The sequence below is a fragment of the Pseudomonas sp. 8 R 14 genome, assembly GCF_900005955.1.
Classification (GTDB): domain Bacteria; phylum Pseudomonadota; class Gammaproteobacteria; order Pseudomonadales; family Pseudomonadaceae; genus Aquipseudomonas; species Aquipseudomonas marginalis.
The window spans coordinates 1-52,019 of record NZ_CVTH01000051.1 but is presented as its reverse complement, the minus strand read 5'-3'; the positions used below and the strand labels follow the sequence as shown (position 1 = coordinate 52,019).

The following is a 52,019-nucleotide window of genomic DNA, read 5'->3' as shown; positions in this document are numbered from 1 at the left end:
TCTAAAGATCGATCTGATTCCCCACGCCACCCGATTCCCTTCCTGCGGCGGCTGCCAAAAACCTTGTTCAACCACTCATGAGTATTGCGAGCGAACCGTTCGTGATCTGCCCATTCTCGGTCGCGCGGTGCGCCTCAGCATTTTGCTCAGGCGTGTTGGCTGCCGCGACTGTGGAAAACGCATGGAGGCCGTCAGTTGGCTGGATCGCTATGCCCGCATGACGCGCCGCTTGGCCGAGGCGGTCATTCAGGCCTGCGAGCGCCTTCCCACCCTGCACGTGGCCCAGATGTTTGGACTGCATTGGGACACTGTTCGGTTGCTGGAGCGTCGAGCCTTGCAGGCGGTGTTGAGTGAGTTGCCGAAGGCGCAACCACGACGCCTGATCATGGACGAGTTCGCGTTATTCAAAGGTCATCGTTACGCCAGCGTTGTGCTGGATGCCGATACACGACGAGTGCTGTGGATCGGTGAAGGCCGTAGCCGAGCGGCAGTCAGGCCGTTCTTCGAGGAGCTGGGGCCGGAGGGCTGCGCTCGAATCGAAGCGGTGGCGATGGACATGAATACTGCTTTTGATCTGGAGGTTCGCCAGCATTGCCCGAAAGCGCGAGTGGTCTACGACCTTTTCCATGTGGTGGCCAAATATGGCCGAGAGGTGATTGATCGGGTCCGCGTCGACGAAGCTAATCGGCTGCGTCATAACAAGCCGGCTCGCAAGGTCATCAAGCAGGCACGATGGCTGTTGCTGCGTAACCCACAGAACCTGAAAACGCCGGAACAACAGGTCCATTTGCAGGATTTATTGGAGGCCAACCAATCGCTGATGACAGTTTATTTGATGAAGGCTGAACTCAAAACGCTCTGGACACCGAGCACTGCCTGGACCTGGAGATCGGCCTGGAAGCAATGGCTGCGCCATGCATATGAAAGTGAAATACCGGCTCTGATCCAGTTTGCCAAACGGCTAAAGGGTTATTGGCGGGGCATCGTCAGTCGGGTTCGCTGGCCGATGCACACCGGTCAGTTGGAAGGAATAAACAATCGAATAAAGGTCATCAAACGGATGGCGTACGGTTACCGGGATAGCGAATTCTTCTTCATGAAGATCAAGAGCGTCTTTCCCGGTAATCCGTGATGAACCTTTTTTTTTGCCGGTAAAAACCTGAGGCCCACCTTTAATCTCTGCTTAGCTCGGTAATGGCATTGACCAGGACATTGATGTCCTCCGCCGACGTCACCAACCCCGGTGTCACGCGGATACAGGTACCAAACGCCGCACCGGTGCGCGTAGTAGTGAACAGCCCATAGTCCTTGAGCATGCGATCCACCATCACCTGCTGATCCCGCCCGCTGAACTTGAACGCCGTAATCCCGCAATACAGCCGTGGATCATCCGGCGTCAGCACCTCGATCCCCGGCAACGGTCGCACCTGTCTCACCCATAAATCCCGCAGGTAATTGATCCGCGCGCCCTTGGCCGCCGCGCCACCCAGCGCGCGATGTTCTTGCAGTACCAGCGGCAAGGTCATCAGTGCCGGAAAGTTCGGCGTGCTGTACGACGTACGTGCCCGCACGTCGGTGGCGGGGTAGTGGAACTCGCCCATGTCCGGATCAATATCTGCCAGGCGTTCGGGGGCGATATAGAGAAACCCCAGGGTCAGCGGCGCGCCGATCCATTTGTGCAGGTTGAAGCCGGCGAACGCAATGCCCAGTTCGGCGAGGTTGAACTCGATCTGGCCCAGTGCATGGGCGCCGTCGAGGATCACGTCGATGGCATGCTCACGCGCAGCCTTGGCGATGGCCTCTACGGGCATCACCAGGCCGGTGCGGTGGGTCACATGGGTCAGTGCCATGAGCTTCAGGCGCGGGTATTGGGCGAACGCATCGCGATAGGTCTGCATCAGGCTGTCGAAACTGGCCGGGTGGGTGTGGGACAGTTCTATCACCTCCACACCGCGAACCCCCGCCAACCAGCGCATCGCGCCTTTGACCGTGTCGTACTCCAGGTCGCTGATCAGCACCTGATCGCCGGGTTGCAGGCGGTTGTAGTTGCGGATCAGCGACTGCAAGGCTTCGGTGGCGTTGCGGGTAAAGGCGACTGCCTCGGGGTCGACGTCGATCAGGCCTGCGAGTTGGCGACGGATCTCGACGTTTTCACCTTGCTCGAAGTGCTGGCGCACATACAGCGAGTTGCTGCGGTTGATAAACGCCACATGCTCCAGGTACTGCGCCTGCACCTCGCGGCTCATACGCCCGAAGTAGCCGTTCTCCAGGTTGATCGGGCCGGGCTCCAGCGCATAGCGCTGGGCGATGGCCTGCCAGTGAGGTTCGTTGTCAGCATTCCTTGGCATGGCGAGTCTCTTAATGGCGGGGGGCGGGTTTGCCGTGTTTAACGCGCAGCGGTTCCAACAATTCAGACAAGCCGTTGTGGTCGATTTCCTGCATCAATGCCAGCAACCCACCCAGTTCGCCGTGGGGAAAGCCTTCGCGGGCGAACCAGTTGAGGTAGGGACCCGGCAGGTCGGCGATGATCCGGCCCTTGTACTTGCCGAAGGGCATTTCGCGGGTGATCAGCAGTTCGAGTTTTTCGGGATTCATGGGCTTCGTGTGAATAAGACGAGGTCTTCGAAAATACAGGCATTCTGCATGAAGGCCAAATGACAGATCATGCAAATAACGCACATACAGATGGTTCAAATATTTTTAAGTCATTGAAAATAAATATAAAAGTAATTTTTCAAAACCTGGCACGAGCGCTGCAATCATTAAGGCAACCCTTCTTCACCTGCCTAAGGAATTGAAAAATGACTGACATCAACAAAGAATCGATCTCCGTACTGAACGACCTGATCGAGACCAGCATCGACGGCCAGAAAGGCTTCAAGGAATGCGCAGAAGACATCAAGCATCCGGAACTCAAGGCGCTGTTTGCCAAGCGCTCCGCTGACTGCGCTACCGCCGCCGCCGAATTGAAGACCGCCGTGCGTGCCCTGGGCGGTGATCCGGAAGACTCCGGCAGCGTAGCCGGCGCCCTGCACCGTGGCTGGGTCGACGTGAAGTCGATGGTGACCGGTAAGGACGAAGAGGCTGTGCTGAACGAAGCCGAGCGCGGCGAAGATCACGCACTGAAGGCTTATAAAGAAGCCATCGAGAAGATCAACAAGCACAACCTGCTGGGCATTCGTGACCTGGTTGAGCGTCAGTACCACGGCGTGCAACGCAATCACGACCAGGTAAAAGCCCTGCGTAACCAGGCTCGCGCTCAGTCGTAAGCGCTCCTAAGCGCTGCTGTGTAAGACATGTGGGAGGGGGCTTGCTCCCGATAGCGGTGGATCAGTCGATATTTCAATGACTGACACACCGCCATCGGGGGCAGCCCCCTCCCACATTTGCAGGGTGTTGGCCTTGAAAACCGTACTCAGCCGATGCTGATCGGCGGCAACTCGGTCAAGGTCACGACCTGCTGCTTGCGTGGTGCAAGAATTTCCGCCTCGCCATCCACGACCAGCTCATCGCGCTGGTTGAACACACGGGTGGCAATGCGTACGCGAAACTTCGGCAGCTTCTCGAGGATTTCCAGGCGCACGGTCAGGGTATCGCCGATTTTCACCGGCTTCTGGAAGCTCATCTGCTGGCCGATATAGATAGTGCCCGGCCCGGGCAGCTCACACGCAACGGCCGCGCTGATCAGGGCGCCGCTGAACATACCGTGGGCGATACGCTCCTTGAACATGGTCGCCTTGGCGTATTCGGCATCCAGGTGTACCGGGTTGTGGTCGCCGGACATGGCGGCAAACAGCTGGATATCACGCTCTTCGACGGTCTTGCTGTAGCTGGCGGTCTGGCCGACTTCAAGGGCTTCGTACGGGGTGTTGGTTACCTGGGTCATCTAAAGGTGCATCCTGTGGCTAATCGGTAATTTAACTATCTGATTTTAAACGTAAATTTATTCGCAGTGGGCCGGCCTGCGCAAGGTCAGGGCCTGGTCGAGCCACGTCAGCACATCGGCGGTGACTTCGTCGCGATTGGTTTCGTTGAACACTTCGTGACGCGCCTGCGGGTAGATATTCAGTTGCAGGTGCTGGCTGCCGGCCTCACGCAGGGCATGGGCCAGGCTTTTGAGACGCTTGCCCTCACTGACCGGATCACATTCGCCGCCCATCACCAAGATCGGCAGGCCCGGATCGATCTGGGCGAGATTGGACGCTTTGCTGATTTGCTGCAAGCCGCCGAGCAGATCGATCCATAGTTGGTTGGTACAGCGGAAGCCACAGAGTGGATCGTTGATGTATTTGTCGACTTCGTTCGGGTCACGGCTGAGCCAGTCGAACGCGGTGCGAGTGGGCTTGAATGCCTTGTTGAACGAGCCGAACGACAGGAACTCGATCAACGCACTGCGCCCGCGCACACCCTGGCGCAGGCGTTCGGCGCGAGCGATCAGCCGTGCGGCGCGGTACAGCGCCACGGGCTGGAAATTCGAACCGCTGAGAATCGCTCCATGCAGGCTGGCGCTGTGGTGCAGCAGGTAGGCCTGGGCGATATAGCTGCCCATGCTGTGGCCCAGCAAAATGATCGGCAGCCCCGGCTGCTGCTGGCCGATGTGCTGGTTGAGGCTGGCCAGGTCGCCGACCACTTTGTTCCAGCCATCCTTTTCGGCATACAGGCCCAGCGTACCTTCGTCGGCGGTGCGGCCGTGGCCACGCTGGTCCGGCGCATACACGCCATAGCCTGCACTGCACAAGGCTTCGGCCAGCCGCGCATAGCGCCCGCTGTGCTCCGCCATGCCGTGGGACAGCATGACCACCGCCTTGGCCGGGCCGTCGGGCATCCAATGATTGACGTACAGGCGGCTGCGGTCATTCGCGGTCAGCCAGAAGGTGCTGTGGTTCATGGGGTTCCCTTTCTCAAGGTCTGCTCAAGGTCTGCTCGACGTTGTTGCAGTGTATAGCTCATCTGTCAGGCGACGGGGTATCTGCCTGCGCATCAGGGACAAGATTCATACAATCAATGACGCAATTTGCTGTATTTGCCTGCTTGGCCATAGCTGCTAACGTCCCCCAAGCTCCGCTTTCTATAAAAGCGGCCAGACACCTTCAGGTAAGGGGACAAGAATAATGCAACCTGATTTCTGGAATGACAAACGCGCGGCGGGCGTTCCCAATGACATCGACCTGTCGGCCTACAAGTCGGTAATCGAAGTCTTCGAGCGCTCGTGCAAGGCCTTTGCCGACCGTCCGGCATTCAGCAACATGGGCGTCACCCTGACCTACGCCGAGCTTGAACGCCAGAGTGCGGCGTTCGCCGGCTACCTGCAGCAGCACACCGACCTCAAGCCCGGCGAGCGCATCGCCGTGCAGATGCCCAACGTGCTGCACTACCCGATTGCCGTGTTCGGCGCACTGCGCGCCGGGCTGATCGTGGTCAACACCAACCCGCTCTACACCCCGCGCGAGATGCGCCACCAGTTCAAGGACGCCGGCGTGCGTGCCCTGGTCTACCTCAACCTGTTCGGTTCGCGGGTGCAGGACGTGTGCACCGACACCGAGATCGACTACCTGATCGAAGCCAGGATGGGCGACTTCATGCCCGCTGCCAGAGGCTGGCTGGTCAACACCGTGGTCGACAAGGTCAAGAAGATGGTCCCGGCCTACCACCTGCCGCGTGCGGTGTCGTTCAAGCGCGCCCTGCGCATGGGCGCGGGCCTCGGCGTGACGCGCCATCCGGTGAACCTGGACGATATTGCCGTGCTGCAATACACCGGCGGCACCACCGGCCTGGCCAAGGGCGCGATGCTCACCCATGGCAACCTGGTGGCGAACATGCAACAGGCGCGCGCGTGCATGTCCCAGGTGGGCGACGACGGCCACCCGCTGATCAAGGAAGGGCAGGAGGTGATGATCGCGCCGCTGCCGCTGTACCATATCTATGCCTTCACCGCGAACTGCATGTGCATGATGGTCTCGGGTAACCACAACGTACTGATCACCAACCCCAGGGACATCGGTGGGTTTATCAAGGAGCTGAAAAAGTGGCGCTTTACCGGGCTGCTGGGGCTCAACACGCTGTTTGTGGCGTTGATGGACCACCCGGAGTTCAAGAACCTGGATTTCTCCCACCTCAAGCTCACCAACTCCGGCGGTACGGCCCTGATCAAGGCTACGGCCGAACGCTGGGAGCAGATCACCGGCTGCTCGATCGGCGAGGGCTATGGCCTGACGGAAACTTCGCCGGTGGCCAGCACCAACCCCTACGGCAAGAAATCACGCCTGGGGACCGTGGGCATCCCGGTGCCCGCCACGGCGATGAAGGTAATTGATGACGAAGGCACCGAGCTGCCCCTGGGCGAGCGCGGTGAGTTGTGCATCAAGGGCCCGCAGGTGATGAAGGGCTACTGGCAGCAACCGGCGGCCACTGCTGAGGCCCTGGACGCCGAAGGCTGGCTGAAGACCGGTGACATCGCGGTGATCGACGAAGATGGGTTTGTGCGCATTGTCGACCGCAAGAAGGATTTGATCATCGTCTCGGGTTTCAATGTATACCCCAACGAAATCGAGGACGTGGTGATGGCCCATCCGGCCGTGGCCAACTGCGCGGTGATCGGCGTGCCGGACGAGCGCACGGGGGAGGCGGTGAAGCTGTTCGTGGTGGCGCGTGCAGAAGGGGTGAGCCTTGAGGAGTTGAAGGCGTACTGCAAGACCAACTTCACGGGTTACAAGGTGCCCAAGCACATTGTGTTGCGCGACTCGTTACCGATGACGCCGGTAGGGAAGATCCTGCGCAGGGAACTACGCGACATCGCCTGATGTGAGATGCGGTAAAAATGTGGGAGGGGCGGTGCGACGATTCGACTTGCCCCCTCCCACATTTGTCGTGCGTCGTCCTGAAGGCCTTATTCCAGAGCCTTTCATCAAGGTATTTCACTTCTGTTTAAAGTGTGACCAAATATTGTAGGACAGTCGTGATTATGACTGCGGGACCCTCTTTAGGCTCTAGTCGGCCCTTGGCAAAGCTGCTACTCTCGGCGCGCTTTGTGACGTCTAGGCCTGCTTGAAAGCGCCAGATTCACCAAAAAAAACATACACCAATAATAATCGCATCAAATGCGATGATGAATTCGCGTCGCTGAGGAGTGGGCTTCCATGCACGAAGACTTTTGGAAGGATAAGTACCCCGCCGGGATTGCTGCAGAAATCAATCCAGACGAGTATCCGAATATTCAGGCGGTATTGAAGCAGTCCTGCCAGCGCTTCGCCAACAAACCGGCCTTCAGCAACCTGGGCAAGACGATCACCTACGGTGAATTGTACGAACTGTCCGGCGCCTTCGCCGCGTACCTGCAACAGCATACCGACTTGAAGCCCGGCGATCGCATTGCCGTGCAGTTGCCCAACGTCCTGCAATACCCGGTCGCCGTGTTCGGTGCCATCCGTGCCGGCCTGATCGTGGTCAACACCAACCCGCTGTACACCGCGCGGGAAATGGAACACCAATTCAATGATTCCGGCGCCAAGGCGCTGGTCTGCCTGGCCAACATGGCCCACCTGGCGGAAAAGGTCGTGCCCAAGACCGCCGTCAAGCATGTGATCGTCACCGAAGTCGCCGACCTGTTGCCGCCGCTCAAGCGCCTGCTGATCAACAGCGTCATCAAGTACGTGAAGAAAATGGTCCCGGCCTATCACTTGCCCAAGGCGATCAAGTTCAACGACGTACTCGCCAAGGGCCAGGGGCAAGCGGTCAACGAAGTCTGCCCGGCCAGCGGCGATGTGGCCGTATTGCAATACACCGGTGGCACCACCGGCGTGGCCAAGGGCGCGATGCTCACCCACCGCAACCTGGTCGCCAACATGTTGCAATGCAAGGCGCTGATGGGCTCCAACCTCAATGAAGGTTGCGAGATCCTGATCACGCCGCTGCCGCTGTACCACATCTATGCATTCACCTTTCATTGCATGGCGATGATGCTGATCGGCAACCACAACATCCTGATCAGCAACCCGCGCGACCTGCCGGCGATGGTCAAGGAACTGTCGAAGTGGAAGTTCAGCGGCTTTGTCGGCCTGAACACTCTGTTCGTGGCGCTGTGCAACAACGAAGCCTTCCGCAAGCTGGACTTCTCCGCGCTGAAAGTCACCCTGTCGGGCGGCATGGCCCTGCAACTGGCGGCGGCCGAGCGTTGGAAAGCCGTGACCGGTTGCGGCATCTGCGAAGGCTACGGCATGACCGAAACCAGCCCCGTGGCCACGGTGAACCCGATCCAGCATATCCAGATCGGTACCATCGGCATTCCGGTGCCGTCGACCCTGTGCAAGGTCATCACCGACGACGGCGTCGAGCTGGCCCTGGGTGAAGTCGGCGAACTGTGCGTCAAGGGCCCGCAGGTGATGAAGGGCTACTGGCAGCGCGAAGACGCCACCGCCGAGATGCTCGACAGCGAAGGCTGGCTGAAGACCGGCGACATCGCGATCATCCAGCCGGATGGCTACATGCGCATCGTCGATCGCAAGAAAGACATGATCCTGGTCTCCGGTTTCAACGTGTATCCCAACGAGCTGGAAGACGTGCTGGCGGGCCTGCCGGGCGTGCTGCAGTGCGCGGCCATCGGTGTGCCGGATGAAAAGTCCGGCGAACACATCAAGCTCTTCATCGTGGTCAAGCCGGGCGCCACCCTGACCAAGGAGCAGGTCATGGAGCATATGCGCGCCAATGTCACCGGCTACAAAGTGCCAAAGGCCGTGGAGTTCCGCGATGCGTTGCCGACCACCAACGTGGGCAAGATCCTGCGCCGCGAATTGCGCGATGAAGAGTTGAAGAAACTCGGTCTTAAAAAGTAATCCGATCCAAATGTGGGAGGGGCTTGTCCCCTCCCACATTTTTTTGACCGCGTTCTTACACGGCGAACTGCGCGAAGCTGACACCCGCACCCGCCGGCCGCACATCCTTCAAGAACGAATCCTTATCCGCGCTCAGCTCCAGGGTAATCTCCGGCTTGCGCTTGCCTGCGTTGCGCACCACCAGTCCCTCGAGCTTTTCACGCAGGAACACGGTCGGCACCTTCAGGTGCAGCAGCTGGTCGGTCTCGGCGTTGTGCATCAACAGGTGAATCCACTCGTACTGGCCGACGGCAATACGTCCCACCGGCAGATCGAACCACCAGATGTTGCGTTTGCGGTCCAGGTCGGTGAAGTGGCAGTTATTGACGCCGAGTACGGCACCGCCCAGTTCCTGGTTTCTGCGGGCGATGGCCTGTGCTTTATTGAGTTTCATAACCTTCCTACGGGATCTGTTATTCAGCGTTGGAGCCTGAATGTGCCGGGCATTCTCGTGGGTTGGCTGCAAAACATAAAGCCAAACCTGTCGTTGGCGATGAAATGTTCACCGAAAAATAATTGAAACTCTGCCGAACGGCCTTGGGTCAATCTCTACGTAATGACCAAAACCCTTTGATTGTTCTTTCGGAGAAATACCATGGGCAGCACAGCGGATAAGGCAAAAGGTTTGAAAGACGAAGCCGTCGGTAACATCAAGCAAGGCGTCGGCAAAGTCACCGGCAACGACAAACTGCGCGCTGAAGGCGTCGTGCAGGAAAAGAAAGGCCAGGTTGAAAAAGCCGTGGGCGACACCAAGGACGCGGTGAAAAAAGCGACCAAGTAAGACTGCCATCGTGCAGCCCGACGGCCATCCACGGATGGCCGTTTTTATGTCACATGCAGTGATTAAAGTTTCGAAATTGTTTCAAGGTCGCCAAATAGGCTACCTTGATGTAGAAAACGGCCCCTGAGTCGCCCACGACCCCCTTTTTGCGGCGAAAGGAGACGCTATGATTTTTCCGGTTCTCGATGGTCTCAAGCTCCACACAGTGCTGGTGCGCACCGTCAAGGAATTCGTCGATGACGAGATGTCCACCTACGCCTCGGCACTGGCCTACCAGATGCTGTTTTCGTTATTTCCCTTCCTGCTGTTCCTTATCGCCCTGATCGGTTTCCTGCACCTGCCGGACTTTTTCACCTGGCTGCGCCTGCAATCGGAGCTGGTGTTGCCGCCCCAGGCCCTGGAGCAGGTCAACCCGGTGATCGACCAGTTGCAGCAATCCAAGGGCGGCCTGCTCTCGGTGGGTATCGTGATTGCCCTCTGGACCGCCTCCGCTGGCGTGCGCCTGATGATGAGCGCCATGAACGCCGCGTACGACGTCGTGGAAGGCCGGCCGATCTGGAAGCGTTTCCCGCTGTCGGTTTTCTACACCATCGGTATCGCCGGCATGCTGCTGGCCGCTGCCGCGTTGATGGTGCTCGGCCCGCAGGTGATGGAATGGCTGGCCGGCCAGATCGGCATGCAGGAATTCGTGGTGACCTTGTGGACCATCGTGCGATGGCCGCTGATCGTGATCCTGCTGATGTTTGCCGTGGCCCTCATGTATTACGTGATGCCGGACGTCGAGCAGAAGTTTCGCTTTATTACCCCGGGTTCGGTGCTCGCGGTGGTGGTGTGGATCGTCGCCTCCCTCGGTTTTGGCTACTACGTCAAAACCTTCGCCGACTACAACGCCATGTATGGCAGCATCGGTGCGATCATCGTGTTGCTCCTGTACTTCTACATTTCCGCCGCCGTGCTGTTGCTGGGGGCGGAGATGAATGCCGTGATCGAGCACATGTCGGCCGAAGGCAAGGAGCCAGGCGCAAAGGATTTCGATGAGCCCGCGCCCGCGCACGAAAAACAACATGTCTCCGGCCTCGGCCGCGACCACTCCAAACCCACTACCGATGAAGTCTGATCGATGATCCGTGAAATCCTGAAAATGGGCGATGAACGCCTGCTGCGTATCGCCCCGCCGGTACCGCCGGAAATGTTCGACAGCCCCGAGCTGTGGCAATTGATCGACGACATGTTCCAGACCATGGAGCACGTGGGCGGCGTCGGCCTGGCCGCGCCGCAGATTGGCGTCGACCTGCAACTGGTGATCTTTGGGTTCGAAGCCAGCGAGCGCTACCCGGATGCGCCGCCGGTGCCGCAGACCATCCTGATCAACCCGTTGATCACGCCGCTCAGCCCGGTGCGGGAAGAAGGCTATGAAGGCTGCCTGTCGGTGCCCGGACTGCGTGGTGCGGTGGACCGTTACCAGCAGATTCGCTACGAGGGGTTTGATCCGAAGGGCGAGCCGATCGTACGTTTTGCCGATGGCTTCCACGCGCGGGTGGTGCAGCATGAATGCGATCACCTGATCGGCCGGCTTTACCCCTCGCGCATTACCGACTTCAGCAAGTTCGGCTTTATTGAAGTGATGTTTCCCGACATGGACCCAACCGCTGACGAGTAATCGCCGACCCGTTGAGAACAAAATGTGGGCGGGACCAGGTTATTTGGCCGGTTTGACGAACCGCAACGTCATCCGGTCTGACTCGCCAATCGCCACATATTTTGCCTTGTCCTGCTCCCCCAATTTCAACGTCGGCGGCAACGTCCACACGCCGGCGGGATAATCCTTGGTGTCCTTCGGGTTGGCGTTGACCTCGCTCTGGCCTGCCAGCTTGAACCCCGCGTCGGTGGCCAGTTTCACCACCTGGGCGGTGGTCAGGTAACCGCTGTCCTTGATCGCCTCCAGCTCGGCCCCGTCCTTGGCCCGGTGATCTTCCACACCCAGCACGCCACCCGGTTTCAACACCGTGTAGAACGCGTGGAACGTGGCCTCGGCGGTATCGGCCAGCACCCAGTTATGCACATTGCGGAACGTCAGCACGGCGTCAGCCGAAGCAGGTTTGCCGAACACCGGTGCCTTGGGGTCGAACTCGACCACGTCTGCCTTGGCATAGCGCGTAGGGTCGGCGGCGAATTTGTTTTTCAGGTTCTCTTCGGACGTGCGTGCATAGGCGCTGCTGCTCGGCGCTTGTACGGCGGCGATGTAATGCCCGTGCTCCTTGAGCAACGGTGCCAGCAGTTCGCTGTACCAACCGCCCCCTGGGGTAATTTCGATCACGGTCTGCCTGGCGCGCAGGCCAAAGAATTCCAAGGTCTGCTGCGGGTGGCGATAGCCGTCGCGGGCGCTGTTGGCCGGGTCGCGCCAGCTGCCGGCCAACACGCTGGCGTATTGCTGGGCGCTGATCGGTGCGTCGGCGGCCTGGCTGAACGTGGGAACGAGGAGGGCGGTAAGGGACAGCGCTGCAAAGGTCGCTTTCATGATCATCCGAAAAGTGGGCCACGGTGTCGCCGAGGCTAGCATGGGGCCCATGCGGGGCGATCACACATTATCCGAGGACGACCTCACTAAACGATCTAAGCCCATCGCGATCATCGGTTTGTTACGTTTGTAGCGCACCAGTCGCTCGCTGAGGGATTGCGGCAATAGCGTGTCCTGGGTGAAACCCATGCGCTGATACAAACCCTCCAGGTCCGGATGGCACAACAACCACAGCGTGCCTTGCACCTCGGCCGCCGCCGCGGCTATCAATCGCCCCGCCAACCCCTGGCCGCGATACGCCGGGTCGACAAACACGCCGGTCAACCACTGTCCGCCGATCACGGGTGTCAGGCACAGACCGGCGACAATCTCGCTGTCGCGCGCTACCCACAAACGCCCGCCCTTGAGTGCCTTCATCGGTGAGTCATGACGGCGATAAAACTTGTTCAGCAGCGGCCATAGCGGCTCAGCCAGGGGGGCGATGTGCAGTTCGGGCATGGTGTTTGGGCAACATAATCAAGGGCCGGGGATTATAAGCGCCTTCTGTGCGGCAATAGGTGGTATACCCAGTGTTACATCCCCTGTAAGTGGAGCATGCATCATGGCCAAAGGTATGGATTCAAAGAAAGCCGCAAAGAAGAAACCGGCAAAGACCGCCGACGAAAAACGCGCCGACAAGAAAGCCAAGAAAACCGAGACAGGCCTGTTCGGTCACTGAGTTAATGATCATTCCCACGCACCCGCGTGGGAATGCCGCCAGGGACGCTCGGCGTCCCACCTGTGACTTAGATCGCCGCCAGGGTTTCCTTCACTGCCTGCGCCTGCGGGTCAGTGGTCTTCGCCGCTACCTGCTGCTCTTGCTGCTGCTTCAAACGTTCGGCCACTTGCTTGGAAATGGCGTCCTGCTTTTCCTGTGACATGTTCTGCACATCCGCCTCGGTCAACCCTTGTTCCTTGAGCAATTGCTCACGGATACGCTCGGCCGGGGTTTTGCTCATGTAATCGGTGAAGTCTGTGCGGGCGGAGCTGGTGGCGGGGACATCCGTCGTCACCGTGGTGGCCGCTGTGCTGGCCTGCAACTGCACGCGGGTCTTGGCGAAAGCTTCGTCGATGCGATCGCCCGCCTTGTCCAGATCCTTCTGCGCGGCCGGCAGGGTCACGCTTTGCTGCGCCGCTTGCAGGGCGCCGCTGTACAGCGTGCTGGCGGCGGCGTTGGCAGGGTCCATGTCGGGACGCGTGATCTTTTGAAGGGTCGACACGGCTTGGGGGTTGTTGTTAACCAGCATGATCGGTCACCTGGGAAAATGTTCGGTGCCATAGCGGGAGCAAATAACATGCCGGGTCCGATAACCCCGGTTTGACTGGATTTGGCCTGGCCGCCGCGGCAAACATTGTCCCGCAGGCGGCCAACCGTTGCCGTCAATGGGCGATATTTTCCAAGGCCAGGTTGCGCGTACGCGGGCCGAACCAACTGATGGTGATCATCACGATCAGCATGCTGCTGGCAATAAACGCCAACACACCGGGTGTGCCCAGGTGTTCGAGGATAAAACCGATCAACAGGCTGCTGAACACCGTCGACAAGCGGCTGAACGAATAGCAGAACCCCACCGCCCGCGCGCGGATATTGGTCGGGAACAGCTCGCTCTGGTAGGAGTGGTAACTGAAGCTCAGCCAGGCGTTGCAGAAGGTGATCATCACCCCGCAGATTACCAGCCCCACCGCCGTGGTTTGCAGGGCGAACAGGCTGCCGAAGATCACCGCACCCATGGCGGAGCCGACGATCTGCCATTTGTTTTCGAAGCGGTTGGCCACCTTCACAAACAGCAACGGCCCCAGCGGGTAGGCGAGGGTGATGATAAAGGCGTACAGCAAGCTGTGGGTCACGCTGACACCCTGGCCCGAAAGCAGCGCCGGCAACCAGTTGCCGAAACCAAAGAAGCCGATGGCCTGGAACACATGGAACACAATCAGCATCAACGCGCGGCGGCGGTATGGCGGTTGCCAGATGTCGGCAAAACGGCCGCTGCCTTGCACGCTGACGGTTTCGGGTTCGGGTTCATCCAGGGGTTTGCCATGGTCTTTCCGGCAGCGTGCCTCCAGGGTGTCCATGATCCTGCCGGCTTCTTTGAAGCAGCCTTTCTGCGCCAGCCAGCGCGGTGATTCCGGCAGGCGCTTGCGCAGTTGCCAGATAAACAGCGCAAACACCGCACTGCTCAGCACCACCCAGCGCCAGCCCGACACCCCGAACGGCGCCTGGGGCACCAGCCACCATGACATCAATGCCACGGCCGGCACCGACAGGAACTGGATGAAAAACGCAAAGGCGAACGCCGAACTGCGCATGCGCTTGGGCACCAGTTCCGATAGGTAGGCGTCGATGGTCACCAGCTCGATGCCCAGGCCGATGCCCACCAGGAAACGCATGCCGATGATGCCCAGCGCGGACGTCTGAATGCCCATCAACACCGTAGCGACGGTGTACCAGATCAAGGCAAAGGTGAAGATCGCCCGGCGCCCGAAGCGGTCGGCGATGGGGCTGAGCAGGCTGGCGCCGAGGAACAGGCCGAGGAAGGTCGCCGAGGCGAACGCCGCCTGGTCGGAGAAGCCAAACACGCCCTCGCTGCCGGTGTGGAAAATCCCGTCACTGATCAGGCCGGGGCTGATGTAGGCGGTCTGGAACAAGTCATACAGCTCGAAAAAACCGCCGATCGACAGCAGCGCCACCAGGCGCCAGACCGTGGCGACGGCGGGCAGGCGGTCGATACGCGCGCTGATATGGGCGGCGCGGATCGGGTCGATGCCGTCTGTAGCAGGGAGTGCAGGCATGGCGGGAAAAACTCAGTCAGTGATGGGGATATCGAAGGTCTGAAATGCATCGTCCAGCGGATGGTAACCCAACACCCGTGTGGTTTCGCTCAGGTCCAGGCGCTTGAAGCGGTTATTGGAAATGCCATGGGCGATCAGGTGTTTCACGCCCTCGGCCTCCACTGCACGCTGCAGCAGCTGCACGGCATCCCGCGGGCTGAGCCAGGCGCTGAGGTCGCGGGCGTTGTTCAGGTCGTGGGTTTCAACGAATTCGAACGCGCCGATGCGCAGGGCAATCGTCGACAGCGGGGTTTTCGCCGCGTAGTAGCCACACAGCGCTTCGCCGTAGCATTTGCTCACGCCATACAGGTTGGCCGGCATCACCTGCATGCCTGGGCTGATCTGCCGGTCTACCGGGTAGCCTTCGATGGTTTGCGCGCTGCTGGCGAACACCAGGCGCTGTACACCCGCCGCCACAGCGGCTTCGAACAGGTAGGTGGTGGCGAGGATATTGTTCGGCAGCAATTCGTCGAACGTGGCGCTGGCGTGGGGGATGCCCGACAGGTGCACGATCACATCGATGCCTTCGAGCAAGCTGGCGAGGCTGGCTTTGTCGCTGAGGTCGGCGTGCACGAAGCGGTGTTCGCCCAGGTCGAAATCAGGCGCGATGCGGTCGGTGAGGGTGAAACGGTAGCGGTCTTTCGATGCTTCGAAAAACGTCTTGCCGATTCTGCCGCAGGCGCCGGTGAGCAGTACGTTGAGTCCTTTCACGGGCATGTCCTTAGTTATGCCCGTCGAGGGCGAATAGCTGGAAGCCCTGGTGCTGGCCGAGGCGCTGGTAGTAGGCGGCAATGGCGGGGTAGGCCGGGCGCGCCATGGGCGTCATCTGCCAGCGGTGCACCGAGAGGCCGATCAGGATGTCGGCGAGGGTGAATTCATCGCCGGCAACAAAGGCCCCGGTTTTGCTCAGTTGTTGCTCGAGGATGCCCATCTTGTCGTTCCATCGTTGCACGGCGGCTTCAATCTGCGCCGCGTCCAGGCCGTCCGGGTTATTGCGTACCAGGGCGGTGAAGGCATCGCCCCAGGCACGGTTGAGCTCGACGGCCTGCCAGTCGATCCACTGCTCGACCCGGGCGCGTGGGGCGGGCTCGATGGGCAGCAGGTCGTGGCGCTGGTAAAGCCCCACCAGGTAGCGGCAGATGGTATTGGACTCCCACAGCACGCCGTGGTCGTCGATCAGCACGGGTATCTGGGCATTGGGGTTCAGGGCGAGGAATTCGGCGGACTGGGTGGGCTGGAAGCCGATGCCCCAGTCTTCGCGCACGTAGTCGATGCCCAGTTCCTGGCAGGTCCAGAGCACTTTGCGCACGTTGATGGAGGACGTGCGACCCAGGATTTTCAGTGAATGTGCCATGGTGCTTTCCTTGCGATGGAGAACAGCCAATCTAGCAGGAGGGAGAAGCTACGGCGATGCCTCCGAGCGGGCGGGGTTAAATGTGGGACTACGTGCTCTCGCGAACCTGCAACTCAAACCCCATATCCACCACCGGCTTGGCGATCCTGTTGCCCGCCATGATCGTCAACAAATGCTCCGCCGCCCGCCGCCCGATCGCTTCCCTGGGGGTACTGATGCTGCTCAGGCGCGGCACCATGAAGGACGACGCCGGCAAGTCGTTGAAACCCAGCACCGCGACACGTTCTGGCACTTTGATGCCGTGGCGCATGGCTTCCAGCAGCGCGCCCTGTGCCAGGTCGTCGTTGCCGAAGAAGATCGCATCCACATCCGGATGGGCGGCCAGCAGTTGCAGGAACAGTTCGCCGCCCAGGCCCACCGAGGAAGGGCGTGGTGTCAGCAGTTCCAGCGCCGGGTCGTACAGGCCCGCCTGTTGCAGCGCACGGCGAAAGCCTTCGCCACGCAGCAGGGTGCGTTGGTCCAGTTGCGCGCCGATATACGCCAGGCGCTTGCGCCCACGGGAGATCAAATGTGCGGCCGCGGTTTCACCCGCCGCCAGCTGCGAGAAGCCCACGCAGTTCACGCCGGCATTGGGGTCCAGGTCCATCATGTACACACACGGCACATTGCTGGCCTCGACCATCCGTCGGGCGCTTTCGGTGCGATCGAAGCCGGTCAGCAGCAACCCGCGTGGCTGATAGGCCATGTAGTTGCGCAGCAGGTTTTCCTCTTCGTCGCGCGAATAGTGGGAGTTGCCGATCAGCACTTCAAAGCCCTTGGGCTGCAGCACCTGGTGGATGGCTTCGAGGGTTTCGATAAACAGCAGGTTGGACAACGACGGCACCAGGACTACCACCGAATGGCTCTGGGCCGAAGCCAGGGCACGGGCGGCGGGGTTGACCACGTAGTTGAGTTCGGCAGCGGCGTGCTGGACTTTTTCCACCAGTTCGATGGCCACGGTGCTGATGCCGCGCAACGCGCGGGAGGCGGTAATCGGGCTGACGCCGGCCAGGCGGGCAACTTCGTTGAGGGTAGGGCGACCGGTGGTGCGGGTATTTTTATCGTTCTTGGAGGTCATCAGGCGGCTTGCCAAACAAAAATCGAGGCACTAAGGTAGCGCTGTCTCCAAAAGGCTGCAAATTATTGAACTATGGGTTGCCTGATCCGGTTCAAATGATTGGAGCGGATGCACGCGTCACTCCATAAAAATGACAAGACGGCGCGGGAAAAGCCTGTTTTTGCACTCGCCTCACGGCGTGCAAAGGTAGCGCTATCTGCGTCTTGAGGTGTTCCATGAGTCAACCTGTTACCGCCCTGGTCATCATGGGTGTTGCCGGCTGTGGCAAGACCAGCGTCAGCGAGGCCCTGTGCCGCCTGAACGGTGCCACCGCCATTGAAGGCGACAGCTTTCACCCCGCCGCGAACATCGAAAAGATGAGCGCCGGCCACCCCCTCAACGACGACGACCGCGCCGGTTGGCTCGACATCCTGTGCGATGAACTGCGCCGTTCGCTCAAAGCCGGTGAACATCCGGTACTCACCTGCTCCGCGCTGAAAAAGAAATACCGCGACCACCTGCGCGAAGCCGCGCCGGGCCTGGGTTTTGTATTCCTGGAGTTGACCCGCGAAGTCGCCGCCGACCGCGTGTCCCATCGCCCCGGCCATTTCATGCCGGCCAGCCTCATCGACAGCCAGTTCGCCACCCTTGAATCGCCCCAGGGCGAGCCGCTGACCCTGGCCCTCAACGCCAGCGAAGACAGCGTCGAGGAGTTGGCCAGGCAGACCAACGCCTGGTGGCTGACACACGGTTTTGAACCATCCAACTGATTTTTTGCCGGAAAAGATAGCGCTATCCCCGGCAGGAAATTCAACACCCGCTTTAATAACAACAACAAACAGGAGAGACCCCCCATGTTTGGCATGTCCCACGAGTCGTACCTGCTGTTAGATGCAGTCGTTACCATCATCGGGCTGATCGTCTTGATCACCCGCTTCAAGGTTCACCCATTTATTGCGCTGATCATCGCGGCCGGCTTCCTTGGCCTGACCTCGGGCATGCCGGTGGACAAGATCATCAAGGCGTTCCAGGACGGTTTCGGCGGGGTGCTTGGCTTTGTCGGCATCATCCTCGCGCTGGGCACCATGCTCGGCAAGATGATGGCCGAATCCGGCGGTGCCGATCAGATCGCCCAGACCCTGATCCGCGCCTTTGGCAAGGACAAGGTCCAGTGGGCCATGATGTTCGCCGCATTCCTGGTGGGCATTCCGTTGTTCTTCGAGATCGGCTTTGTACTGCTGATCCCGCTGGTGTTTATCGTTGCGCGCCGCACCGGCGTGTCGCTGATCAAGATCGGCATCCCGCTGCTCGCCGGCCTCTCGGCAGTCCACGGCCTGGTGCCGCCGCACCCGGGCCCGCTGCTGGCCATCGGTGTGTTTGGCGCCGACATCGGCAAGACCATCCTGTACGGCCTGATCGTCGCGCTGCCGACGGCCATCATCGCTGGCCCGATCTTCGGTACGTTTATCGCCAAGTACATTCCGGGCAACCCGTCCCAGGAACTGGTCGATCAACTGGCCCGCGAGCCTGAGAACAAAAACCTGCCGAGCTTCAGTATCACCCTGGTCACCGTGCTGCTGCCGGTGTTCCTGATGCTGCTCAAAACCTTCGCCGACATCGCCTTTGCCGAAGGCAACGTGGTGCGCAACTGGATGGACATGATCGGTCACCCGATCACCGCCTTGCTGCTGGCGTTGCTGCTGTCGCTGTACACCTTTGGCAGCCGCCAGGGCATCCATTCCAAGCAGATCCTCAAGCTGCTCGACGCCAGCCTTGCGCCGACCGCCGCGATCATCCTGATCATCGGTGCCGGTGGTGGCTTCAAGCAGATGCTGGTGACCAGCGGCGTGGGTGACGTGATCGGCCACATGGCGGTAAACGCACAGATCAACCCGATCCTGCTGGCGTGGCTGGTGGCGGCGGTGATTCGTGTGGCGACCGGTTCGGCCACCGTGGCGACCATTACCGGCGCGGGCATCGTAGTGCCGGTGGTGGGGATGATTCCCGGAGTTAACCGTGAGCTGCTGGTGTTGGCGACGGGGGCGGGTTCGTTGATCCTGTCGCACGTCAACGATGCGGGGTTCTGGCTGGTGAAGCAGTACTTCAACATGACCGTGGCCGAGACCTTCAAGACCTGGACGGCGATGGAAACCATCCTCTCCGTTGTGGCACTGATCTTTATCATGTTGCTGTCGTTGGTGGTCTAACAGACACGCTACAAGGCAAGGGTGAAAACCCAATCAACTGTGGGAGGGGGCAAGCCCCTCCCACAGTTTGACCACATTTGTTCAGGTGGATCGGGTCAGGCTTTAGCAACCAGCCCATCCGCCCGGAACATCCCGCGAATCCCGCGCACCGCCTGGCGAATCCGGTCCTGGTTCTCGATCAGCGCGAAGCGCACATGATCATCCCCATACTCGCCAAACCCAATCCCCGGCGACACACAGACCTTCGCTTCCAGCAGCAGCTTCTTGGCGAATTCCAGTGAACCCATGGCGGCATACGCCTCGGGAATCTTCGCCCAGACGTACATCGACGCCTTGGGGTTCTCCACCATCCAGCCCAGCTCATGCAGGCCCTTGACCAGCACATTGCGGCGCTGGCGGTACTGCTCGGCGATATCCTTCACGCACTGTTGGTCGCCTTCCAGTGCGGCGATCGCCGCCACTTGCAGCGGGGTGAAGGTGCCATAGTCGTGGTAGCTCTTGATCCGCGCCAGGGCATTGACCAGTTCCGGGTTGCCCACCATGAAACCGATGCGCCAGCCGGCCATGTTGTAGCTCTTGGACAGGGTGAAAAACTCCACCGCAATGTCCTTGGCGCCCGGCACCTGCATGATCGACGGGGCTTTCCAGCCGTCGTAGACAATGTCGGCGTAGGCCAGGTCATGCACCACCAGCACGTTGTACTGCTTGGCCAGGGCGATCACCCGTTCGAAGAAATCCAGCTCCACGCACTGCGCGGTCGGGTTGGACGGGAAGCCGAGGATCATCATCTTCGGCTTGGGGATCGACCCACGGATCGCCCGTTCCAGCTCGGCGAAGAAGTCCACGCCAGGCACCAGCGGCACCGAACGCACCTGGGCGCCGGCAATCACGGCACCGTAGATATGAATCGGGTAGCTCGGGTTGGGCACCAGCACCGTGTCGCCCTGGTCCAGGGTGGCCAGCATCAGATGCGCCAGGCCTTCCTTGGAACCGATGGTCACGATGGCTTCGGTCTCGGGGTCGATGTCGACAGCGTAGCGATCCTTGTACCAGCGCGAAATTGCCCGGCGCAGACGTGGAATGCCTTTGGAGGTGGAATAGCCGTGGGTGTCTTCACGCTGGGCGACGGTAACCATCTTCTCCACGATATGGGGAGGCGTGGCGCCGTCGGGGTTACCCATGCTCAAGTCGATGATGTCTTCGCCGCGCCGACGCGCAGCCATCTTCAGCTCGGCAGTGATATTGAAAACGTAAGGGGGGAGTCGATCTATGCGCGCAAAGCGGCGCGGCGAACCAAGGTCTGCCATTGTTGCCTCGAGAGTACGTAAGCGCCCGGAACCGTCCGAGCGACGTCGGCCACTGCGGTGGCCTGCGGGGCAGACAATACGGTCGATGATGGCCAGTTGTCCAGATGCGTAGGAAAATTTTCTGCATGGAGTACTGCAAGGATATGCCCCTATACTCGATACGGGTTTGTTCCCTCATAAGAAGGAGACTGTTCAGATGGACCAGCAGACAAAACAACCGTTAAAGCCACGCATGGAAGACGGCAAGGCCCTGGTGATCGCCGGGGTGCAAGGGCGTTATTCGAAGGCTACCGTGGGGGATATCCCCAAGTTGTGGAGTGTGTTCGACGAAAGCGTAAAACACATCAAGAAACGCGTCGGCGGAGTGACCTACGGCGTTTGCCATAACCCCAGCCACGGTGAATTCGATTACATGGCCGGGGTGGAAGTACCGTCCAAAAGCGATGTGCCGAGCAACTTCGAGTGCGTCGAACTGCCTGCGCACCACTACGCCGTGTTCCCGCACTATGGCCCGGTGCAGGCACTGGAGCAGACCTACGAGCGCATCATGTTCGAGTGGTTGCCGCACTCGGGCTACAAGGTGGCGGGGGCGGATTTCGAGCGGTACAGCGCGGATTTTGATGGGCGCAAGGGCACGGGGACGGTGGAGGTCTGGTTGCCCGTGGAACACAAGTAACCCACTGGCTGAACGCTTGTCTCGCCGCAACCACAGGACGTTCAGCCACCAAAGCTGAGTTGATAGCCCTGCGCAGATTGACGTATGGCTTTCGCTACATCAGGGGCCAACCGGCAGTAATCGTCTTCGCGCTTGAGCACGGCTTCCAGGGTTTGAAGGAGTGCCTGAATGCGCGCTTCGGGATTTTCAATTTCGCAGGTTCTTGCAAATTCCAGGATGCCCAGGCGTGCAGCAAACAATGATTTGTTGCCGGACAGGTCAAGTGCCAGTGAGTCCTCAGGGAGATAGGCGGTGGTGTTCACAATGTCGTATACCGGTGCCAGCCGGGTATCCGATTTCAGCGGGTCGCTATAGAGCACGCCGAAGTTCTTCAAGTGAGCGTCGCCATTACCCACTATGCAGCTCAGTGCCACGCTGTCGAACAATTGATCAAGCGAGCTGCGTTGATGTTCTGGGGCGCAGAACACGCGTACGGCCTTGGCGATTGCTGCGTAACTCTTGGTGTACTTCTGCTCCGCAGACAGGCCCATCAAGGTGGTCATGTCTTCGAAACCCAGCGGGTTGAGCTGCTCGTCCCGATCAAAGCGCCGCATGATGAACAGCTTATGATTCTGCGACAGGTAAAAAGGTGGCACCGGCAAGCCTGCATCCCGGGCGATGGACATGCACAGGTACTCATTGATGGCCAACCCCGGAAACTCATCGCGCCCGCTTTTGATAATCAGGTCGTTGATTTTCGACGTGAACTTCTGCGCGGATGCCTGCGGTTTTTCCGGCACCAGTACTTTGGGCTGCACGCCAGAAATACCTGCTCGCAGGATGTAGCGATCCACCAGTTCCAGGAACAGATCCTCCGCGCCGTCCCAGGCGAGAATTTCGTTGAGGTTTTCTCCGCTGGAGGGAGGGCTGTTGCGCAGGATCAGGTCGTTTACTTGATCCGAAGACACGAACACCCTACCAATCGGTGCACTGCTGCCCGAGAGTGCCAGCAACAACATCGGATCGACCTTGACCGTCTTGGCGAGGCGATTGCGCAATTGCTCCAGAACGTAGCCTTCCGGCAGGTTCATCTGGAAGATGGGGTGAAGTTCTCGGCGGCGATATTCTTCGGCGCGAACGGGCATCGTCAGGCTGACTGCGGTTTGTGCCCGCAGGTTTTCGCCGTAGCGGAACAAATAGTCGTTGGCACTCATCAACACGCTGCCGCTTTTACCTTGAGGGGTATGAACGCGTAAATGGGGGCTAATCATTGAACAAGTCCTCCAGTTCCTCCAGGGTCGGCATGGTCACAGGCACTAATTTGAATTCGCTGCCCAAGGCGGCGATCACTCGGGCATAGGCATTCATTGAGACCGAGAGGCTGCCTTGTTCGACTTCTATCAGCTTCTGCCGGGTAACCCCTGCAAGTTTCGCCAGATCCGCTTGTTTATAGCCACGGTTAAGTCGCATGGCGCGAATTTGGCTGCCCAGTCGCTGAGTGATAACCGAAGTATCCATGTCATATATTCATTACTTTTTAATTGGAAGTTATGTATACGTTACATTTAAAGTAAGTCAAGACCGCTTCGACCCAACACCCACCTCAACCTCCGCTCATACCCACCCCGCCCCTTATACGCCTCCCCGCTGTCCACCCATCCTGCGCCCAGATACAACCCCATCGCCGCCACATTGTGCGTGTCCACCGACAACTCCAGCGCCTTGATCTGCGGCCACGCCTGCAAGGCCGCCGCCGGCAAGGCTTGCAAACAGGCCTTGCCGAATCCACGCCCTTGCTGCTGCCGATCCACCTGCAACGCATGCAGCGTTGCGCTGTGTTCATCGGCCCAGTGGGGCAGGCAGGGCGGGCGTTTAAGCAGGAGGAAGGCTACCGGACTGTCGTCTGCCAGCAGGGCAAAGCCTTTGACGCCGGGGCTGGGCTTGGCCAGGAGCGAATTGAGGGCGCAATACATGTCGCCGCAAAACGGCAGCTGTTCAGGGTGAACTTCGATGGCGCTGACATGCTGTTGTTGCACGGTATTCAGCGTTTCGTAGGCGACAAGGCGGGTTTGCATCGGCGTGTCCGAACAGCGGCAAGGAAGGACGCAGTCTATCGGGTTTGTGCTGGACGACATTATTTTTCAACGGGCTGTCGATTTGCCCGAGGGCCGTTCGACTAAGGGTGTCTTCCGTGATTTTCCAACCCGAAGGAGTATCGCCATGAGTACCGCTATCAACACCCTGATCGAGCAATGGAAGCAAGCCGTGCTTTCCCGGAATATCGATAAGATTGTCAGCTATTACGCCGACGATATCGTCTCGTTCGACGCCGTGACCGCCCTGCAGTTCAAAGGCAAGGCGGCCTACCGTGCGCACTGGGAGGCCTGCATGGAGCACTGCCCCGGCCCGGGCATTTTCGAGTTCCACGAACTGCGTATCGTCGAATCCCAGGACAGCGCATTCGCCCACTGGCTCGCCCACTGCGGCGGCGCCGGGCCGGACGGTGAAGTGAAGGCCTGCTGGATGCGGGTGACCGCCGGCTACCAACGCTTCAACGGTGACTGGAAGGTGGTGCATGAGCACTGGTCGGCGCCGTTCGACATGGCAAGTGGCACGGCATTGTTCGACCTGAAACCTTGAGCGCCGCGAACTATAGTCAATAGTCCGAAGACGGAGACGCACATGAAATACCTCTGCCTGATCTACAGCAACGAGCAGGTGCTGCACACCTCGCCGGACAGCCCCGCAGACCCGGAGTGTCTTGCCTATGCGCAGTCCATCCAAAAAAGTGGCCGTATGCTCGCCGCCGAGCCGTTGGAGTCGGTAACCACCGCCACCACGGTGCGCATGCGCAATGGCAAGGTGTCGATCACCGACGGGCCGTTTGCCGAAACCAAGGAACAGCTCGCCGGGTTCTACCTGATCGAGGCGCGCGACTTGAATGAAGCGATCCAGGTGGCCGGTGGCATTCCGGCCGCCCGGGTCGGCAGTGTGGAAGTGCGCCCCGTTCGCCAATTGAATCTCTGAACACAACAACCATAACGCTTGAGGAGGTTTAGCCATGCCTACGCAACCTGCCGAATTTGAACTGTCCATCAGCCGCGTGATCGATGCGCCGCGCAGCCGGGTGTTCCGCGCCTGGACCGAACCCGCGTTGTTGCAACAATGGTGGGGCCCCCATGGCATGACCACCCCCGAGTGCGAAATGAACCTGTGGGTCGGAGGGCTGTTTCGCACCCTGATGCGCGCGCCGGATGGCAGCGAGTACCCGACCCAAGGCGTGTTCCTGGAGATTGTCGCCCCTCGGCGCCTGGTGTTTACCGACGCCTATACGCCGGGCTGGATCCCTTCGGGCAAACCGTTCATGACCGCCGAAGTGACGCTGCAGGAAGTCGAGGGTAGCAAGACCCTCTACACCGCTCGCGCCATGCACTGGAGCGCCGAAGACAAGCAGGCCCACGAAGCCATGGGCTTTCACGACGGCTGGGGCCAGAGCCTGGACCGCCTGGTGACGCTGGTGACCCAGGGCATGCGCGATTGACGCCTCCCATCGAGGCGATCTACCGCAGTGAGTCCCGGCGCGTCCTCGCCACCCTGATCCGCCTGCTGGGGGATTTCGACCTCGCCGAAGAAGCCTTGCACGAGGCGTTCTTCGTCGCGGTCGAGCGCTGGCCGCAAGAGGGCGTGCCGGACAACCCACGGGCCTGGCTGGTGTCGACCGGACGCTTCAAGGCCATCGACCGTTTACGCCGACAGGCCCGCTTTACCCCGTTATTGCAGGCGCAGGCCGACGCCCTGGAAGCCGCTGACTGGAGCGTTGAGGACGTGGAAGACGACCGCCTGCGCCTGATCTTCACCTGCTGCCACCCAGCGTTGGCGGCCGACGCCCAGGCGGCGCTGACCTTGCGTGAGATCTGCGACCTCACCACCGAAGAAATCGCCCGCGCCTTTCTGGCCACCCCGACCACCATCGCCCAACGCATCGTGCGGGCCAAGGGCAAGATTCGCGAGGCCAAAATCCCTTATCAAGTGCCGTCACTTGCCGAGCTGCCCGAGCGCCTGGACAGCGTGCTGCGCGTGATTTACCTGGTCTTCAACGAAGGCTATTCGGCGTCCATGGGCGCGGACCTCACGCGCGAGGACCTGACCCGCGAAGCCATTCGCCTCGGCCGCCTGCTGCTGGAGTTGCTGCCGGAGCCGGAAGTGATGGGCCTGCTGGCGCTGATGCTGTTGCACGAATCCCGCCGCGCGGCGCGCACCTCGGCCAGCGGCGAGTTGGTGTTGTTGGATAAACAGGATCGTTCGCGGTGGGACGCGTCGCTGATGGCCGAAGGTTGTGGGCTGGTGGAACAGGCCCTGAGCCGTCGCGGCTTTGGCCCGTACTGCCTGCAAGCAGCGATTGCAGCGGTGCATGCCGAAGCGCCCAGCGCCGGGGAAACGGATTGGCTGCAGATTATCGGGCTCTACGATGTGTTGCTCAGTGCCGCGCCGTCGCCGGTGATCGAGTTGAACCGCGCCGTGGCGGTGGCCATGGGCGAAGGGCCGTTGGCGGGGTTGCAGTTGGTGGAAGGTATTCTGGCGCGCGGCGAGTTGCTGGATTACCACCTGGCGCATTCGGCGCGGGGCGAGTTTTGCCGGCAATTGGGGCGGGTGGAAGAGGCCCGGGCAGCCTACGAAAAAGCCTTGTCGCTGACCCAGCAGATCCCGGAAAAACGCTTCCTCAAACACCGCCTGGCCGAACTCAATCTCCCCAAGCAATGAAGATCAAAAATGTGGGAGGGGGCTTGCCCCCGATGAGCATGGGTATCTACACAACTTCCAGTGAATACGGAATCTATGGCAATTAGGCTTCTGTGGTGAGCGGGCTTGCCCCGCGCTGGGTTGCGAAGCAGCCCCAAAACCTTCACCTCGATTGATTCTGGCACTCTGCGGTGACCTTATTGGGGCCGCTTCGCAGCCCAGCGCGGGGCAAGCCCGCTCACCACAGAGTTATGTGTCAGCCTTTAAGAGTTGTGTAGATACCTATGCCCCGATAGCAGGGTGTCAGTCGCTGCATTAGGTGACTGACCGACCGTCATCGGGGGCCCCACACATTAATCTCAATTGTCTGAAAAAAATCACTCCAACATCTTCCCCAGCAACCAACTCCCTGCCGGCCCCGGCGGATGATGCCGTGACCACAGTGCATCCACCGCCACCGAGCGCGGCCAACCGCGTGCCTTGAGTTCGACCAACTGCCCCCCACCAAAGCGCTCCACCAGCCAGCGCGGAATCGGTGCCCAGCCAAACCCCAACTGGGCCATCTCCAACAGCATCAGGTAACTGGGGGCCGACCACACACGGCCATTGGCGCGGGTTTCGTTCGGGTTGATGATGCTGGCCAGACGCAATTCGCGGTGCTGTTGCAGGGTGTGCGCGGTGAGGGTACCGACGCCCGCCAGCGGATGTCTGGGTGACACGAACAGGGCAATTTCCGTGCGCTCGTCCACGGGGGCGCGGGTCAGGTCTGGCGGATACTCTTCCTGGTGTTCAATAAACGCAATCTGCGCGCGGCCGCTTTGGACCAGGGCGATCAGGTCTTCGCATTCGGCGATCAGGCATTCCAGCTCCAGGTCCGGGTAGCGCTGTTCAAAGGCGCTGAGGGCGACTTCGAAACGGTCGGACTGGTAGGTATCGGACATGGCGATACTCAGCTTCGGCTCCAACCCCTGGGCCAACTGACTCGCCGCCAATTCCAGCCGGCTGCTGGCCTCCAGCACCTGCTCGGCGCGTTGCAGCAACACATGGCCCGCCGGCGTCAGCGTCGGCTTGCGGCTGCTGCGATCGAACAGCACCACATCCAGGTCAATCTCCAGGCTCGCCACGGCCGCGCTGACGGTGGACTGGCTCTTGCCGAGCTTGCGCGCTGCCGCCGAAAACGAGCCTTGGGTGGCCGCCTGCACAAACGCCTGCAGCACTTCGTTAGAGGCCATGACTATCGCCTTGATCGATGGTTATTGGTTATGAAGTATCGAGTCAAAGGCTAATGATGACAACCATCGTCACTCACGGAGCCGGGTCATGAACCCTACCAAGTCGATTACTGAACGTGTTTGCCAGGCCATTGGTTTCGAAGCCCTGGCGTTGTTGATCTGCACCCCGTTGCTGGCGTGGATCATGGACAAGCCTGCCCTGGAGATGGGCATGGTCACCCTGGCGATCAGCCTGTTGGCGCTGGCCTGGAACGTGATTTTCAACGGCCTGTTCGACCGCCTCAAGGCGCGCCTGCAACTGGCCAGCAACGGCTGGACCCGCGTGCTGCATGCCTTGATGTTTGAAGGTGGGTTGATCCTGGTGTGTGTGCCGCTGATTGCCGCCTGGCTGAACATCAGCTTGGTGCAGGCGTTTATCCTCGACATAGGCGTACTGCTGTTTTTCCTGCCGTACACCTATGTGTATCACTGGGGGTATGACGTACTGCGTGACAAGCTCCTACAGAAACATGCCGCCCGACGCCTCGATACGTTGGCCGGTGATCCAGGCACTACCGTCGGCGAGCAGGCTGGCAATCGCGCCGCCGATATCGTCCGGTAACCCGGCGCGGCCCAAGGCGGTATTGCTGGCGACCATGGCGTTGAGGTTGGCGTTGTCGCGCACGGCACCACCGCCGAAGTCGGTTTCAATGGCGCCGGGGGCCAGGATGTTGACGCTGATGCCACGGCCGCCCAGCTCTTTGGCCTGGTAGCGGGTCAGCACTTCCATCGCGCCTTTCATGGCGGCGTAAGCGGCGTAGCCGGGCAGGCTGAAGCGCGCCAGGCCACTGGAAATATTGACGATGCGCCCGCCGTCGCGGATCAACGGCAACAGCTGTTGGGTCAGGAAAAACGGACCCTTGAATTGGATCGCCACCAATTGATCGAACTGCGCTTCGGTGGTCTCGGCGAAGCTGGCGTGAATGCCGATACCGGCGTTGTTGATCAGAAAATCGAAGCGGTCCTGTGCGAAAACGTCCTTGAGTACGCCAGCAACCTCACCGACGAAATCAGCGAACGTCGCGCTCTGGCTCACGTCCAGTTTCAGCATCGCGGCACGGCCGCCCAGTTGTTCGATCTGTGCGACCAATGCCTGCGCTTCATCGGCCTTGCTGTGGTAAGTGCCAATGATGTCGACGCCTTGTGCCGCCAGGTGCAGGGCGGTGTTTTTGCCCAGGCCACGGCTGGCCCCGGTGATCACTGCGATTTTACGGGTCATGGTGATGTCCTCGGTGATTGAGTGTGGGAAGCAGTGTATTTGTCCGGTCGTAACGTGATAAACAGCGCTATGCCGGAATCACTGGCCGAATAAGGCGAACAATCCCATGAACAAACTGGAGCTGCTGCGCACCTTCGTGCGCGTTACCGAGCTGTCGAGTTTCACCGGTGCCGGCGAGAGCCTGGGCCTGCCGCGCTCCACGGTGTCGGAACATGTGCAGGCGCTGGAAGAACTGCTCGGCGCCCGCCTGTTACAGCGCACCACGCGCAAGGTGCAGGCCACCCAGGATGGCCGCGTGCTGTATGAGCGCAGCAAGGATTTGCTCGCGCACATGGAGGAGTTGGAGGGGCTGTTTCGCCAGGACGAAGCGCAACTGGCCGGGCGGATTCGGGTGGACATGCCCAACGTGATGGCGCGGGACTTGATCCTGCCGCGTCTGCCGCAATTCATGGACGCGCATCCGCTGATCGAACTGGAGATCAGCACCACCGACCGCCAGGTCGACCTGCTCGCCGAAGGCTTCGATTGCGTGCTGCGCGTGGGCGCGCAGCCGGACCAGAGCGTGGTGGCGCGGCTGCTGTGCAGCATGCCGATGATCAACTGCGCGAGTGCCACCTACCTGCAACGCTACGGCGTGCCCCGGACACTGGCCGACCTGGCCGACCATCACCTGGTGCATTACGTGCGGCCGTTGGGTTCACGTTCGGCGGGGTTTGAATACGTGCAGGGCAACAAGGTGCTGCGCGTCCCCATGGCCGGTCGGGTCACGGTCAACAGCACCGATGGCTACAAGTCGGCCTGCCTGGGCGGCTTCGGGATTATTCAGGTGCCGGCCCTGGGCATGGGTGACGAATTGGCCAGCGGGGAGCTGGTGGCGGTCCTGCCGGACTATCCCGCACCACCGCTGGATGTGTCCCTGCTCTACGCCGGTCAGCGGCATCTACCCCTGCGGGTGCGGGTGTTCATGGATTGGCTGGCGACCATTCTGCATTCGCAGCTTTAACGCCGCGCCGACAGCTGTTGCGGCGCCAGGAAGGCGTCGTGGAAGTAATCGCGAAATGCCTGCATTGCCGGGGTAAAGGCGCGTTCGCGGTGCCAGGCCAGGCCGACGCTCATGGGCGTGACGGGGTCGGTGACGGTCAGGGTCTCGATGCGCTTGCCTTCCAGCGACCAGGGCCGGTGCACCAGGTCCGACAGGATCGCCACGCCGCTGCCATTGGCAACCATGCTGCGCACCGCCTCCACCGAGCTGGTGCGCAGCCGCACCTTGGGCGTTTGCCCGGCCTGTTCCCAATAGCGCATGGCGCTGTGTTCGGCTTCATCGACGGTGAGCAGGATGTACGGCTCCTGCGCCACATCCGCCAGGCTCACCGCACCGCGTTCGCACAATGGGTGATGGCTGGGCAGCCATAAACGACGTTCCGAGTTGAACAGGATTTCCGAGACGATCGCCGGGTGAGTGAGGTTCGCGGTGAGGACCACGGCCATGTCGAACTGGCCATCGAGCAGGCCCTGTTCGATGGCCTGGCGCTCCTGCTCGAACACCTCCAGGGTCACATCCGGGTGCCAGTGCTCCATGCGCTGCAGGTGGTGGGGCAGGAAGTAACCCAGCACCGTGTAGCTGGCCGCCAGGCGCAGCACGCCGCTGGCGCGGTAGTCGGGCAACGGGCTGTTCAGCGCATCGTCGACACTGCGCACAATCACGTAGGCGCGGTTGAGAAAATGCCGCCCGGCATCGGTCAGGTTCATGCCCTGGGCCGAGCGCACAAACAGTTGCACGCCGAGCAGGGCTTCCAGCTCCTTGATCGCCGTGGTCACCGCAGACTGGGAGATGTTCAGGTGAATCGCCGCCTGGGAAATCTGGCCGATTTCGGCGGTGGCCACGAAGTAGCGGATTTGGCGCAAGGTCAGGGACATGGCTTTATCTGATTTTCAGAAGATAGGCCATCTGATAATAGATCTTCCCAAGGGGTCAAGCCGCAGCCTACTTTCGAGCATCACCTTTTGGCGGAGCGTCCCCGATGCAGGCAGTGGATTTCAATTCAGACATGGGCGAAGGCTTCGGTCCCTGGACCATCGGCGACGGCGTCGACGCGGAGCTGATGGCCTATATCAGCTCGGCCAATATCGCCACCGGCTTCCATGCCGGCGACCCCGGCACCATGCGCCGCACCGTCGCGCGTGCCAAGCAATTGGGCGTGGCCATCGGTGCGCATCCGGGCTTTCGCGACCTGGTGGGCTTCGGTCGTCGGCATATCAATGCGCCGGCCCAGGAGCTGGTCGACGACATGCTCTACCAACTGGGCGCCCTGCGCGAAATCGCCCGCGCCCAAGGCATGACCCTGCAACACATCAAGCCCCACGGCGCGCTCTACATGCACCTGGCCCGCGACGAAGAAGCCGCGCGCCTGCTGGTACAGAACCTGCAAATCATCGAGCCGACGCTGTTGCTGTACTGCATGCCCAACTCGGTGATCTGGCGCGTGGCCAAGGAGCTCGGGCAACCGGTGGTGCGCGAATTCTATGCCGACCGTGAGTACGATCTGACGGGCTCCATTGTGTTTACCCGCAACGTACGTGCGCTGGATCCGGCCACGGTCGCGGCCCGTGTCCTACGGGCGTGTCAGATGGGGCTGGTGCGTACCGTAGAAGGCGAAGACCTGTTTATTGAATTCGACTCCATCTGCCTGCACAGCGACACCCCCGGCGCGCTGGAGTTGGTGGAGGCCACCCGTGAAGCGTTGGACCAGGCCGGCATCACAGTCAAAACACCCTAATAAGATCGAACGTTCACTTTTTGCCTGCCTTTCTATAACGATTCCAAGAGGAACAGACATGGCTGAAACGTCCCCCATCCGCTACAGCTTCGGCGGTGATGAACACCTGTTTGCTGAAGTCAGCGAGAGCATGTCCCTGCAGGCTTTTTTCAAGGGCATGGCCGTGACCCGTGCCGTGGAGCGCCTGGCGCTGGAGGGCGTGCTGGATGTGTGCCTGGCCAATGCCTCGTTCCAGATTCGCTTCGACCCCGACCGCATCGCCCCCCATGTGCTGCTCGACGCCGTGCAAAGCGCCGAAGCCCAGGCCGTGGCCGAACGCACCTTGCACACACGCATTATCGAAATCCCGGTGCTCTATAACGACCCCTGGACCCATGAAACCCTGATGCGGTTTCGCGACCGGCATCAAGACCCCGGCGCCACCGACCTGGAATACGCCGCGCGCATCAACGGCCTGGCCGATGTCGAGGCGTTTATCGCCGCCCACAGTGGTGCGCCGTGGTTTGTCTCGATGGTGGGTTTTGTCGCGGGCTTGCCGTTCATGTTCCAGATGGTCGAGCGCGAGCGGCAGTTGCAGGTGCCCAAGTACCTGCGCCCGCGCACCGACACGCCGAAACTGACCCTCGGCCATGGCGGTTGCTTCGGCTGCATCTACTCGGTGCGCGGCGCCGGCGGCTACCAGATGTTCGGCGTGACCCCGGCGCCGATCTACGACCCGGCGCAGCAGTTGGCTTACCTCAAGGCGCATATGGTGTTCTTCCGGCCGGGTGACATCGTGCAATTCAAACCCATCGACCGGGACGCCTACGACCTGGCCGTTGCCGAGGTGGAGGCAGGACGTTTCGACCTGCGCATTCGCCCGGTGGAATTTTCCCTCGATGCGTTTCTCGCCGACCCCATCGGCTATCCGAAAACCCTGCAGGAGGCGCTGGCATGATCAAGGTCCTCAAACCCGGCCTCGCCACCTCTGTGCAGGACCTGGGCCGCGAAGGCTATTACCACCTGGGCATTCCGCCATCGGGTGCTTTGGACCAATACGCCTTGAGTGCAGCCAACCATCTGGTGGGCAACCCGGTGGGCGCGGCCGGCCTGGAATGCACTTTGATCGGGCCGGAATTGGAGTTTCAACGCGATACCCTGGCCGCGCTCAGCGGTGCGTTGATGTCGCCGCGCCTGGACGGTGAAGTGGTGCATCAGGACACCGCCTTTGAGGTGCGTGCCGGGCAGGTGCTGCGTTTCGAATTTCCCAAGGCCGGTGCCCGCACTTACCTCGCCGTCGCCGGTGGCATTGACGTGCCGTTGGTGCTTGGCAGCCGTTCCACCTACACCCTCGGCGCCCTTGGTGGTTTCCACGGGCGACGCTTGCAGGCAGGCGATGAGCTGCCCATCGGCGAAGCCAGCGGTCTCGGGCGGGCAGGCAACAGTTTGCCGATGGCATTGCGCCGCTCGGTGGGCGGCGATGTCACCTTGCGCGTGGTGCCAGGCCTGTATTACGAGCGATTGACCGCGGGCGCCAAGAGCAGCTTTTTTGCCGAACCGTGGACGGTCGGCTCCGAGGCGGACCGCATCGGCTATCGCTTCAAGGGCGGCAGTGCGCTGAGCTTTCAACCGCGTGAGCAGCCGTTCGGCGCGGGGTCGGATCCGTCGAATATCGTCGACAGTTGCTACCCGATTGGCTCGATACAGGTACCGGCGGGGCTGGAGCCGATTGTGCTGCACCGCGATGCGGTATCCGGCGGTGGCTACGCGATGATTGGCACGGTGATCAGTGCCGACCTGGACTTGATCGGGCAGATGCAGCCTAACCAGCGGGCGGGGTTTGTGGCGGTGACGTTGGAGCAGGCACTGGAGGCGCGGCGGGTGTACAAAAAACGGCTCAAGGCCATGGCGGGGCTCTTCAACAACTGACACGACACACATCCAAATGTGGGAGGGGGCTTGCTCCCTCCCACATTTTCAATCTGAGGTTGGTCAGAAGAGTTTGGTGAACAGCCAGTAGAGGCTGCCGGACAGCAGAATCGCCGCCGGCAAGGTGAGCACCCACGCCATCAGCAAATTGCGGATGGTCCGCATCTGCAACCCACCCCCATTGGCCACCATGGTCCCCGCCACCCCCGACGACAACACATGGGTGGTCGACACCGGCAGCCCGAACATATCCGCTGCGCCAATGGTCAGCATCGCCACGGTCTCGGCCGAAGCGCCCTGGGCGTAAGTCAGGTGGGTCTTGCCGATCTTCTCGCCCACGGTGACCACGATGCGCTTCCAACCGACCATAGTGCCAAGCCCCAGGGCGATGGCCACGACAATCTTCACCCACAGCGGAATAAAGCGCGTGGCATCGTCGATCTGTTGCTTGAACAGTTGCAGCTTGCCTTGGGTGTCAGCGTCGAAATTGCCGACCTTGCCTTTGTCCATCAGGCGAATGGTTTCGCTGCTCAGGTACATATCGTTACGCACGTTGCCCACGGCTTCGGCGGGGACTTTGGCCAGGGAACCGTAGCCTTTGACCTGGTCACCGATCTGGCCGGCGAGGGCGGCGAGGGCCGGAATCAACTCGGGCGTGGCTTCCTTGGTACGCATGTAGGTCGACAGCACCGGCCGAGGGTCACCCGCCAACGCCAGCGGCGCTGTTTTCATCAGCGCCACCTGGGTCACTTCGGCGACTGCGGCGAACTGCAACGATTGTTCGGCCGGCATGGCGCGGTTCAGCGCATAGGCCATGGGCAGGGTACCCACCAGGATCAGCATGATCAGGCCCATGCCTTTTTGCCCATCGTTGGAGCCGTGGGCAAAGGACACGCCGGTGCAGGTGGCGATCAGCATGCCGCGAATCCACCAGGGCGGCGGGGTGTCGCCCTTGGGGGCCTTGTACAACGCACGGTTTTTCACAAAGGCGCGCAGGGCCAGCAACAGCAAGGCGGCGAAGGCGAAGCCGATCAGCGGCGAGAGCAGCAGCGCATAACCGATCTTGATCGCCTGGCTCCAATCCACACCGCTGGTGCCGTCACGCCCGTGCATCAAGGCATTGGCCACGCCGACGCCGATGATCGAACCGATCAGGGTGTGGGACGACGAGGCCGGCAAACCCAGCCACCAGGTGCCGAGGTTCCATAGGATCGCGGCGATCAGCAACGCGAAGATCATCGCGAAGCCGGCCGATGAACCCACCTGCAGAATCAGCTCCACCGGCAGCAAGGCAATGATGCCGAACGCCACCGCGCCGCTGGACAGCAGCACACCGAGGAAATTGAAGAAGCCCGACCACACCACCGCAAACTGCGGCGGCAGCGAGTTGGTGTAGATCACCGTCGCCACCGCGTTGGCTGTATCGTGGAAACCGTTGACGAACTCGAAACCCAGGGCAATCAACAGCGCCACACCCAGCAGCAGGAACGGCGTCCACGTGGTGAGCTGGGCGCCCATTTCGTGCATGTCGTGCATGAGGCTGTAGGCGGTAAACAACAGGCCCATGGCAAGCACGGCGAAGAAAACGATCACCGTCACCAGGCCGGGTTTCTTGTCCAGGCGCGGTTTTGAATCGACGGAGGATGAGTGCGTTGAGGCAGTCAGGGAAGGGGTGGCCATGCCGGGCATCCGTGTGGGGAGGATGCCGTTCATATTCATTGCAGAATGTTACAGCGATGCTGCCGCAGGTCATTGTTTAGGTAATTGGATCTGCCACTGGTCTACAAAATACCGTAGTACTCATGTGGGAGGGGCGGTGCGACGATTCGACAGTTGATTGCATTTCAATTTGAAAACTTGCGAAACGCCCAGCGTCCGGCGATCAGCGTGAAGGTCGCGACCAATGCCACCAGGATCCAGAACCCCTCGGGGTCCTGTGAGAGGGGCACACCGCCCACGTTCATGCCGAAAAAACCGGCGATGATGTTGATCGGCAACGCCAGCACCGTCACCACGGTAAGGGTGAACAGCGTGCGGCTGCTCTGCTCGTTGAGGTTGGCGGCGATCTCTTCCTGCAGCAGCTTGATCCGTTCGCCCAGCGCCGTCAGGTCGTTGATGATCAGCGCAAACTCCTCGGTGGATTTGCGCAACTCCTTCACGTCTTCCTTTTGCAGCCATTGCGGCGGGCGGTTGAGCAGGCGCAGCAGCGAACCCGGCTCCAACGCGAGCAGGCGTTGCAGGCGCACCAGCACCCGGCGCGCCGCCCCCAGTTCCGCGCGGTTGGTGGACAGGCGCGAGGACAGCAACTGGTCCTCGATGTGGTCGACGCTGATGCTGGTCTTGCGCACGATCTGGGTCAGCACTTCCCCCTGGTCGCGCAGCAGGTGCACCAGCAGTTCCAGCGGTGAGCGAAAGCGTTCGCCGGCCTTGACCGACGAGCGCAACTTGTCCACCGAGTGCAAAGGTTGCAGGCGTGCGCTGATCAACAGCCGGCTGCGGGCGCAGACCCACAGCGTGGAAATATCCGACGAAACCATGCTGCTGAAGTTGAACACCACGTCGTTGACCACCGCCAGCAAGGCTGAGTCGACGTGTTCGATGCGAGTGGAGCGCGAGCCTTCGTGCAGGGCCTCGAAGAATTCTTCGGGTAAATCCAGGTTGGCCAGCATCCAGCGTTCGCAGGCGGCGTGGGCCAGGTTGAGGTGCAGCCACAGGAACTCTTCCGGGTCGGCGGGTTGCTGCAAGGCCGCGAGGGCAGCAGCCGAATCAATCTGTTCGCCCTTTTCACCGGGACGAAAACGAAAACCGTAAAGCAAGCCAAACAGGTCGGAGTCCTGGTGGCTGTGGTCGAGGCTGTGGTTCATGGAGACTCGCAGAGAAAGCGCCTGTAGGACGTTTCACAGGTTCGCGTGGGCGAATCATTGCAAGGAGGTATGACAGTTATATGACGTTTTAACGGTGCGCATAAAAAAACGCGCCACCCGGAGGTGGCGCGTTTTTTCTAGGTTCAACTCAAGTGTCTTGCTTGTTTTCCAGCACCGCGCCGGTCTTGGCGTCGAGCTTCACTTCAAAGCGCTTGCCAGCGGTGTCGGTCAGGTCGACTTCGTAGACCAGTACCCCGTTTTTGTGGTCAAGCTCGGTGTCGGTGATGCTGCTACCGGCGTGTGTGGCCACGGCGGCGGCATTGAGTTTCTCAAACGGCATCACGGCGCCGGACTTGAGCAGGCCTTCAATGTGGTCCGGGCGAACATCGGCCTGGGCCAGGCCGGCGGTCAGGGTCAGGGCGGTGGCGGCGAACAGGGCAGTCAGGGTTTTCATGGGGTGTGTCCTTCTCTGGTGAGCTGTTTAAGTGGCGCCAGATTAACCGGCGCAACTTAACTCATCCTTAATGGCGCACTGACACCAATGCCCGACTCACTCAGTACTTATAGTCGTTCAGCAGGTCTTGCACGCTGGACGACGGCCAGCGCTTGTAGAACTTCAACAGTTCGGCGGCGCGGTTGGTGAAGATGCCGTCGACGCCGGCCTTCATCACTTTGTCGAAGTCGACCGGCTCATCCACGGTGTAGACGTGCACCAGCAGGCCCTTGTCGTGGGTCAGCTTGTTCATTTCAGGCTTCACCAGGTCGGTGTAGCTCTGGTCGCCGTGGTCGGTCAGCTCAGCCGATGGGCCGGTACCGATGGCGCCGAGGCTCTTGGCTTCGTCGACCCACTTTTCGAACTCGGCGGCGTCTTTTGGCTCTTGCTTGGCGTAGTAGGCGGCCTTGGTCGGTTCGCCGGACTCGGCGAAGGTCTGCGTGGATTTCGGCTCGATGCTGCCTGGGCCAACCCACAACAGCAGGATCTTCGGCGTGTTCGGCATTTCTTTCTGCAGCTCTTTCAAGCTGTCTTTTTCAAACGTCTGCAGCACCACACGGCCCTTGCCCTGGCCGACGCCGGTGTTGCTCTTGCCCAGCTTGGAGCCGGCGGAGCTCAACCAGCCTTTATCCAGCAGCTTGTTTTTCAGGTCGGCTTCGATGCCCGGGAATTGCTTGGGCTCCTTGGTTTCGATGTACAGGCCGGGTTTGTGCTGCGGGTTGCCTTCGGCGATCTTGATGATGTCGTCCAGGCTCAGGATCTTCAGGCCAACGAAGCCTGGACGCGCACGATCCGGGTAGGCGGCGTTGAACCAGCTGCCGGCGTCGAGGGTTTGCAGTTCTTTCCAGGTGAACTCATTGGCCGGGGCGTCCTTGCGCTCAGGGAACTTGGTGGCCACGTCGGTGGTGCGCTGCAGGTTGTTGTCGTGCAGGGCGAACAGCACGCCGTCCTTGCTGCGCTGCAGGTCCAGTTCCAGGTAGTCGGCACCCAGGTCGCGCGCGACTTTGTAGGCGGCGGCGGTGGATTCCGGCGCGTCGTAGGACGCGCCACGGTGAGCGATCACGGCGGGGTAGGGAATGCCTTCGTTTGTCGCCAGTTCAGCCGGGCTGATCGGTTCGGCAGCCTGTGCCTGGCCGAGGCCAAGCGCCAGTGCGAGCAGCAGGGCGCTCTTGGAAAACGTGACAGGCATATGCGAAGTCCTTTCGTGGAGGTAGCTTTGAGAAGGCCTCCTTTTTAACAATTGATTGCGAAAGGCGCTATCACCAAACCGACATTAACGTGCGCACGTGCCAATTTTCTCGGTTTTTTTGCGCGGCATTGCAGTACTCTTGCTCGCAGCCGCCCCGCCAGAGGACGGTATTTTCTGCCACGCGTGTAAACCATCTTTCCAGTCCCTGTGGGACTTTTCAGTGAGGTTTACCATGCGCATCACCTCCGAGCTTATCTGCCAGGCCGCCGACCAACTCCGCGGTTTTGTTGGCCTCAACCGCAAGACCGGCCAGTACATCGTGCGTTTCAGCGAAGATTCCTTCGGCATGGACGTGGCCGACGACGGCATTATCCCCACCGCTGAATTTGTCTGGCTGCCGGCCCCCGAGCAGACCATGACCCTGTCCCGCGAGCGTATCCAGTTGCTGCTCGACCAGAATATCGACGACCGCATCAACATCAGCGAGCCGTTGCGCGTGTATATGAAACGGGTGGAAATTCCACAGATCAGTGCGCTGCGCAGTCTGGTGAGCTAGACGGCATAGGCGGTAAGCGAGCGTTCTGTGGCAGGCCGGCTTGTTGTGGTGAGCGGGCTTGTTGTGGTGAGCGGGCTTGCCCCGCGCTGGGGCGCGAAGCGGCCCCTGAACCAGACGCTGCGGTTAGTCAGGAGAACCGCGTCAACTGAATTGGGGCTGCTTCGCAGCCCAGCGCGGGGCAAGCCCGCTCACCACAACCGGCCCGCTCACCACAGCAGGCCTGCTCACCACAGCAGGCCTGCTCGCCACAGAGACTCAGCTGATATGAAGGTTACTGGCCTTGGAATGTGTAGGCCCGTTCCACCTTGCACACCCGTGTCTGAAACGCCGAGTACCAGGTGGCGCGTCCTTGTTCGCGCACCGCCCGGTGCTCGGCCTGCTGCTTCCAGGCCAGGATCGCGGCCTCGCTGCTCCAATACGACACGGTAATCCCCAGGCCATCCTCCCGCGCCGATTCCACCCCGAGAAACCCCGGTTGATCGCGAGCCAACTCCAGCATGCGGGCGGCGGCCTGGCCGTAGCCTTGATCGCCGTCGGTGCGCAATGAGCTGAAGATCACTGCGTAGTAGGGTGGGGCGGGAGTCTTGGCGATCATGCGCACTGCTCCTGGCACGCCTTGAGCCAGGCAATCGCCAAAGGCGGCGTGATGCCCTTGAGGGCGGCGCGTTCAGGCTGGAACAGGGTGGCGACGAAAAATGGATGGTCGAGCAACTCCACCGCGCGTAGATCGCCGGCTGCGTCATGCCCGCTGGGAATCATCTCGCGCTCGAGCAGGGCATCGGCGAATTCGGGGTTGATGCCGTAGCGGCAGCGGTAACCTTCCTCGATTTCAAGACGGCCGTAGGCCTCGGCGATGCGCGTGTAGGGTGTCAAGCGCAGGCTGTCGGTGGCTTCAACCAGTGCGCAGCTCAGGGGGGTGATCACTGCGCGTTCAGCGCCCGGCGCCAGCTCGCCATGTTCGGCATCGGCCCAGCCCAGCACGTTGCGGGCGTATTCCAGCACTGCATGTTGAAAACCACCGCATGTGCCGAGGAAAGGTCGCCGCTGTTCGCGGGCAAAACGGATCGCCCGCAAGGCGCCGTCGGTGTCGCGGTAGGGGCTGGCGGGCACGCACCAGAATCCGTCGAAGCCGTGCAGTGCTGTGGTGGGCGTGAGGGTGTCGGTGTCGAGCCATTGCAGATGAACCTGCAAACCGAGGGTTTCGGCGGCCCGTTGCAGCGCGACGGGAATGGCCTGGTGCGCGATGACATCGGGGTTGTAATCGCCGATCAGGGCGAGGTGCAGGGTGGTGGCTTTCATCGTGTGCGTCCCATGGCTTGTGGTGTCCTGATGCGCACTATAGATTGGTGCGCACGCAATCAATATTGGCGTTTTCCCACATGCTCAATGCAGCCACGCACTATCAACTCGATTACCCCGACCTGTCGTTGATTCTCGCCCTGGTGCGTGGCGGCACCCTGGCGCGGGCGGCGGCGTTATTGCGGGTGGATGTGTCCACGGCGTTCCGCGCGGTGCGACGGCTGGAGGCCGCATTGGGCCAGACGCTGTTTGAAAAAAGCCGCGCCGGCTACCTGCCCACCAGCCTCGCCAATAGCCTGGCGCAGCAGGCCGAACGTGCCGAACAAGCGCTTGAGGCGGCGCGCATCGGCGTGGAGCAGGGCGGCGAGGTGATCAGCGGCACGGTGCGCCTGACCTGTACCGACTCGGTGCTGCAAGGGTTGTTGCTGCCGGCGCTGGCGCAGTTCATGCCGGACTACCCGGCGCTGACCCTGGAACTGAGCACGTCGAATGATTTCGCCAACCTCAGCCGCCGCGATGCCGACATCGCCCTGCGCCTGACCAGGACTCCGCCGGCGCATCTGGTCGGCCGTTGCCTGGGGGCCGTGGCGTATCAGGTGTGTGCCAGCCCCACGTATGCGCACCAACACGCCGCACGCTCACTGGCGGACCTGGCCTGGATCGCGCCGGACGACTTCCTGCCCGACCACCCCACGGTGACCTGGCGCCGCGAACACCTGCCCGGTGTACGCCCCAGCTATCGCTGCAACAGCATGTTGTCGGTGACCGAACTGGTGCGGGCAGGGTTGGGCGTGGCGGCGCTGCCGGACTTTCTGCTGGATGACGGCCTGCAACCCCTGGGCCCCGCGTTGGCTGGGCACGACACCGCGTTATGGCTGCTGACGCGCCCCGATTGCCGCGCATTGCGCTCGGTGGTGACGCTGTTTGATGAGTTGGGCCGGCATGTGCAGATGAAACCCTGACTCACCGCGATCGGGAGTCAGCCCCCTCCCACATGGCATTCGCGTTGTTATTGAGGTTTTCGCACATAGTGCTCATGCATTTCGCACGTCAGGGTTTCGATGTGTTCGGTCAGTTGCTTGGTCATTTCCGTCAGCCGGGTGTTTTGCTCCAGCAATTCGAGCAACTGTCTGGTGGTTTGCGCGGCCTGGGCCTGGCGTTCGGTATTGGCGATGGCCAGGGCTTCACGGTGTTGCGCGTCGGCGTCGGACTGGGCTTTGTCGCGGGCGGCCTGGCGCGTCTGGGCCAGCAGGATCAGCGGCGCGGCATAGGCGGATTGCAGGCTGAAGGCCAGGTTGAGGAGGATGAACGGGTACACGTCGAAGTGGGTGATGCCGGTTACGTTCAGCACCACCCACAAGATCACGATCGCGGTTTGCGCACCGAGGAAGGTCGGTGTACCAAAGAAGCGCGCAAAGGCCTCGGCCTTGAGGGCAAAGGTATCGTTGCCGAAGGTCGGCGCCAGGTGGGCGTGGCGGCGGTGAAAACGCAGGTGATCGACGGGGGCGGTTTCGGGCTTGTCGGGGGTCATGGTGGGCTCGGGTCATCAACGTTAAGACAGTGAATCACTATAGTCCTGGCGACCTGTCTTACACATGAATAACCCGTGGCCTACTTAGTGGACACCCCGCTCATTGGCAAACGCACTCACCGCGTGCACCGCCTCGCTGGTACCTTCGCGAATCTGCAGGATCACCGTACCGGCCTGGTTGGCCAACTCCACGCCCAGGGCAGCACGGTCGCGGGTTGCGTCCATGCTGTCGATGGCTTGGCGGGTTTCAGCCTGGATCACCGCGATCATGCTGGATATTTCTGTGGTGGACCCGCTGGTGCGCGCCGCCAACTGCCGCACTTCATCGGCCACCACGGCAAAACCACGGCCTTGTTCACCCGCGCGCGCCGCTTCGATAGCGGCATTGAGTGCCAGCAGGTTGGTTTGTTCGGCAATGCCGCGAATGGTGTTGACGATGGTGGTGATCTGCTGCGAACGCTCGCCCAGCTTGGCGATCAGTTGCGAGGAGTTGTCGATGTCCGAGGAGATTTCACGCATGCCGCTGGCTGTTTTCTGGATCACGTCGGCACCCTTTTCCGCCATGTCCTGGGTGTGCAGGGACAAGTGATAGGCCTGGGCGGCACTCTGTGCGTCAGCGGCGTGTTGTTGCACGCGCGCGGTGATATCCGAGGCGAATTTCACCACTTTGCACAGGCGTCCGCTGGCGTCGTACACCGGGTTGTAGCTGGCTTCGAGCCAAACGGGCCGGCCGTTTTTATCCACGCGCTCGAACTGGCCGCTGAACAATTCACCCTGGTTCAGGCGTCGCCAGAACTCGCTGTAGGCTGAGCTCGCGGCGGTCTGCGGGGTGCAGAACAGACGATGATGCTGGCCCTGGATCTGCGCCAGGCTGTAGCCCATGCGTTGCAGGAAGTTGGCGTTGGCGGTGATGATCGTGCCGTCGAGGTTGAACTCGATGACGGCCATGGCCCGGCCGATGGCTTCCAACTTGGCGTTGGCCTCGCTTTCGGCCTGCAGGCGCGGGGTAACGTCCAGGGCGTACTTCACCACTTTGATCACACGGCCCGCGTTATCACGTACCGGGGTGTAGCTGGCTTCCAGCCACACCGACTGACCATTGCCGCCCACCCGTTCAAAGGTACCTGATTGGAACTGACCCTTTTGCAGGTTGGCCCAGAGTTGCTGGTACTCGGCGCTGCGGGCGAAGGCGGGCGTGCAGAACATCCGGTGGGATTGGCCTTCGATCTGCTCGGCGCGGTAGCCCAGGGTACTGAGGAAGTTGTCATTGGCCCGCAGCACGAGGCCTTGCGGATCGAATTCGATCACCGCCATGGAGCGTTCGATGGCGTCCAGCAGGCTGGCCTGGTGAGCCACGGTGTGTTGCAGGGTATCGATGGTTTTCTTATGGGCGTTGAATAACATGTTCGGGGGCTCGGGCAAGCACGCGTCTGGGAGTATCCATGTATAGGCGCCTGCCTCCGTAAGGCATTTGCCCTACGGTTGACCTGCTCATTGTCAGCTCCCTTGTGCTGACAGCGGGGGGGGAACAACGGGTTAAGAGTCATCAGCCTGACAAGAAGTTCGCCCCATGGGCAGGACCATTTTTGGGTAGGCGACCAATGGAGGCATTACGCCATCTCCCGCGGCGTTGCACAGAAGATCAAGACCAGGTGTCGTAGACAACGTCAGGCGGAGCAGGCTATCCGGTCGTCGTTGACACTGACTCGATTACGCCCGGTGTCCTTGGCGGCATAAAGTGCTCGGTCCGCCGCGTTCAGCCACATGGCTGCGTCGGTGAAGCGCGGCTGGAAGTCCGCCAGGCCGATGCTCAGGCTGACGCGCAATTCCGGTATGTGCGGGGTGCGGTAGTTGCCGAATGTTTCGCGCATCTGCTCCATGATCTGCGCTGCTTGCTCCAGAGGCATTTGCGGAAGAATCACACAGAACTCATCGCCACCATAACGTCCGGCCAGGTCGTTTTCCCGCAGGTTGCGCCGCAGTTCCAGGCTCAGTTGCCGCAGCACCGTGTCGCCGACGATATGGCCATGGGTATCGTTGATCTGCTTGAAGTGGTCAATATCGATCAATGCGATGGTGGCGTGGCTTTGCTGCTGCTGGCACTTGTGGAACTTGAGGTGCAGCAGGTCTTTCCACGAGCCGTGGTTGAGCAGGCCGGTGAGGCTGTCGGTGCGGCTCAGGGCACTGAGGGCGCGTTTATGTTCCGAGAGCTTGATCGCCAGTTGATAACAGACCATGCCGATGGCCATGGGGTAGAGGGTCAGCATCGGCAGGCAGGAGTAGACCTGAAGCAGGCTGACGTCGGGGTTGAACTGGATACCGAACAGCGCCCATGCCACGCCGATCCCCAGCACCTGGGCGAGCAGGCCACGCAGGAACAGGCGCCGGCCGCCGGCGGCGACGTTGTTCATGGTCATCATCGACAGGATGGTCACCGCTGTCAGCGGCGTGAACTGTGTGGCCGCCGCCCAGAACCCGCCGAGTACCGAGTCATACAGGAAGTTGCGCTGTTCAGCCTGGTAAGGAAACGGTGAACGGGTGGATAGCTGATACGCCAGGTGCGCCCAGGCAAACCCATTGAACAGCAGTAACGCCCAGACCCAGCCCGGCATGGCAAGCGGATACAGGGCGCCGGTAACGCTGATGCTGCCGACACCCAGGCCGATGATCCTTGGCTGGTAGATACGCCGGGCAAATGAGAGCCCTTTGCCTCGTCTGTTTTCCATAAATTCCTGGTTCAGCTGTTTTTCACATTTACCGCGGCGCGCGGACACCGGATCGACCGTTGATCGCATAAGGCCTGTGAATATTGTCAGTTATTCCCATGGGAATAATCAGTGGCCTTCCAGGCCATTTGCGCAAAACAGAGGGCGAATGCGTCAAAAACGACCAGGAATGTCGCTCCTGCAACGGTTTTTACTCGGGGCAGGGGGCGCTGACTTCGTAGCCGGCCAGGAACAGGTCGATGGCCGACTCAATGACACGCGCCTGGTGAGCGGCATCCAGGGTCGGCTGGCCCAACGTGATCTGCGGCCAGAACGCGAAAGCCTTGAGCAGGCTTTGAATCTGGTGGGCGGCAAACGCCGGATCGGTGCAAGAGAGGCGGCCGTCTTCCTGGGCGGCGCGTACCCACTGGGTAAAACCTTCTTCGCGCTGGCTCAGGCGGGTGACCATGTCTTGCGCACGTTCCGGCGAGTGGATGGTGGCGGCGATGGCTACCCGGGCCAGATCGAGGAAATTGGTGTCCGACATCATCTTCATCTTGGCTTCCAGCAAACCACGCAGTTGTTCGCGCAGGGGGCGCTCGCTGGTGTAGCTGACGTCGAGTTGGGCGACGCTGCTGGCCCAGAGCTGGTGAAGGATTTCGGCGAACAGTTCTTCCTTGCTGGGGAAATGGTTATACACCGTGCGCTTGGAAACCCCAGCGGTGGCGGCGACCTTGTCCATGCTGGTGACCTCGAAGCCGTTATCGCGAAACTCAGCGATGGCCGCTGCCACGATGGCTTGGCGTTTGCGGTCGGTGAGGCGTTGAGGGGCAGTCATGGTTGGCGTTCGGCTCTTGAGGGTAAATTACACTGGGTAGTTTACTTGCTGCGGATTTTGTTGCAATCTTGAAACTACACTGTTCAGTGTAACTTATGCGCGGACCGTAGGAGTCACTCTGTAATGGCCACCATCTCAACCCGCCTCAAGTCTTCACCTGCGGCGCCCAAGCCTGCCGATCTGGACCTGGGGCGCTTCAGCAACGAGGCCCCCGTGCAGCACGGTGGCTTTGGCAAGACCTTGCGTATCTTCTGGAACATGCTGTTTAACAAACCACGCAGCACGCGCCCGGTGGGGCAGATCCCGGTGCAACCGCTGACCCGCGAGCAATTGTTGGCGGCGCCTGATCACAGCGTGTTCCGCCTGGGGCATTCCACCGTATTGCTGAAAATGCGCGGCAAGTTCTGGCTGACCGACCCGGTGTTCGCCGAGCGTGCCTCGCCATTCAGTTGGGCTGGCCCCAAGCGTTTCCACCAGCCGCCTATCCGTCTTGAAGAGCTGCCGCCCCTGGAGGCGGTGATTCTTTCCCACAACCACTACGATCATCTTGACCATAAGGCTGTCGTCCAACTGGCCGACAAGACCCGTTACTTTCTCGCGCCGCTGGGCGTGGGCGACATCCTAGTCAAGTGGGGTGTCGACGCCAGCAAGGTGCGGCAGCTGGATTGGTGGCAAGGCACCGAGGTGGATGGCATTCGCTTTGTTGCCACGCCGGCGCAGCACTTTTCCGGGCGCGGCCTGTTTGATGCCAATCAGACCCTTTGGTGTTCCTGGGTGATGATCGACGGCACGCGCCGTATCTTTTTCAGCGGTGACACCGGCTACTTCGATGGCTTTAAACGCATCGGCGAACAGTACGGCCCGTTCGATCTGACGTTGATGGAAACCGGTGCTTACAACGTCGACTGGCCCCATGTACACATGCAGCCGGAGCAAACCCTGCAAGCGCATATCGACCTCAGGGGCCGTTGGCTGCTGCCGATCCACAACGGCACTTTCGACCTGGCGTTCCATGCCTGGCACGAACCTTTCGACCGCATCATGGCGCTGGCGTGGGAGCGCAATGTGTCGATTACCACACCGCCGATGGGCCAGGCGTTCAGCTTGAACCAGCCGGAGCGTGGGTATGCATGGTGGCTGGAAGTGGAAACCCAAGGTGCACAAGAGCACCTTGTGGGCTGAGGGCGCAGAGGCGCCGAAAAAGGAGTTTTCAAGCTGTTTCGGGTCTGCGACAGGCGCCGGCGAAGGATGCGATGATCCCTGGAAAGTGTTTTCAGGGGAGGCGTACCGATGGACAGCATACGCAGATGGTTTTTGCGAGCAGATGCGGTTTGCCAGGTTGGCCAGCCGTTGTCTGCGCTCTTGGGCATGACCGACTCGGCATCTCCATGCCGCCGTCCTTCCCCCGATCAAGTGCCCCCCCGCAGTATCGAGTTTGATGTCGATCCCCCCCCTCAAACCCACCCCAAGGGTGGCGTCCTGATCCCCGGGTATAACGTACCGGCAATTCCCATCAGACCCATGCCTGATCCCTCGTTGACGCTGATTGCCCTGAGCGGTATCGACCCAGAGGGCCCAGTGATGGTGGAGGTGCCCCTGGTGCAGAACAATAGCCGCTTTGCCGCCATGCAAGCGTTGGCCGGCAGGCGCGTGGGGTATGCCGACCGATATGGACGTGGCGATGGGCATGAACCGATTCGACACCGTGCGCCCTTCATGCGTGCGCTGGACGTACTGCGCCGGGCCGGGGCGCAACTGATACCCGTGCCGGCGCAACGTATCGACGGCACCCTCACGTTCAAACTGCACACCCATAATGAAATCGATGAAATCGTGAATGAATACCGGCTGGATGCCCTGGTGTCGGACAGTCAAAGTGCTGCATTCCATAGTGCGTGCTGGAGTGGTTACCCGAGGTTTGGCGAGGCTCTCGATGGTGGCGCGACGTTGTGGTTCTACGGTGCGCGATGGTCGAAGGAATCGTTGGCCGCGCTGGCGCTGGGTTATCGCAATGCCAGGGAGGGAAGCCATGGCCTATAGAATTCATATCCTCGGTGCTGCGGGGGCGGGCACTACCACCCTGGGCAGGGCCTTGGCGGAGAGTCTGAACGTCGCTTACTTCGACACCGACTATTTCTACTGGCAGCAAACCGACGCCCCCTTCACCATTGCCCGGCCCAAGGATGAACGCATCCGCCTGCTGCAGGAGCAGACTGTCGGCCTGGAAGGCTGGGTGCTGTCCGGTTCACTGTGCGGCTGGGGCGACCCGATGATCGCGCAGTTCACCCACGTGGTGTTCCTGCGCCTCGACCCGCAAGTACGCCTGCACCGTCTGCGCATGAGGGAGGTGCAACGCTACGGTGATGAAATCCTGGAAGGTGGCAGTCGCCACGAGAACAGCGTCGCCTTCCTGGCCTGGGCCGCTCGTTACGACAGCGGCAACCACAGCCTACGCAGCCTGCGTCGGCATGAAACCTGGTTGGCGGCACTGACCTGTCCGGTGATCCGCTTGGACTCTACGCACCATTCGGCTGGGGCGTTGGTGAATCAATTGATGCCGCTGTTGAGCCCATCAGCCGCGAAATAATGTTTTGTGCAGCGGGTTCGGCTGGGGCGGTCTCAAACCGCCGCACACTCATGCCCCACCCCGGCGCAAACCCCGGGAAAAACACCAGCCCTTGCGCCTCCAACCGAAACGCCAATGCCAGGCGGGTTTCATCACCCACATCGCCCTGGCTTTCAAACTGTTGGATGGCATCCACCGTCACACCCGCCTGGCGGGCCAGCTCGTCGCGGCTCCAGCCCAGCATCGCGCGGGCCTGTACGCTGTGTTTGGCGGTGAATTGGTGCAGGACGATCTGCTGTTCTACGAAAGAGCTCATTGCCAGAGAGGACATGGGGTTTCTCCAGGATTCGACGGGGGAGGGCAAACTATACTGTGTTTTTGTACAGTTGTTTTGACCGCTCATCAACTGGATGCTTATCGACCCACTATTCCAACCCCGGCGCCTCACGAATGATCAGGTGATCGAGGTTCTCGATATTCGCGCTGAACACCCCGAAGGTCTGCTCGGGGTTTTTCTTGCTGGGCACTTGTTTCAGCTCCGGTGTCACCCCGTAGAAGAAACAATACAACGCCCGCTCACTGTCCGCCGCCGCCCTGATCTGCTCCAGGAACGCCTTGCGCTTGCGGTAGTTCTCGATGAGCTTTTTGCTCAGGTAGACGTTGACCGAGTAGGGCTTTTTGTCGAGCCACACCTTCTTTTCGAAGTCGATGCGAAAGCTGCTGGTGTAGTCCTTGATCGCTTTGACCTTGCCCCAGTAGATCAGGCCCTTGTTGTCTTGCAGGTATTCGATCTTCTTGAAAAACGCCGCGTAAGTCGCGGTGTGCTCGCCGATTTTCAGCGGCATGCTTTTCAGCTTTTCCTTGTCGTCGATGTTCGACACAAAACACTCCACCGGGTGGGCAAACACGCTGGTTTTTTCCGGGGTGGTGTCGCTGGCGCTGACAGATTCGTCGCTGCGGGGTGAAGGTGTTTTCGCTGAATCTTGTGGGACCAGCCCCTCGGTGCCGACCTCCGCGGTTTTACGCTCGTACGTACGACGTGTCAGCACAAACTCCGATGGGAAATTATCCTCACGCTCATCGTCGTTTTCGCCTGCTGCACCCTTGTGGAGACTGGCATAGCGGCAGCCGTCGATATGCCGGGTGCTCGGCGTGTTTTTGAAGTGCGGGGTGCGTTGGTAGTTGACGTTCCTGGCGTTGAACGTGCTCAGCACATTGCCTGCTTCGAAGGCGGCGCGACAGGCATCGTTGGGGCAGAGGAAACTGTCCTTGTCGGAATCGAAGGTGTTGGTTTCGTCGAAATTCAGGTCTCGTACGTCATAGATCGACAGCTTGTCATCGAGACTCAGGCTGTAGGCCGTGTCGAATTTCATGGGGCTCGGGTCCGTGAGAGGTTTCGCTATTAATAGCGGGAACCCGCGTAAATATCAGCAAGAACCTGCAACCCGCCGTCCGCTGCGAGGGAACAAGTCCAGCTCAACCCCAAGCACCCCATGCTAGTCGCGACACTCAAGCCTAAACCGCTCAACTGTGGGAGCTGTCGAGCCCCAGCGAGGCGGCGATGGGATCGACTCGGTGTTCCCGGTGGATCCCACCCACCCGCATCACCGCTGCAACTTGGCCCGCTTTTTCTTCTTCGCATGAAAATGCCGAAAATGTGCATCCTGCGCCGCCGCCAGCAACTCCCGATCCCCTCGCGTATCGCCCCAGGCCCTGAGCCGATACTCCCCCAGGTCCCCGTACACCGCCTCAAGCCGCAGCACCTTATTCTCACACCGGCAGTTATTCCCGGTGAGCTTGCCGGTCAACACCCCGTCGACCACCTCAAGCTCAGTGCCAATCAACTTGATCCCAAGCCGATCGGCAAACGGCTGCAGCACCAACGCCGGCGACGCCGAACACAGCGTCACCACCGCCCCCGAGCCCAACTCCTGCTCCACCGACAACACCCCAGCCGGGCGCATCAACCGCGCCCAATTGCGCTGGCAATACTCCTCGGCCTTCTGCTGCACCCACGTCTTCTCCACCCCAGTCATAAAGGTGCGGATCAACTGAGCCTTCAACTCATCCCGGCTGATCTGCCGCACCAAAAAGCGCAGCCCAGGCACGGCCAGCTTGACCATCCGGCCATAAAACTCGCCGGTGCCAAAGGCAAACTTGAGGAAGGGCACGAAACTGTCGTGGTGGGTCAGGGTGCCGTCGAAGTCAAAGACGGAGAGTACTTTGGCGTCAACGGGGCCGGCTTCGAGCATGTCTGGGTTCACGGGTTGGCCTCGGTCCTATCTAGTATTTTTGAGCGTGCATCAGGTGTGACAGCAGGAGTCTACTCCCGTGCCAATCTTCCGACCTTGGCGTAAAGCCCCTCGGTGAAAGCCGCCCGGTCACTCGACCGGTGACAACGCTGATGGCAATTGGGGCACAAGGCTACAGCATTGGTGATGCGATCCGAACCCTTCTGGGCCAGGTGCTTGACGTGATGTACTTCAAGAAATGGCAAACCGTCGACCTCAAACGGCGCGTTAGCGCCGCAGCCTTCGCAGATGCCCTCGGCCTCTTTCAGTACCCAGGCGCGTACCTTTGGGTCGCGAACAAAAGCGGTGCTGACGGTCGAGACCTTCTGCGGCTGGGCAATGCCGTCCGGTAGCTGAGTGAAAGGTTGCTGCTGCAGTTTGGACGCGCGGCGGATAAGCGTTTGCTCGTCTGCTGTTTGGGCGGCGTCTTCGGATTCGAATACACCCTGCGCGGCCAGCGCTTGGCGGATGCGTTGTTCGACGCCTGACCCTACGTTCTTCGCGGGCTTAAAGCCTTTTATCGGCTCCAGGCCCATACGGATAAGAACGGTAGAAATGTTTAGCATGCGGAACTCTACGGAGCCTTTTGCACGACCGGCTATCGGCCCCTCGCGCAAAAGGCGGTTTTCGAGCGCTTTATTGTAAGGCTGGCCGTTCTTTTCCTTGGCCAGCATCTTCAAGTAAGCCTCGACCGCTGCTGCCAACTCCGCGTCGTTCCAGTCCGTGTTGTCTTTCGTAATATCCATACAGCCGCCGAGGGTAGAAAACCCTCGGACGATACTGAGTAGCCATTATTGCGTCTACGAAATTTCCTACGTTCTGGCAGGAATTAGCGGTCAACGCCATTGGTAAATGAATTCGCTGCTTTGTCTTGAAGGTTTCAAGCGAGCTTGCATAAAAAAGCCCTGAACAAGTCAGGGCTTCTCGGTTTAGCTGTGCTAAGAATCAATCCCAGCTCAGCGCACCGCCGGTCTGATACTCGATCACACGGGTTTCGAAGAAGTTTTTCTCTTTCTTCAAATCCATGATTTCACTCATCCACGGGAACGGGTTAGTCGTCCCCGGATACTCTTCCTTCAACCCAATTTGCGACAGGCGACGGTTAGCGATGAACTTCAAATAGTCTTCCATCATCGCGGCGTTCATACCGAGCACCCCGCGCGGCATGGTATCCCGCGCATATTCAATCTCCAGCTGAGTCCCCTGCAGGATCATCTGGGTCGCTTCTTCCTTCATCTCGGCATCCCACAGGTGTGGGTTTTCGATCTTGATCTGGTTGATCACGTCGATACCGAAGTTCAGGTGCATCGACTCATCGCGCAGGATGTACTGGAACTGCTCGGCCACGCCGGTCATTTTGTTGCGGCGGCCCATGGACAAAATCTGGGTGAAGCCGCAGTAGAAGAAGATGCCTTCCAGCACGCAGTAGTAGGCGACCAGGTTGCGCAGCAGTTCCTTGTCGGTGTCGACGGTGCCGGTTTCGAACTTCGGATCGGAGATCGAGCGGGTGTATTTCAGGCCCCAGGCTGCCTTCTTAGCCACCGATGGAATCTCGTGGTACATGTTGAAGATCTCGCCTTCATCCATGGCCAACGATTCGATGCAGTACTGGTAGGCGTGGGTGTGGATCGCTTCTTCGAAGGCCTGGCGCAGGATGTACTGGCGGCACTCCGGGTTGGTGATCAGGCGGTACACGGCCAGGACCAGGTTATTGGCGACCAGGGAGTCGGCGGTGGAGAAGAAGCCGAGGTTGCGCATGACGATGCGGCGTTCGTCGTCGGTCAGGCCTTCGGGGTTTTTCCACAGGGCGATGTCGGCGGTCATGTTGACCTCTTGCGGCATCCAGTGGTTGGCGCAGCCGTCGAGGTACTTCTGCCAGGCCCAGTCGTACTTGAAAGGCACGAGTTGGTTGAGGTCGGCGCGGCAGTTGATCATGCGCTTTTCGTCAACGGCGACGCGGGCGGAGGCGCCTTCGAGTTCGGCGAGGCCTTCGGCGACGTCGAGTTTGTCCAGGGCGGCCTTGGCGCGCACGATGGCGGCGGAGTCACTGGCGGTGACGGCGCGTGCTTCGATGGCGGCAGCGGCACCGGCACCGTCGAGGCGGTCCATGTTGGCTTCG

At 60.6% G+C, this 52,019-nt stretch carries 57 protein-coding genes and 2 pseudogenes; 24 read left to right on the top strand and 35 right to left on the bottom strand.

Features of this window, described 5'->3' with window-relative positions; all coding sequences use genetic code 11:
* The first annotated feature begins 7 nt into the window (after nucleotides 1–7).
* Nucleotides 8–1,132, top strand: coding sequence for an ISL3 family transposase (locus BFQ01_RS10865; protein ID WP_083244914.1), 1,125 nt, complete (start codon nucleotides 8–10; stop codon nucleotides 1,130–1,132).
* Between the two features lie 40 nt (nucleotides 1,133–1,172).
* Here the strand turns inward: BFQ01_RS10865 and BFQ01_RS10860 are convergent, their stop codons facing one another.
* Nucleotides 1,173–2,348, bottom strand: coding sequence for an aminotransferase class V-fold PLP-dependent enzyme (locus BFQ01_RS10860; protein WP_065925285.1), 1,176 nt, complete (start codon nucleotides 2,346–2,348; stop codon nucleotides 1,173–1,175).
* A gap of 10 nt (nucleotides 2,349–2,358) precedes the next feature.
* Complete coding sequence (locus tag BFQ01_RS10855) at nucleotides 2,359–2,595, bottom strand: DUF3820 family protein (RefSeq protein ID WP_017139191.1); 237 nt, start codon at nucleotides 2,593–2,595, stop codon at nucleotides 2,359–2,361.
* Nucleotides 2,596–2,801: 206 nt separating this feature from the next.
* Here BFQ01_RS10855 and BFQ01_RS10850 point away from each other — a divergent pair, with 206 nt between their 5' ends.
* Nucleotides 2,802–3,269: a ferritin-like domain-containing protein gene (locus BFQ01_RS10850; RefSeq protein WP_032891010.1), complete on the top strand. Its 468-nt coding sequence runs from the start codon at nucleotides 2,802–2,804 to the stop codon at nucleotides 3,267–3,269.
* A 146-nt stretch (nucleotides 3,270–3,415) separates the two neighbouring features.
* Here the strand turns inward: BFQ01_RS10850 and BFQ01_RS10845 are convergent, their stop codons facing one another.
* Both BFQ01_RS10845 and BFQ01_RS10840 read right to left on the bottom strand, forming a co-directional pair.
* Nucleotides 3,416–3,886, bottom strand: a complete 471-nt coding sequence (locus BFQ01_RS10845) for a MaoC family dehydratase (protein WP_003175719.1) — start codon at nucleotides 3,884–3,886, stop codon at nucleotides 3,416–3,418.
* 57 nt (nucleotides 3,887–3,943) lie between these two features.
* On the bottom strand, nucleotides 3,944–4,888 hold the full coding sequence (locus BFQ01_RS10840) for an alpha/beta hydrolase (RefSeq protein WP_065925284.1): 945 nt from the start codon (nucleotides 4,886–4,888) through the stop codon (nucleotides 3,944–3,946).
* A gap of 223 nt (nucleotides 4,889–5,111) precedes the next feature.
* Between BFQ01_RS10840 and fadD2 the strand changes: the two genes are divergently transcribed.
* Entirely contained in the window at nucleotides 5,112–6,800 is a 1,689-nt protein-coding gene (gene fadD2 / locus BFQ01_RS10835) for a long-chain-fatty-acid--CoA ligase FadD2 (RefSeq protein WP_065925283.1), read from the top strand.
* Nucleotides 6,801–7,136: 336 nt separating this feature from the next.
* Nucleotides 7,137–8,828, top strand: a complete 1,692-nt coding sequence (gene fadD1 / locus BFQ01_RS10830) for a long-chain-fatty-acid--CoA ligase FadD1 (protein ID WP_027605602.1) — start codon at nucleotides 7,137–7,139, stop codon at nucleotides 8,826–8,828.
* Between the two features lie 55 nt (nucleotides 8,829–8,883).
* On the opposite strand, the gene BFQ01_RS10825 is transcribed toward fadD1, so the two are convergent.
* A complete protein-coding gene (locus tag BFQ01_RS10825) occupies nucleotides 8,884–9,261 on the bottom strand; it encodes a hypothetical protein (protein ID WP_027605603.1) in 378 nt (125 codons plus the stop codon).
* A gap of 201 nt (nucleotides 9,262–9,462) precedes the next feature.
* Here BFQ01_RS10825 and BFQ01_RS10820 point away from each other — a divergent pair, with 201 nt between their 5' ends.
* The 3 genes from BFQ01_RS10820 (at nucleotide 9,463) to def (ending at nucleotide 11,308) form a co-directional block, all read left to right on the top strand.
* Entirely contained in the window at nucleotides 9,463–9,648 is a 186-nt protein-coding gene (locus BFQ01_RS10820; protein ID WP_016973106.1) for a CsbD family protein, read from the top strand.
* A gap of 166 nt (nucleotides 9,649–9,814) precedes the next feature.
* Nucleotides 9,815–10,765, top strand: coding sequence for a YihY/virulence factor BrkB family protein (locus BFQ01_RS10815; protein WP_027605604.1), 951 nt, complete (start codon nucleotides 9,815–9,817; stop codon nucleotides 10,763–10,765).
* 3 nt (nucleotides 10,766–10,768) lie between these two features.
* Nucleotides 10,769–11,308, top strand: coding sequence for a peptide deformylase (gene def, locus BFQ01_RS10810; RefSeq protein WP_065925282.1), 540 nt, complete (start codon nucleotides 10,769–10,771; stop codon nucleotides 11,306–11,308).
* A 39-nt stretch (nucleotides 11,309–11,347) separates the two neighbouring features.
* Here def and BFQ01_RS10805 read toward each other — a convergent pair whose 3' ends face one another.
* From BFQ01_RS10805 to BFQ01_RS10775, 7 genes are all read right to left on the bottom strand, one after another.
* The gene (locus BFQ01_RS10805) at nucleotides 11,348–12,166 is read right to left on the bottom strand and encodes a class I SAM-dependent methyltransferase (RefSeq protein ID WP_065925287.1); all 819 of its coding nucleotides are present in this window, start codon (nucleotides 12,164–12,166) and stop codon (nucleotides 11,348–11,350) included.
* A gap of 60 nt (nucleotides 12,167–12,226) precedes the next feature.
* Nucleotides 12,227–12,664 carry a GNAT family N-acetyltransferase gene (locus tag BFQ01_RS10800; protein WP_065925281.1) on the bottom strand — a complete coding sequence of 146 codons (438 nt, stop codon included), beginning with the start codon at nucleotides 12,662–12,664 and terminating at the stop codon, nucleotides 12,227–12,229.
* 287 nt (nucleotides 12,665–12,951) lie between these two features.
* Nucleotides 12,952–13,452 (bottom strand): hypothetical protein, encoded by a 501-nt coding sequence (locus BFQ01_RS10795; RefSeq protein WP_065925280.1) that lies wholly within the window; start codon nucleotides 13,450–13,452, stop codon nucleotides 12,952–12,954.
* 133 nt (nucleotides 13,453–13,585) lie between these two features.
* On the bottom strand, nucleotides 13,586–14,995 hold the full coding sequence (locus BFQ01_RS10790; protein ID WP_065925279.1) for an MFS transporter: 1,410 nt from the start codon (nucleotides 14,993–14,995) through the stop codon (nucleotides 13,586–13,588).
* 12 nt (nucleotides 14,996–15,007) lie between these two features.
* A complete protein-coding gene (locus tag BFQ01_RS10785) occupies nucleotides 15,008–15,745 on the bottom strand; it encodes an NAD-dependent epimerase/dehydratase family protein (RefSeq protein WP_065925278.1) in 738 nt (245 codons plus the stop codon).
* Between the two features lie 10 nt (nucleotides 15,746–15,755).
* Nucleotides 15,756–16,388, bottom strand: coding sequence for a glutathione S-transferase family protein (locus tag BFQ01_RS10780; RefSeq protein ID WP_065925277.1), 633 nt, complete (start codon nucleotides 16,386–16,388; stop codon nucleotides 15,756–15,758).
* Between the two features lie 88 nt (nucleotides 16,389–16,476).
* Nucleotides 16,477–17,508, bottom strand: a complete 1,032-nt coding sequence (locus tag BFQ01_RS10775) for a LacI family DNA-binding transcriptional regulator (RefSeq protein WP_176718747.1) — start codon at nucleotides 17,506–17,508, stop codon at nucleotides 16,477–16,479.
* Between the two features lie 212 nt (nucleotides 17,509–17,720).
* Between BFQ01_RS10775 and BFQ01_RS10770 the strand changes: the two genes are divergently transcribed.
* Nucleotides 17,721–18,254, top strand: a complete 534-nt coding sequence (locus tag BFQ01_RS10770; RefSeq protein WP_065925275.1) for a gluconokinase — start codon at nucleotides 17,721–17,723, stop codon at nucleotides 18,252–18,254.
* An 84-nt stretch (nucleotides 18,255–18,338) separates the two neighbouring features.
* A complete protein-coding gene (locus tag BFQ01_RS10765; protein WP_027605614.1) occupies nucleotides 18,339–19,691 on the top strand; it encodes a GntP family permease in 1,353 nt (450 codons plus the stop codon).
* A 95-nt stretch (nucleotides 19,692–19,786) separates the two neighbouring features.
* Here BFQ01_RS10765 and alaC read toward each other — a convergent pair whose 3' ends face one another.
* Nucleotides 19,787–20,998, bottom strand: coding sequence for an alanine transaminase (gene alaC / locus BFQ01_RS10760; RefSeq protein ID WP_065925274.1), 1,212 nt, complete (start codon nucleotides 20,996–20,998; stop codon nucleotides 19,787–19,789).
* 196 nt (nucleotides 20,999–21,194) lie between these two features.
* Between alaC and BFQ01_RS10755 the strand changes: the two genes are divergently transcribed.
* Nucleotides 21,195–21,674, top strand: coding sequence for a GyrI-like domain-containing protein (locus BFQ01_RS10755; protein ID WP_065925273.1), 480 nt, complete (start codon nucleotides 21,195–21,197; stop codon nucleotides 21,672–21,674).
* A gap of 41 nt (nucleotides 21,675–21,715) precedes the next feature.
* Here BFQ01_RS10755 and BFQ01_RS10750 read toward each other — a convergent pair whose 3' ends face one another.
* The 3 genes from BFQ01_RS10750 to BFQ01_RS10740 are packed head-to-tail and all read right to left on the bottom strand — an operon-like array spanning nucleotide 21,716 to nucleotide 23,728.
* Nucleotides 21,716–22,924 (bottom strand): type II toxin-antitoxin system HipA family toxin, encoded by a 1,209-nt coding sequence (locus BFQ01_RS10750; protein WP_065925272.1) that lies wholly within the window; start codon nucleotides 22,922–22,924, stop codon nucleotides 21,716–21,718.
* Entirely contained in the window at nucleotides 22,917–23,171 is a 255-nt protein-coding gene (locus BFQ01_RS10745; RefSeq protein WP_065925271.1) for a helix-turn-helix domain-containing protein, read from the bottom strand. The genes BFQ01_RS10750 and BFQ01_RS10745 overlap by 8 nt, the downstream gene beginning before the upstream one ends.
* 47 nt (nucleotides 23,172–23,218) lie before the next feature.
* Nucleotides 23,219–23,728, bottom strand: coding sequence for a GNAT family N-acetyltransferase (locus BFQ01_RS10740; protein WP_065925270.1), 510 nt, complete (start codon nucleotides 23,726–23,728; stop codon nucleotides 23,219–23,221).
* Between the two features lie 145 nt (nucleotides 23,729–23,873).
* Here BFQ01_RS10740 and BFQ01_RS10735 point away from each other — a divergent pair, with 145 nt between their 5' ends.
* The 4 genes from BFQ01_RS10735 to BFQ01_RS10720 are packed head-to-tail and all read left to right on the top strand — an operon-like array spanning nucleotide 23,874 to nucleotide 26,414.
* On the top strand, nucleotides 23,874–24,293 hold the full coding sequence (locus BFQ01_RS10735; protein ID WP_065925269.1) for a YybH family protein: 420 nt from the start codon (nucleotides 23,874–23,876) through the stop codon (nucleotides 24,291–24,293).
* 42 nt (nucleotides 24,294–24,335) lie between these two features.
* Nucleotides 24,336–24,680, top strand: a complete 345-nt coding sequence (locus BFQ01_RS10730; RefSeq protein ID WP_065925268.1) for a YciI family protein — start codon at nucleotides 24,336–24,338, stop codon at nucleotides 24,678–24,680.
* Nucleotides 24,681–24,714: 34 nt separating this feature from the next.
* Nucleotides 24,715–25,194, top strand: coding sequence for an SRPBCC family protein (locus BFQ01_RS10725; RefSeq protein WP_065925267.1), 480 nt, complete (start codon nucleotides 24,715–24,717; stop codon nucleotides 25,192–25,194).
* The gene (locus BFQ01_RS10720) at nucleotides 25,191–26,414 is read left to right on the top strand and encodes an RNA polymerase sigma factor (protein WP_065925266.1); all 1,224 of its coding nucleotides are present in this window, start codon (nucleotides 25,191–25,193) and stop codon (nucleotides 26,412–26,414) included. The genes BFQ01_RS10725 and BFQ01_RS10720 overlap by 4 nt, the downstream gene beginning before the upstream one ends.
* A 356-nt stretch (nucleotides 26,415–26,770) precedes the next feature.
* Here BFQ01_RS10720 and BFQ01_RS10715 read toward each other — a convergent pair whose 3' ends face one another.
* Nucleotides 26,771–27,625, bottom strand: a complete 855-nt coding sequence (locus BFQ01_RS10715; protein ID WP_065925265.1) for a LysR family transcriptional regulator — start codon at nucleotides 27,623–27,625, stop codon at nucleotides 26,771–26,773.
* Between the two features lie 88 nt (nucleotides 27,626–27,713).
* Between BFQ01_RS10715 and BFQ01_RS10710 the strand changes: the two genes are divergently transcribed.
* Nucleotides 27,714–28,226 (top strand): multidrug/biocide efflux PACE transporter, encoded by a 513-nt coding sequence (locus BFQ01_RS10710; RefSeq protein WP_043293516.1) that lies wholly within the window; start codon nucleotides 27,714–27,716, stop codon nucleotides 28,224–28,226.
* On the opposite strand, the gene BFQ01_RS10705 is transcribed toward BFQ01_RS10710, so the two are convergent.
* Complete coding sequence (locus tag BFQ01_RS10705; RefSeq protein WP_065925264.1) at nucleotides 28,125–28,883, bottom strand: SDR family NAD(P)-dependent oxidoreductase; 759 nt, start codon at nucleotides 28,881–28,883, stop codon at nucleotides 28,125–28,127. The genes BFQ01_RS10710 and BFQ01_RS10705 overlap by 102 nt on opposite strands.
* A 106-nt stretch (nucleotides 28,884–28,989) precedes the next feature.
* Between BFQ01_RS10705 and BFQ01_RS10700 the strand changes: the two genes are divergently transcribed.
* Nucleotides 28,990–29,886: a LysR family transcriptional regulator gene (locus tag BFQ01_RS10700; RefSeq protein WP_065925263.1), complete on the top strand. Its 897-nt coding sequence runs from the start codon at nucleotides 28,990–28,992 to the stop codon at nucleotides 29,884–29,886.
* Here the strand turns inward: BFQ01_RS10700 and BFQ01_RS10695 are convergent.
* A complete protein-coding gene (locus BFQ01_RS10695; RefSeq protein WP_027605626.1) occupies nucleotides 29,883–30,800 on the bottom strand; it encodes a LysR family transcriptional regulator in 918 nt (305 codons plus the stop codon). The genes BFQ01_RS10700 and BFQ01_RS10695 overlap by 4 nt on opposite strands.
* Nucleotides 30,801–30,904: 104 nt before the next feature.
* Between BFQ01_RS10695 and BFQ01_RS10690 the strand changes: the two genes are divergently transcribed.
* The 3 genes from BFQ01_RS10690 to BFQ01_RS10680 are packed head-to-tail and all read left to right on the top strand — an operon-like array spanning nucleotide 30,905 to nucleotide 33,568.
* Nucleotides 30,905–31,660 (top strand): 5-oxoprolinase subunit PxpA, encoded by a 756-nt coding sequence (locus BFQ01_RS10690; protein ID WP_065925262.1) that lies wholly within the window; start codon nucleotides 30,905–30,907, stop codon nucleotides 31,658–31,660.
* 58 nt (nucleotides 31,661–31,718) lie between these two features.
* Complete coding sequence (locus tag BFQ01_RS10685) at nucleotides 31,719–32,597, top strand: 5-oxoprolinase subunit B family protein (protein WP_065925261.1); 879 nt, start codon at nucleotides 31,719–31,721, stop codon at nucleotides 32,595–32,597.
* Nucleotides 32,594–33,568 carry a 5-oxoprolinase subunit C family protein gene (locus tag BFQ01_RS10680; protein WP_065925260.1) on the top strand — a complete coding sequence of 325 codons (975 nt, stop codon included), beginning with the start codon at nucleotides 32,594–32,596 and terminating at the stop codon, nucleotides 33,566–33,568. Before BFQ01_RS10685 ends, BFQ01_RS10680 begins: the two co-directional genes overlap by 4 nt.
* 63 nt (nucleotides 33,569–33,631) lie before the next feature.
* On the opposite strand, the gene BFQ01_RS10675 is transcribed toward BFQ01_RS10680, so the two are convergent.
* From BFQ01_RS10675 to BFQ01_RS10660, 4 genes are all read right to left on the bottom strand, one after another.
* Nucleotides 33,632–35,248, bottom strand: coding sequence for an inorganic phosphate transporter (locus BFQ01_RS10675; protein WP_065925286.1), 1,617 nt, complete (start codon nucleotides 35,246–35,248; stop codon nucleotides 33,632–33,634).
* Nucleotides 35,249–35,412: 164 nt separating this feature from the next.
* A complete protein-coding gene (locus BFQ01_RS10670) occupies nucleotides 35,413–36,432 on the bottom strand; it encodes a transporter (RefSeq protein ID WP_065925259.1) in 1,020 nt (339 codons plus the stop codon).
* A gap of 148 nt (nucleotides 36,433–36,580) precedes the next feature.
* Nucleotides 36,581–36,886, bottom strand: a complete 306-nt coding sequence (locus tag BFQ01_RS10665) for a PepSY domain-containing protein (RefSeq protein WP_065925258.1) — start codon at nucleotides 36,884–36,886, stop codon at nucleotides 36,581–36,583.
* Between the two features lie 100 nt (nucleotides 36,887–36,986).
* Nucleotides 36,987–38,114 (bottom strand): glycerophosphodiester phosphodiesterase family protein, encoded by a 1,128-nt coding sequence (locus BFQ01_RS10660; protein ID WP_065925257.1) that lies wholly within the window; start codon nucleotides 38,112–38,114, stop codon nucleotides 36,987–36,989.
* Nucleotides 38,115–38,346: 232 nt separating this feature from the next.
* Between BFQ01_RS10660 and BFQ01_RS10655 the strand changes: the two genes are divergently transcribed.
* Nucleotides 38,347–38,670, top strand: coding sequence for a DUF2025 family protein (locus BFQ01_RS10655; protein ID WP_065925256.1), 324 nt, complete (start codon nucleotides 38,347–38,349; stop codon nucleotides 38,668–38,670).
* A gap of 271 nt (nucleotides 38,671–38,941) precedes the next feature.
* On the opposite strand, the gene BFQ01_RS10650 is transcribed toward BFQ01_RS10655, so the two are convergent.
* Together BFQ01_RS10650 and BFQ01_RS10645 are read right to left on the bottom strand one after the other, a co-directional pair.
* The gene (locus BFQ01_RS10650) at nucleotides 38,942–39,265 is read right to left on the bottom strand and encodes an antibiotic biosynthesis monooxygenase family protein (protein ID WP_027605635.1); all 324 of its coding nucleotides are present in this window, start codon (nucleotides 39,263–39,265) and stop codon (nucleotides 38,942–38,944) included.
* A complete protein-coding gene (locus BFQ01_RS10645; RefSeq protein ID WP_065925255.1) occupies nucleotides 39,262–39,969 on the bottom strand; it encodes a CTP synthase C-terminal region-related (seleno)protein in 708 nt (235 codons plus the stop codon). The genes BFQ01_RS10650 and BFQ01_RS10645 overlap by 4 nt, the downstream gene beginning before the upstream one ends.
* Nucleotides 39,970–40,049: 80 nt before the next feature.
* Here BFQ01_RS10645 and BFQ01_RS10640 point away from each other — a divergent pair, with 80 nt between their 5' ends.
* Complete coding sequence (locus BFQ01_RS10640) at nucleotides 40,050–40,931, top strand: LysR family transcriptional regulator (RefSeq protein ID WP_065925254.1); 882 nt, start codon at nucleotides 40,050–40,052, stop codon at nucleotides 40,929–40,931.
* A 47-nt stretch (nucleotides 40,932–40,978) separates the two neighbouring features.
* Here the strand turns inward: BFQ01_RS10640 and BFQ01_RS10635 are convergent, their stop codons facing one another.
* The 5 genes and pseudogenes from BFQ01_RS10635 to BFQ01_RS10620 form a co-directional block, all read right to left on the bottom strand.
* Complete coding sequence (locus BFQ01_RS10635) at nucleotides 40,979–41,500, bottom strand: DUF1003 domain-containing protein (RefSeq protein ID WP_065925253.1); 522 nt, start codon at nucleotides 41,498–41,500, stop codon at nucleotides 40,979–40,981.
* A gap of 84 nt (nucleotides 41,501–41,584) precedes the next feature.
* Nucleotides 41,585–42,022 (bottom strand): annotated as a pseudogene (locus BFQ01_RS33325) (methyl-accepting chemotaxis protein); the annotation flags it as partial.
* A 111-nt stretch (nucleotides 42,023–42,133) separates the two neighbouring features.
* Nucleotides 42,134–42,904: pseudogene (locus BFQ01_RS33320) on the bottom strand (PAS domain-containing protein); the annotation flags it as partial.
* A gap of 263 nt (nucleotides 42,905–43,167) precedes the next feature.
* Complete coding sequence (locus BFQ01_RS10625) at nucleotides 43,168–44,226, bottom strand: diguanylate cyclase (RefSeq protein ID WP_065925251.1); 1,059 nt, start codon at nucleotides 44,224–44,226, stop codon at nucleotides 43,168–43,170.
* A gap of 190 nt (nucleotides 44,227–44,416) precedes the next feature.
* Nucleotides 44,417–45,043, bottom strand: a complete 627-nt coding sequence (locus tag BFQ01_RS10620) for a TetR/AcrR family transcriptional regulator (RefSeq protein WP_065925250.1) — start codon at nucleotides 45,041–45,043, stop codon at nucleotides 44,417–44,419.
* A gap of 123 nt (nucleotides 45,044–45,166) precedes the next feature.
* On the opposite strand from BFQ01_RS10620, the gene BFQ01_RS10615 reads away from it, so the two are divergent.
* The 3 genes from BFQ01_RS10615 to BFQ01_RS10605 all read left to right on the top strand — a co-directional run bounded on the left by BFQ01_RS10615 (nucleotide 45,167) and on the right by BFQ01_RS10605 (nucleotide 47,630).
* Nucleotides 45,167–46,225, top strand: coding sequence for an MBL fold metallo-hydrolase (locus BFQ01_RS10615; RefSeq protein ID WP_027605642.1), 1,059 nt, complete (start codon nucleotides 45,167–45,169; stop codon nucleotides 46,223–46,225).
* A 339-nt stretch (nucleotides 46,226–46,564) separates the two neighbouring features.
* Nucleotides 46,565–47,083, top strand: a complete 519-nt coding sequence (locus tag BFQ01_RS10610; protein WP_065925249.1) for a hypothetical protein — start codon at nucleotides 46,565–46,567, stop codon at nucleotides 47,081–47,083.
* On the top strand, nucleotides 47,073–47,630 hold the full coding sequence (locus tag BFQ01_RS10605; RefSeq protein ID WP_065925248.1) for an AAA family ATPase: 558 nt from the start codon (nucleotides 47,073–47,075) through the stop codon (nucleotides 47,628–47,630). The genes BFQ01_RS10610 and BFQ01_RS10605 overlap by 11 nt, the downstream gene beginning before the upstream one ends.
* Here the strand turns inward: BFQ01_RS10605 and BFQ01_RS10600 are convergent.
* The 5 genes from BFQ01_RS10600 to BFQ01_RS10580 all read right to left on the bottom strand — a co-directional run bounded on the left by BFQ01_RS10600 (nucleotide 47,560) and on the right by BFQ01_RS10580 (nucleotide 52,009).
* On the bottom strand, nucleotides 47,560–47,940 hold the full coding sequence (locus tag BFQ01_RS10600; RefSeq protein WP_074847504.1) for a helix-turn-helix domain-containing protein: 381 nt from the start codon (nucleotides 47,938–47,940) through the stop codon (nucleotides 47,560–47,562). The two genes, BFQ01_RS10605 and BFQ01_RS10600, sit on opposite strands and share 71 nt — an antisense overlap.
* Nucleotides 47,941–48,034: 94 nt before the next feature.
* Entirely contained in the window at nucleotides 48,035–48,982 is a 948-nt protein-coding gene (locus tag BFQ01_RS10595; RefSeq protein WP_065925246.1) for a hypothetical protein, read from the bottom strand.
* Nucleotides 48,983–49,213: 231 nt separating this feature from the next.
* Nucleotides 49,214–49,861, bottom strand: a complete 648-nt coding sequence (locus BFQ01_RS10590; RefSeq protein ID WP_065925245.1) for an HAD-IB family hydrolase — start codon at nucleotides 49,859–49,861, stop codon at nucleotides 49,214–49,216.
* A gap of 71 nt (nucleotides 49,862–49,932) precedes the next feature.
* Nucleotides 49,933–50,646: an HNH endonuclease gene (locus BFQ01_RS10585; protein WP_065925244.1), complete on the bottom strand. Its 714-nt coding sequence runs from the start codon at nucleotides 50,644–50,646 to the stop codon at nucleotides 49,933–49,935.
* A 199-nt stretch (nucleotides 50,647–50,845) separates the two neighbouring features.
* The gene (locus tag BFQ01_RS10580; RefSeq protein ID WP_176718746.1) at nucleotides 50,846–52,009 is read right to left on the bottom strand and encodes a ribonucleotide-diphosphate reductase subunit beta; all 1,164 of its coding nucleotides are present in this window, start codon (nucleotides 52,007–52,009) and stop codon (nucleotides 50,846–50,848) included.
* Nucleotides 52,010–52,019: the final 10 nt, after the last annotated feature.

Bases quoted from the DNA above. Each gene is read 5' to 3' on its own strand.
- BFQ01_RS10695 (WP_027605626.1), bottom strand. From the start codon at position 30,800: ATGTCCCTGACCTTGCGCCAAATCCGCTACTTCGTGGCCACCGCCGAA.
- BFQ01_RS10680 (WP_065925260.1), top strand. From the start codon at position 32,594: ATGATCAAGGTCCTCAAACCCGGCCTCGCCACCTCTGTGCAGGACCTG.
- BFQ01_RS10855 (WP_017139191.1), bottom strand. From the start codon at position 2,595: ATGAATCCCGAAAAACTCGAACTGCTGATCACCCGCGAAATGCCCTTC.
- BFQ01_RS10590 (WP_065925245.1), bottom strand. From the start codon at position 49,861: ATGCTCGAAGCCGGCCCCGTTGACGCCAAAGTACTCTCCGTCTTTGAC.
- BFQ01_RS10645 (WP_065925255.1), bottom strand. From the start codon at position 39,969: ATGAAAGCCACCACCCTGCACCTCGCCCTGATCGGCGATTACAACCCC.
- BFQ01_RS10690 (WP_065925262.1), top strand. From the start codon at position 30,905: ATGCAGGCAGTGGATTTCAATTCAGACATGGGCGAAGGCTTCGGTCCC.
- BFQ01_RS10770 (WP_065925275.1), top strand. From the start codon at position 17,721: ATGAGTCAACCTGTTACCGCCCTGGTCATCATGGGTGTTGCCGGCTGT.
- BFQ01_RS10790 (WP_065925279.1), bottom strand. From the start codon at position 14,995: ATGCCTGCACTCCCTGCTACAGACGGCATCGACCCGATCCGCGCCGCC.
- BFQ01_RS10685 (WP_065925261.1), top strand. From the start codon at position 31,719: ATGGCTGAAACGTCCCCCATCCGCTACAGCTTCGGCGGTGATGAACAC.
- BFQ01_RS10725 (WP_065925267.1), top strand. From the start codon at position 24,715: ATGCCTACGCAACCTGCCGAATTTGAACTGTCCATCAGCCGCGTGATC.
- BFQ01_RS10840 (WP_065925284.1), bottom strand. From the start codon at position 4,888: ATGAACCACAGCACCTTCTGGCTGACCGCGAATGACCGCAGCCGCCTG.
- BFQ01_RS10675 (WP_065925286.1), bottom strand. From the start codon at position 35,248: ATGGCCACCCCTTCCCTGACTGCCTCAACGCACTCATCCTCCGTCGAT.
- BFQ01_RS10605 (WP_065925248.1), top strand. From the start codon at position 47,073: ATGGCCTATAGAATTCATATCCTCGGTGCTGCGGGGGCGGGCACTACC.
- BFQ01_RS10755 (WP_065925273.1), top strand. From the start codon at position 21,195: ATGGACCAGCAGACAAAACAACCGTTAAAGCCACGCATGGAAGACGGC.
- BFQ01_RS10670 (WP_065925259.1), bottom strand. From the start codon at position 36,432: ATGAACCACAGCCTCGACCACAGCCACCAGGACTCCGACCTGTTTGGC.
- BFQ01_RS10665 (WP_065925258.1), bottom strand. From the start codon at position 36,886: ATGAAAACCCTGACTGCCCTGTTCGCCGCCACCGCCCTGACCCTGACC.
- BFQ01_RS10715 (WP_065925265.1), bottom strand. From the start codon at position 27,625: ATGGCCTCTAACGAAGTGCTGCAGGCGTTTGTGCAGGCGGCCACCCAA.
- BFQ01_RS10740 (WP_065925270.1), bottom strand. From the start codon at position 23,728: ATGCAAACCCGCCTTGTCGCCTACGAAACGCTGAATACCGTGCAACAA.
- BFQ01_RS10815 (WP_027605604.1), top strand. From the start codon at position 9,815: ATGATTTTTCCGGTTCTCGATGGTCTCAAGCTCCACACAGTGCTGGTG.
- BFQ01_RS10585 (WP_065925244.1), bottom strand. From the start codon at position 50,646: ATGGATATTACGAAAGACAACACGGACTGGAACGACGCGGAGTTGGCA.
- BFQ01_RS10795 (WP_065925280.1), bottom strand. From the start codon at position 13,452: ATGCTGGTTAACAACAACCCCCAAGCCGTGTCGACCCTTCAAAAGATC.
- BFQ01_RS10600 (WP_074847504.1), bottom strand. From the start codon at position 47,940: ATGTCCTCTCTGGCAATGAGCTCTTTCGTAGAACAGCAGATCGTCCTG.
- BFQ01_RS10615 (WP_027605642.1), top strand. From the start codon at position 45,167: ATGGCCACCATCTCAACCCGCCTCAAGTCTTCACCTGCGGCGCCCAAG.
- BFQ01_RS10655 (WP_065925256.1), top strand. From the start codon at position 38,347: ATGCGCATCACCTCCGAGCTTATCTGCCAGGCCGCCGACCAACTCCGC.
- BFQ01_RS10625 (WP_065925251.1), bottom strand. From the start codon at position 44,226: ATGGAAAACAGACGAGGCAAAGGGCTCTCATTTGCCCGGCGTATCTAC.
- BFQ01_RS10805 (WP_065925287.1), bottom strand. From the start codon at position 12,166: ATGAAAGCGACCTTTGCAGCGCTGTCCCTTACCGCCCTCCTCGTTCCC.
- BFQ01_RS10825 (WP_027605603.1), bottom strand. From the start codon at position 9,261: ATGAAACTCAATAAAGCACAGGCCATCGCCCGCAGAAACCAGGAACTG.
- BFQ01_RS10595 (WP_065925246.1), bottom strand. From the start codon at position 48,982: ATGAAATTCGACACGGCCTACAGCCTGAGTCTCGATGACAAGCTGTCG.
- BFQ01_RS10765 (WP_027605614.1), top strand. From the start codon at position 18,339: ATGTTTGGCATGTCCCACGAGTCGTACCTGCTGTTAGATGCAGTCGTT.
- BFQ01_RS10705 (WP_065925264.1), bottom strand. From the start codon at position 28,883: ATGACCCGTAAAATCGCAGTGATCACCGGGGCCAGCCGTGGCCTGGGC.
- BFQ01_RS10730 (WP_065925268.1), top strand. From the start codon at position 24,336: ATGAAATACCTCTGCCTGATCTACAGCAACGAGCAGGTGCTGCACACC.
- BFQ01_RS10640 (WP_065925254.1), top strand. From the start codon at position 40,050: ATGCTCAATGCAGCCACGCACTATCAACTCGATTACCCCGACCTGTCG.
- fadD1 (WP_027605602.1), top strand. From the start codon at position 7,137: ATGCACGAAGACTTTTGGAAGGATAAGTACCCCGCCGGGATTGCTGCA.
- BFQ01_RS10635 (WP_065925253.1), bottom strand. From the start codon at position 41,500: ATGACCCCCGACAAGCCCGAAACCGCCCCCGTCGATCACCTGCGTTTT.
- BFQ01_RS10620 (WP_065925250.1), bottom strand. From the start codon at position 45,043: ATGACTGCCCCTCAACGCCTCACCGACCGCAAACGCCAAGCCATCGTG.
- BFQ01_RS10700 (WP_065925263.1), top strand. From the start codon at position 28,990: ATGAACAAACTGGAGCTGCTGCGCACCTTCGTGCGCGTTACCGAGCTG.
- BFQ01_RS10780 (WP_065925277.1), bottom strand. From the start codon at position 16,388: ATGGCACATTCACTGAAAATCCTGGGTCGCACGTCCTCCATCAACGTG.
- BFQ01_RS10610 (WP_065925249.1), top strand. From the start codon at position 46,565: ATGCCTGATCCCTCGTTGACGCTGATTGCCCTGAGCGGTATCGACCCA.
- def (WP_065925282.1), top strand. From the start codon at position 10,769: ATGATCCGTGAAATCCTGAAAATGGGCGATGAACGCCTGCTGCGTATC.
- BFQ01_RS10800 (WP_065925281.1), bottom strand. From the start codon at position 12,664: ATGCCCGAACTGCACATCGCCCCCCTGGCTGAGCCGCTATGGCCGCTG.
- BFQ01_RS10735 (WP_065925269.1), top strand. From the start codon at position 23,874: ATGAGTACCGCTATCAACACCCTGATCGAGCAATGGAAGCAAGCCGTG.
- BFQ01_RS10820 (WP_016973106.1), top strand. From the start codon at position 9,463: ATGGGCAGCACAGCGGATAAGGCAAAAGGTTTGAAAGACGAAGCCGTC.
- alaC (WP_065925274.1), bottom strand. From the start codon at position 20,998: ATGGCAGACCTTGGTTCGCCGCGCCGCTTTGCGCGCATAGATCGACTC.
- BFQ01_RS10660 (WP_065925257.1), bottom strand. From the start codon at position 38,114: ATGCCTGTCACGTTTTCCAAGAGCGCCCTGCTGCTCGCACTGGCGCTT.
- BFQ01_RS10845 (WP_003175719.1), bottom strand. From the start codon at position 3,886: ATGACCCAGGTAACCAACACCCCGTACGAAGCCCTTGAAGTCGGCCAG.
- BFQ01_RS10710 (WP_043293516.1), top strand. From the start codon at position 27,714: ATGAACCCTACCAAGTCGATTACTGAACGTGTTTGCCAGGCCATTGGT.
- BFQ01_RS10850 (WP_032891010.1), top strand. From the start codon at position 2,802: ATGACTGACATCAACAAAGAATCGATCTCCGTACTGAACGACCTGATC.
- fadD2 (WP_065925283.1), top strand. From the start codon at position 5,112: ATGCAACCTGATTTCTGGAATGACAAACGCGCGGCGGGCGTTCCCAAT.
- BFQ01_RS10650 (WP_027605635.1), bottom strand. From the start codon at position 39,265: ATGATCGCCAAGACTCCCGCCCCACCCTACTACGCAGTGATCTTCAGC.
- BFQ01_RS10750 (WP_065925272.1), bottom strand. From the start codon at position 22,924: ATGATTAGCCCCCATTTACGCGTTCATACCCCTCAAGGTAAAAGCGGC.
- BFQ01_RS10745 (WP_065925271.1), bottom strand. From the start codon at position 23,171: ATGGATACTTCGGTTATCACTCAGCGACTGGGCAGCCAAATTCGCGCC.
- BFQ01_RS10860 (WP_065925285.1), bottom strand. From the start codon at position 2,348: ATGCCAAGGAATGCTGACAACGAACCTCACTGGCAGGCCATCGCCCAG.
- BFQ01_RS10580 (WP_176718746.1), bottom strand. From the start codon at position 52,009: ATGGACCGCCTCGACGGTGCCGGTGCCGCTGCCGCCATCGAAGCACGC.